This is a genomic window from Streptomyces sp. NPDC047042 (assembly GCF_040644035.1).
Lineage (GTDB): Bacteria > Actinomycetota > Actinomycetes > Streptomycetales > Streptomycetaceae > Streptomyces.
The window spans coordinates 57,672-108,132 of sequence record NZ_JBEYVP010000039.1 but is presented as its reverse complement, the minus strand read 5'-3'; the positions used below and the strand labels follow the sequence as shown (position 1 = coordinate 108,132).

Here is a 50,461-nt window from a genome sequence, read left to right as displayed (position 1 = left end):
ACGCTCGTGGTCCGCGAGGAACTGTTCGTCACCGCCGCCCGGGTCTCCGGAGTACGCCCTTGGCGGATCATGAGCGGCCATGTACTGCGCCGGGTGCTCGGCCCGATCCTGGCCCAGGCGTCGGTGTTCGCGGGAGTCGGCCTCGGCTTCCAGGCCGCGCTCGCCTTCCTCGGCGTCATGTCGGCGGGGGAAAGGCCGAGTTGGGGCGAGATGATCAGCCAGGCCTCCACCGTCGTCACCTCCGACGGCTGGCTGCTCGTCCCGCCCGGGGTGACGATCGCCCTCACCGTGCTGGCGTTCGGGGTGCTCGGCGACGCCATCCGCGAGCAGACGGCGGGTGAACACAGGCCGGCTGCACCGCGCGGACGCCGGGCGGGACGTGCCCGCAGGACGAACGCGCCACCGAGGGCGCTGGCACTCTCCGGCGATCCGGATGAGGACCTGCTCCACGTACGGGGACTCACCGTGACGGCGAGGACGTCCGCCCAGGACATCACGCTGGTCAGCGACGTGACGTTCGGCATCGGCGCCGGAGAGACGGTCGCCGTCGTCGGCGAATCCGGCTGCGGCAAGAGCATGACCGCCCTCGCGGTGCTGGGCTTGCTGCCGGACGGTGTCGAGGTCACCGGCGGCGAGGTCGTCCATCGCGGAACGGACCTCGTGGCCGGCGGCCCCAAGACCTACCGTGCCGTACGCGGCTCCGGCATCGCGTACATCGCCCAGGACGCCCTCGGCAGCCTCGACCCCACGCACACGATCGGCAGCCACCTCAAGGAGGTCGTCCGCCGCCACGAACGCCTCTCCGGACCCGCGACGCGCGCACGAGCCGCCGAACTGCTCCATCAGGTCAAGCTGCGCGACGTCGACCGGGTGCTCGCCTCCTACCCGCACGAGATCTCCGGCGGCATGGCGCAGCGCGTCAACATCGCCCTCGCCCTCGCCGGCCGCCCGAAACTCGTGATCGCCGACGAGCCCACGACCGCGCTGGATGTCACCGTGCAGGCGGAGATCCTCGCCCTGCTGCGCGAGTTGCAGCAGAGCACCGGCATGGCGATCCTGCTGATCACCCATGACTGGGGCGTCGTCGCGGACATCGCCGACCGGGCGGTGGTCATGTACGCCGGTGAGGTCGTCGAACAGGCCCCTACGCAGCGTCTGTTCGACACGCCCCGCTTCCCGTACACCGCGGCACTGCTGGCCGCCGATCCGAGCACCGCGCGGGAGGGGGCACGACTGCCCACGCTGCCCGGCCGGGTGCCGCCCCCCGGGGCCTGGCCCACCGGATGCCGCTTCGCCGGCCGGTGCGTCCACGCGCGCGAGGAGTGCACCGGCGGGCCCGTCCCTCTCCGGCCCGTCGGCGAGGAGACGACCGCCCGCTGCGTCCGCACCGAGGAACTCGTCAGTGAAGGAGCACTACCGCGATGACCGAACAGCAGTCTCCCGTACTGGATGTCCGCAACGTCAGTGTGGGATTCAGACGCCGACGCCGTGAACCGCTGTTCCAGGCACTCGACGACGTCAGCCTGACCGTCCCACGCGGTACGACCATGGGACTGGTGGGAGAGTCGGGATCGGGCAAGTCCACGCTCGCCAAGGCGGTACTGGGCCTCGTACCCACCCAGTCCGGCAGCGTGCGTCTGCTCGGCCAGGACACGACACACCTCGGACCCGCGGCGAGAAGGAAACTCGGCGGCTCCCTGCAAGCCGTCTTCCAGGACCCGAACAGCTCCCTCAACCCCTCCTACACCGTGGGCCGCAGCCTGGCGGAACCGATGCTGGCCCAGGGCATCCGCTCGCGGGAGACCATCGCGCGCCGGACGACAAGGATGCTCGAGGACGTCGGACTGGACCCGGCCGCCGCCGCCAAGTACCCGCGCGACTTCTCCGGGGGCCAGCGCCAGCGCATCTCCATCGCCCGTGCCCTGATGACCGACCCCCAACTGGTCATCTGCGACGAGTCGGTCAGCGCGCTGGACCTGTCGGTCAAGGCCCAGATCCTCAACCTCCTGGCGGACCTCCAGGACGGGCACGGGGTCGGGTACCTGTTCATCTCGCACGACATGTCCGTCGTACGGCACATCTGCCACGACGTCACCGTCCTGTACCGGGGACAGGTCATGGAGGCCGGGCCCACCCGCCTGGTGACCCCCGAGCCCGCCCACCCGTACACCCGCGCGCTGCTGCTCGCCGCCCCGGTGGCCGACCCGGCGGCGCAACGCAAACGCCGCGCCGCCGCCACTGCCGGTGACCTCCCGAGCGGCGACACACAGCAGGGGAGCGGATGCGCGTTCGCCGCCCGCTGCCCGTTCGCCCAGGAACGCTGCAGGCAGAGCCGACCGGAGGCCCGCACGACGGCCGACGGCCGGATCGTGGCCTGCCATCGCTACCCCGAATGGCGAAGCGAGATCACGACTGACACCTCGCGGTGAACCGACAGTGCATGGTGAACCGGCCCCTTGCGGTGAACCGGCACCTTGCGGTGGGCCGGCGGTGCGTGGTGGGGCGGCGGTGCGTGGTGGGGCGTCTCGCGGTGGGCCCGGCGGCGCGTGGTGGTCCGGCCGCTCGCGGTGGGCCGACAGCGTGTGGTGAACCGGCACTTCGCTCTGGGTCGACAGCGCGTGGTGATCCGGCACTTCGCGGTGGGCCGACAGCGCGTGTGAACCCGCATCTCGCTGTGAACCCGTAGCTCGCTGTCAACGCGTACCTCGCTGTGAACCCGTACCTCGCCGTGAACCCGCACCTCCGCTGTGAACTCGCACCTTGCCGTTAACGACGCCTCGCAGTGATCCGTGCCGGCGACGCGACGCCGGTGAGATCGTCTCCGCCCGTTTCGAACCGACTCAGCCCGAGGACCTGTATGAGCCTGCTTCGCCTTGCCGCCCGCACCAACCGTCTCCGTGCCGCGCTGATCACCCTGTGCGTCGCCGCCGCAGGCACGATCACCGGCCTCGCGCCGGGATCGGCCTCGGCCTCGGCCGCGAGCGGAGACCTGCCGCCGATGCCGGGAACCGTGCCGGTCGCCGGCGCGGCGATCACCGGAGAGCAGTGGGTCACCCAGCGCACCGTGTCGTTGACCATCGCGACACCGTCGTTCACCACACCGGCCAAGGTCGAGGTCACGCTGCCGACCGGCTACGCCGCCGCCCCGACCCGCCGATGGCCGGTGACGTACTTCCTGGCCGGGACCAACGGCGACCAGACGATGTTCCGCACCACGGCGGACGGCGAGAGCCTCACCGCCTCCTACCCGTCAATCGTCGTCTCCCCGAGCGCGAACCCGCTCGAGGGTGTCGTCAACACCGGCGGCACCATCCCTGGCGGCAACTCCGGGTACTGGAGCGACTGGTACAACAACGGCGCGGGTGGCCCGCCGATGTACGAGACGTTCGTAACCAAGCAGCTCATCCCACTGATCGAAGCGAACTTCCGCACTGTTCCCGATCGCGCCCACCGCGCGGTCATGGGTGCCTCGATGGGCGGCTACGGCGCCCTCATGCTCACCGCGAGGCACCCGGATCTGTTCGCCGCGACCTCGAGCCTCTCCGGAGCGGCCGACAGCAACTGGATTCCCGGAGCCGCCGTCCTCTCGCTCAGCCCCGCTCTGGACCTCGCTGCGCCGGACTCGATCTACGGGCCCCGCGTGACCAACGAGGTCCGCTGGCGCGGGCACAACCCGACCGACCTGGCCGGGAACCTGGGGAGCGTGGACGTACAGCTCTACACCGGAAACGGGGTCCCGGGAGCCGTCGAGGTGGGTGATCCCGCCGCTTGGACCGCCTGTGTGCTGGAGTCCGGCATCGTCAACCCGGAGACGTACAGCCTGCACAACCGGCTCGTCTCGCTCGGTGTCCCGCACACGTTCACGTCGTACAACTGGGGTTGTCACACTCCTGCCATGTTCAAGCAGGAGATCACCGAAAGCCTCGGTCGGTTCACCAACCGGTTCTCCCAGGACACTTCGAATCCGGCGAGCTTCGACTACCGGTCCATCGAGCCGGAGTTCGGCGTGTTCGGCTGGTCGGTCACGGCTGACCCGAACCGTGCGTCGGAGTTCCTGGACCTGCGTGACGTGAGTGCGGACGGGTTCACCGTCACGGGCAGTGGAACGACGCGCGTCATGACGCCGCCCCTGTTCGACGGCGCCAGTGCCGTCACAGTCATGATCAACGGCGTGCCCAGCATCGTCGTACCGGATGCCGAGGGTCGTCTGACCGTCCTCGTCGATCTCGGCCCGGCCGACCAGGACCAGCAATACTCGCTGGGCAGCGTCACTGACGTGCGCACCAGCGTGGTCAGGTTCGTCGGCTGATCCTGCTGACCGCTCGGTCAGTCGCCCTTGGGCGCGTCCGCCTCGGTTGCGGGCTCGGGCAGCGGTTCGGTGTTGCGGCTGCGAGCCGCTGAGCAGGACCAGGTCGTCGGTGGTGACATCGGGGCGCAGGAGGCCGGCGTCCATGCAGCGGATGCGCAGCTCGTCGATGAACGTGTAGCAGCGCTGGGCGCACGAGGGGGTGGGGCCGCCCCTGCTGGTGTAGCTCTCGACGACGGCGCGGTTGTCTGCCTGCGTGGTGAGCATCTGCTCGAAGAACCCGGTCAGCGCCTGCCAGGGGTCCTCGGTCGCGATGGCCTGCTGGTGGGCGGCGGCGAGCCAGGAGTCGAACTGCTGCTCGAGGACGGTGAGGCGCAGGTCCTCCTTGGTCGGGAAGTGGCGGTAGAGCGTACCCATGCCGACACCGCTGCGACGGGCGATCTCGCGGACGTCGACGGTGCCGCCGTACTCGGCGAAGGCGACGCCGGCCGCCTCGACGAAGGCGCCGCCACCACGTTCCGCTCTCCCACCGCCTGGCGGTCTGTTGCCCAGTCAGGAACCGCCAGAGTGCTGGGAACACGGCTACCAGGAGCTTCGTCGTTGCTCGCAACCGTTCAATTCGCGATCAGCACCGCCAGACTGGAAGGGCTCCGTCATCGAGCCAGTAACCTAGCGCGTCTCACCTCCGCGAAAGGTCCGGTTGATCTAAGTCGGCGAGGCAGGAAACGATCGACGTACTGCTGAGTACGCTTCCACATCCACCAGCATCTCGTCGACAGCGCGAACAGTAGCCATTCGAAGGGCATTTGCGCTCTATTTCCGAGAATTAGGCTGCGCATTTCGCCATTCATGCACGGGTAGGCTTCGTCGATCTCCCGTAGCAGCTTGCAGGGGCTTCGGTGGTTCAGGCCGCGCAAGGACGACTCAAGTGTGTGAAAGTAGTTCACGAGACTCTTTGTGCGGCGGAAGTGATCAGCAATCAGGTCGACCTCTGTCCGCCCGTCTGCCTCCAACTCGGACAAGACTCTCTGCAGAGCAAGCAAGCTTTCAAAGCGCACTACCGAGTGAGACTGGGTGACCGAGTTCGACCGCTGGCGATATGTCGACAAAACCCGTGGCAGAAAGGCGACACTCCGAGCATGCAGGAGGGCGCGATAGCCAAATTCTAGGTCTTCACCGACTGAGCGACCTGGTGTGAATGTGAGCTGCTTCTCCACCAGATAGCACCGCCGATACGCGGCGCTGGCCGTCCACAATCGCAGAGACCTGTCCACCGTTCTCCGAAACAATGCTTCTACGCCAGACATCTCCGTTGGAATCACAGGGTGTACGTCGAAGTAGCGTCGGAGAACCTCGCCGGTAGCCGCGACCGTGTCCCATCCCCAGCAGATGATATCCGGTGAACGGTCAGCAACTGCGACCTGAATTTCAGCGAGCAGATCCCCAGATACGCTGTCATCACTGTCGAGGAACAAGACATACGCACCCCTTGCGGCCAAGAGGCCGGTGTTACGCGCAACGCTAACACCCGCATGATCCTGTCGAATGATCCGTGCGTTCGCCAGAGGCAACTTCTGTTGAAGTACCAGGAATATCCCAGCGGTGCCATCAGTGGAACCGTCATCCACGAAAACCAGTTCAGCGTCCGAACCAAGTAGCGATGCGATGCCTCGAAGTCCCTCGACCAAGTGTGCGCTTGCGTTGAACGCCGGCATCACGATCGAGAGAATCATACGACGTCTCGCAGATTGGAACGCGTAATTGAGTCAATGACCGTTCTTGATGAACAGTTGACCAGTTTGACTCCACGGTGATCGCAGAAGTCGGCCACGAAACGGAATGCAACGAGGACCTCGAGAAATGATTCAGCACACCGCTCCATGTCCCGTTTCAGGTATTGATCCCGAAGCCAACGGTCGACCTCAGTGGAGACCTCGTAGGCGTAACTCGTAGCGACGCTCTCCTCAAGCGCGGTTTGAACATTCGCAACGATGTTTGTCGTGTCGCAACCCAGAAGATAGATTTCCTTGAAACCCAGATATACTGCGATTACGATCGCATGCTGAATTACAGAACTGAATCTCGGGATCACGCGTGTCAAGTCTGCTGAGACGTGGTAGTAGTCCGAGAAGTAGTACGGGTTGCAGAAGTACCGGACATCGTGCGCACGGCCAGCGGCAAAACTTTCCAGCCGCCCCATCTCGGAGCTTGGGGCAAAGGTGGTGGGCAGTTGAGCGCCAGCCTCTGCACCACCACAGGTGATGCTCACCAACCTGTCGGTCATTGCCCGATCGCTAGGTCGCTCGGAGTCCATCGAGAAGAAGCGTCGGTCTGAGATCACATGGTAGTGAGGCGACGGAGCGCCGACCTCGGAGGCGAGGAGGTTGTTCACGGTGAACACCCTTTCTCCAGCCACCAGCGACAGATCCTCACTGAGAAGCGATGGGCCGTTGCCGAGGATGAAGCAGCGCTCGCCTCGATGCCTGCCACGGAGTTCCTCGTTGGGCGCAATCGCCTGGCGCTCTGAAGAATTCTGTGCAAGGTACCGGGCGGCTCGCGTGTGCCACATGGCTGAGCGTACTGGTTGAAGCACGTTTGAATAAGTCTTCATCGGAGCACGACTCCGTCGTCCTGGAATCCCGTGCAGTGGAGTTGGTACACGGCTCGCCACACACGATGAAACTCGTCGGCGGTATCCGTGGTGTGAATCGCGTGTCGACCAATCCCGCACAGCGCGCGGACGTCTTCCTTCACTTCGAGAACCCGTTCGAACTCGGACTCGACAACTATCACCTGCGCTCGGTCTGATTCACGCCAGACCCAGTTCGACTTGTCCCTGGAGAAGCGGAATCCGTCATCGAGGGACCCCACAAATTCCTCGCCTGCGTATACTTTGACGACTAATTTTCGTAGGGTCGAGTAGTGCATCGAAGGCAACAGCAGTTGGCCCTTGACGTGGAGGACTTGCGTGATGAGATCGTCAGCGCCAGAAACTCTGTATCCACCGAACGTCGCCGGCCAGAGGATGAGGGCGTGCAATCCACTGGGATGGTGCGATATCTCAGGTTGCTCGGAGATATGACTCGCCCCCATTGCTCATGTAGAGAAACTCTGCCAAGTCGAAGTCGACTGGCGTGTCGATGTCCACGCCTTCGATCTCATCAAGGACGTGGATCATCGGCGACGACCCGAGGACGTTCCGCCGCTCCATCATGGTGTCCCGGTGCAGCACGTTGACCGCAAAGTTCAATGCTTTGATGTCGGGAAGATCCTGCGATCGAGGCTGGTTGTTGGGGTCATAGTTCAGCGGAAGTCCGTCGAGCAAGAGAAATTCGCGAATGGGCGACGCCGTGTTTATCGAATCGTGATGGGCGTCGAGTCGAAGAAAGGACTCGACTATAGCTTCGATGGTGGCATCACGAACCAGCGGGCTGGTGCAGTTCGCATAAACTACCACATCGGTATTGATCTCTTCAGCCATGTATCGATAAACATCGCTCATCGGGGCGGCGCTCGATGCCAGATGTGCCGGACGACGCAGAGCTGTGCAGCCGTAACTTGTTGCGATCTCCAAGATTGTGTTGTCGTCCGAGCTCACCGCAATCTCGTCAAGAGGGCCCAGCCGAACCAACTGTGCGAGCTTGATTTCGAGGAGCGAGCTGCCGGCAAACGCCCGAGTGTTCTTCCCCACCACACGTTCAGACCCTCCCCGCGCGGCAACTAGGGCCGCAATCTTCACGTCGATCCACTCTCGACGAAGGTAGCTGCCTCAGCGGCATTGATCGCCCACTTCACCATCCGGTGAATCCCCTCGGCAACCTCCACGCGGGGAATCCACCCAAGGTGGTTGGCGATGCGCTCGAACGAACAGTAGATCCCCTGCTGATCTCCGGGGGTGCTTCCGTTCACCTCGACCTGAACATCAAACGGTAGTGACGACGAAATCAATGTAAGCAGTTGTTCGACGGTGGTGCCGACACCAGTGGAAACGTTGTAGACCCGAAACGTCGAAGGTTCCACTGCTGCCCCTGCTGCAACAAAGGCTTCGACGGTGTCGTCGATGTAGACGAGGTCTCTGACCCGACTTCTGCTCCCCTTGACGATGATGCGCCTGGAGGAGAGCGCTTGCCCAAGAAAGATACTGGCCATCCCTTGGTTCAGGTTGGACAGATCTTGGCCAGGGCCGTAGGTGTTGTTGAGGCGCAGGGCAGTGCATCCGACCCCCTGCTTGGAGTGGAGGCGGAGGTACGACTCGCTCGCAACCTTCCCGACTGCGTAGAACGTCTTGGGGTCAAGACGATCGTCCTCGGCCACCGGGAGTCTGCCTGGGTCCCCATAGACCGCCATTGAACTTGCGTAGACGAAAGCAGGGCACCCCGTGCGCTTCGCGTAGTCGAGCAACAGCAGAGTGGACTGGACATTGGCTTGGAGATCGTAGACGGGATCATCGAAGCTGGGAGCACCCCCACTCTGACCTGCAAGATGGTATATGGCGTCGAACCGCTGATCTCCGAGAGCATCGAGTGTCTCGCGAACTCGAAGATCGGCAATGATGGCGGTGCAGGCCGTGGGGATGTTGTCAACATGGCCGGTGCTCAGGTTGTCAATCGTCGTGACTTCGTGACCATCAGTCAGGAAGCGGCGGGCCAACGCGCTCCCGATGAAGCCGGCAGCACCGGTGATCAGTAACTTGCCCATTAATCCTCCGCTCATTAACGGGTCTGTCTGCTCCACCGTCACGCCCGGGCCGCGGTTCCTTGCGACCCGCACGACGTCCAGGCGGAAACTCTTCCGGCTTGAGCACAGCGACATCCTTCCCACCCATCCCACATGGCAAGCCAGTTCAGATGTCGCCAGATCGTGCAGCAGACCCCAAGAAGGTGCGCGGGCGCCCCCACCGCATCCGGGCTTGTTGGATTTCCACAATCGCCGGGGTGACCGTCACTGTGCCCATCGTCTCCGTGCGTCAGTCGACTCAGGGATCAGTGTCGGTCGCCATCATCATGCGATCGAGCCGCTCTTTGCTCGAGCCGTCAATGGTCGGGCGTCTCGCCTGCCAAGTGCTGACAGTCCGTCAGGGAAGTCAGCATTGGGTCAGCATCAGTCCTGCCAAAGCTGCCCACTGATGCCCACACTTGAGAAACGCGGGCTGCCTCGGGTGCCCTCCGGGTGGCGGCATCCGACCCATCACGCTGCCCGAGGTCACCGTTGCGGACGAGCGGTTCGGCGACCTCGCACTCCTGGGGTCAGCGACCCGACTTCTCGCAGGTCAGCGCACCCTTCCCCGTGGTTTCAGTGGCGTCGCCGGCAGCTCCGGCGCCTGCAGCGGGGCCCCGTCGTAGCCCTTCACCTCGCCGAAGCGGGCCCCCTTCGCCCAGTCGTCGCGGGCCTGCACGATCTCGTCCTGAGAGCGGCCGATGAAGTTCCACCACATATCGAACTTCGCCCCTGTTTCCACAGGTCAGCGACCTTGTAGACGGTCATCGGTCAGCAAACCGTCAGCATCAGTCGCGAGGAGTTGGTGGGCCGTGGCCCGGGATTCATTGGCTCGTGGGATGGGGTCGTTCTTCAAGGAGTGCGGGCATGCGCGGTCGAGGTGGTCGAAGTGCCCTCACCCGTACATGATCCGCTACCGGTCGACGACCGGTAGTCAGGCGGAGGAGTCTGGATTCGAGACCCAGGACAAGGCCATCGAGCGCTTGGTGGAGATCTACAACGAGAAAAAGGCAAGCCAACAGCCTCATTCCAAGGCGGAGCGCATCCGGAAGTATGGAGCGATGCCGTTCCAGGAGTACGTGGAGGAGTGGAAGGCCGGGCAGCGGCACTTGGCCGTCGCCTCGGTAGGACACCTCGACTCGCTCCTCAAGCACCACCTTTATCCGGCACTCGGCAGTCGGCGGATGAACTCCTTCGACCATAAGGTGGTTGACGGCTTCATCCGCTCCATGGAGCGCAAGGGGGCTGGCCTGGCCACCCAGTCCAACGCCTTCGACAAGCTGCGAGCGGTCCTCCTTGACGCGCATCGGCTCGGCATCTTCCCCGACAACCCCGTGGCCGGCGTCAAGCCACCGCAGTACAACCCCGCACAAGCAGTGATTCCGTCCCCGGAACAGTTGCGGGGGATACGGGTCGCAGGTGATGACGCGTTCACCTTGATCGTCGATCTGATGAGCGGCTGCGGCCTGAGGAACGGCGAGGCCGCGGCCGTCAACCTCAAGTGCATCGTGGCTGACGACGTTTATCGGGTTTCCGAGCAGACCATCATGTCCACCCGCCAGTACGGTCCGCTCAAGCACCGGAAACCGGGAGAATACCGCGACGTTCCTCTGCCAGCTCGGGTCCGGGAGACGATCGAGTGGTATGCCCAGAAATATGGGACCACCGATGGCTACCTGCTGCGTCAGCCCACCGATGTCAGCAAGCCGTACCCACATCACGGCATGGACAATCAGTGGCGGCGGATCAAGGCCGCAGGCGTGGTGGACATTCCAGAAGGGATGGTCCTTTATGGGAACCGCCATTTCTTCGCTTCGAACTGCCTGAGCAGCGGAATTCCGATCACGGACGTTGCTGAGTGGATGGGCCACAAGAGCCTCGACGTCACCTTCAAGGTGTATCGCCACCTCATGCCCGGCTCGATCAGCTCGGCGGCCAAAGTCCTCAACCTCAACCTTGCGGCTTGAGTGAAGGTCTGCAGACGACGGGAAGCAGCACGGCCGGCTGGCTTGTGCTGCGCCGGCCAGCAGCAGCCCTCGTGCGACGTGTCGTCCAGATGGCTGGTCCTGCGGATCTAACAGGTTGATCGACGGCCCTGCGTGGTGGGCCGGACGGATCATCGATCTGCCCTTGGCGTGAGCTGGCACCTACGCGGCGAGGTGCAGATTGAGAACACTGGCGGCCGAGCTGATCGAGCCGGGCATGAGGTGCCGATAGATCTTGAAGGTGATGTCGATGTTTTTGTGTCCCATCCACTCGGCCACGTCGGTAATCGGTACGCCCTGGGTGAGGCAGTTGGACGCGAAGAAGTGTCGGAAACCGTAGATCACCATCCCTTGCGGGATGTCGACTCGTCCCTTCTCCTTGATGCGCCGCCACTGGTTGCTGAGGCAGTAGTACGGGAACGTTCGAGACGGGTCGCTCGGGTGGCGCAGCAGATAGCCGTCGACGGTGCCGTGCTTGTCCGCGTACCACTCGATGGTTTTTTTGACCCGGTCTGGCAGGGGAACATCGCGGTAGTCGTTCGGCCTGCGGTGCTTGAGGGGGGCGTACTGGCCGGTCGTTTGGTTGACCTGCTCTGTGATTCGGTAGACATCCTCGGCCACGATGTTGCGAAGGTTGACCGCGGCCGCCTCGCCGTTGCGCAAGCCGCAGCCACTCATGAGGCTGACGATCAATGTGAAGGCGTCATCGCCTGCTGTGCGGATCAGGCGCAGCTGCTCTGCTGTGGGTATGACTGCGCGCTCGGGGTTGTATCGCGGTGCCTTGACGCCGGTGAGGGGGCTCTCGTCGAACAGGCCCAGTCGTTGGGCGTCGAGCAGGACTGCCTTGAGTCTGTCGAAAGCGTTGGACTGTGTGGCCAAGCCGACGCCGTTCTGTTCAAGGGTCTGGAGGAAGTCCTCGACGACCTTGTGGTCGAAGGTGTCCATCCGTCGGCTGCCCAGCGCGGGGAAAAGATGATGCTGCAGCAGGGAGTCCAGGTGGCGCGCTGAGGCTGGCCCCAGGTCTCGCTGGGCTGCCTTCCACTCGGTGGCGTACTCCGTGAAACGCATTGCCCCGTAGGCGGCGATCCGCTCCGCTTTGGGCCGGCCTTGCGGACCGGTCTCCCTTTTCGCGTTGTAGATTTTCGTCAAACGTCCGATGGCTTTTTCCTGAGTTGCAAATCCTGACTCCTGCACTTGCTTCCCAGCTGCCGACCGGTACCGGATCTTGTAGAGGTGAGGGCACTTCGACCATCGCGACTGTGGATGCTCGCATGTTTTGAAAAACGAACCCATCCCACGGACCAAGTAACGAGACATGAAATAGAATATCCGATCGCAAAATTGAGACAAGAACTAAATGCATCGACTGGTTTGTGTAAGTCGATTTTGCAACCTGCTATAGGGTGCGCTGTTGCTTGACCCAAGCTTCAACTTCTGACAATTTGAATCGAATCTTGGCGTTGTTGCCTATCCCGAATCTGTATGGAGAAAGTCCTGATAGGGACGCGTTCTTGTATATCCATGAAACGGACACGTGTAGATATTCTGCCGTCTCGCGTACGCTCATGAACTCTGATTTCATGGCGCCTGCAGGGGGCTGGGGCGCATTCTCGATTACCTTTCGATCTCGTCGGCTGTTAACCGTTGGCCGTTCCATGATCTGGCTGATCACCGGTTTGGCCAACCGGCGAAGTTGCGCTATGTTGCCAGCCGCTCAAGCCCTGAGGATGGTTTTCCTGGCGTGTGGTGGCGTCGTCGCCGTCGAGACGTGAGTCTGGGCTCGCCTGTACCTTTCTCGGCGTGCCAGGTCGTGCCGTTGGGTCGGTGGTTTGGCCAGCACGCCGTTCTCCCGCCCGTTGATCAAAGCCCGTGATCGCAGAAGGAAGGGTCGTAGCAGGTTCTTCGTCTGCTGGTGGTACACGGCTCGCATGGCGTTGACCGGCTCGAATGCGGCGTTTGGAGTGGATTGGCGGGCTCTGGCCCGCGTATGGTCCGGATCAGTCGTCTACCGATGGTGCTGACCTGCGATGATGCGGGGGGATTGTCTTGGCCTCGGCTGATTTGTCTTTCAGGGTCTTTCACGCTCGTGTCCGGTCGCGCAGCCGATTTTCCCCGTGCACTCCCCGGAGCGGCTCGAACTTCCCAGAGGGGAGGTGTTGGTGCCCCCGCGGATGATGAGGTCCGACAGCCGCCCGACGACGTACACGTAACCGTCATAGTCGACTCTGACCAGGTCTTTCGTCAGATACCAGCCGTCGTCCGTGAGCGCTTCGCGTGTCAGCTGCTCGTCCCGCCAGTACCCAAGCATTAGGCCGGGGCCGCTCGAATACGCTCGCCGACTTCGACTGGCGCAACTTCGACTCCCTCGGGGCCGAGGAGCCTGAGACAGGAGCGTGGAACGAGCATCCCGGCGGAGCCCGGCCTGGGAACAGTGCCCGTGGAGGGGTCGTAGGCGACGAGGGGAAGACACTCCGACGCGCAGTACGCGTCGAGCACCGAGACACCGGTCAGGGCCGTCCAGCAGTCGAACACCGCCTCGTTGCGCGGCTCACTCCCCAAGATGCACAGACGGAGCGACTCGAACGCGTGCGTACCCGGGGCCGAGTCCTCCACGTGCTGGACGAGTTTGGCGAACGCGGCCGTGACGCTGGCCTCGAAGGTCGCCCAGTATCGCTCGATCGCCGGAGCGATGAAATCCGGACGTGCCCGCCGTACGACGATGACGGTGCCGCCGCGCAGGAGCACCGCGAGCGACGTGCTCGCGACGCCGTACAGCCACGCCATCGGCAGGCAGATGATCGCCCTGTCGTCCGGGGAGAGGTGCCAGACCTCGCCGTAGGTGTCCGCGCAGTTGAAGATCGCGGTGGTGGACACCATGATCGCCTTTGGTTGGCTGGTCGTGCCCGACGCGAAGCAGATCAGGGACAGCGGTTCCCGCAGTTCTCCGGATTGGGCGAGCGGTCCTGGCGGAGTCCGCCGACGTCGAAGGACACGAAGTCCACGACGGGGTTCCGGGCGCGCCCGCCTCGACGGCTTCGCGATCGACGCCTTCTGAGACGATGATCAGCGAGGGGTCGCTCGTCTCGATGGCGTAACGCATGTCGCCCGAGCCCGATGAGGGGTAGACGGTGACGAGGACGCCACCGGCACGCCATACGGCGAGAGCGGTCATCAGACTCAGCCGAACTCTCGGCGACCAGGGCTCCCCGGTAGCCGGGGCCGAGACTGGCTTCGAGCAACGTGGTCGTCCGGAGTTCGACCCCCGCCTGCAGATCGCGGTAGGTGATCGTCGCGTCGTTGTCGATCACGGCGACGCAGTTGGGGTGCTCGCGAGCGATGCGCTCGAAGGCCGACACGCAGTCGCTTACACACGGTGGTGGGCGAGAACGCCATCCATAGCTCCAGTTCCTTGATCGACGAGGCTTCGCAGGGCCCCCCGAGTGAGTGGTCGGGCCCCAGGTGATGGGCCACAACGTAGGCGGCAAGGCCACCGGACGTAATTACAAATCCTCACTGGCTCCGGCGCTCCGGCCCGTAGAAACTCTGGTGGGGTCAGGCCTGCAGTCTCGCGGTGGCCACGCATTGTGGAGTTTCTGATGGACTGCTCCGATCCTCTGGGATGTTCCAATGCGGTCCGGAGGTCGGCGGAGAGATAGTTCCGAAGGATGTTTCAGTCAACCGACTACATGCCGAACCAACGGACCGATGGCAGGGAGATCGCAACGTGAAACTTGACCAGGCGGATGTGGTCGTGGTCGGCGCCGGCATCGTCGGCGTGTCGACAGCGTACTTCCTTGCCACGAAGGGGCATGACGTCGTCCTCTTGGAGCAGCGGGAAATCGCGTATGGTGCTTCGGGCCGGAACATGGGATTTCTCCACATGCACAACCGGAACGGAGATTTCTCTCTGGCGCTGTCCCGGGCCGGCCGTGCTCTCTACGACGACTTCTCACAATTGCTCGGCCCCTCGTTCGAGTACCGCGCGAACGGCGCGATGACGTATTTCTTCACCGACGGCCAGCGCCAGGTCTACAAGGAATTCGTGGAGGACCGCAACAAGCACGGCTTCGCCATGGAGCTGTTGGACGGACCGACGGCCCGTGAGGCGGCGCCGATCCTCCCCCCCACCGTCATCGGCGCCACGTTCTGTCCTGAGGACGGCCAGATCCGCACCCCGAAGTTCGTCCGTTCCCTGGCCCAGGAATGCCGTCGCCTCGGCGTGCGCATCCACGAGCACACACCTGTGCTCGGCCTGATGCGCGAGGGAGCGAAGGTCACGGGCGTCAGGGCTGTCGGCGGAGACGTGTACGCGGACCGAGTGGTCTGGGGTACGGGGGTTTGGTCAAAGATGCTCGAAGCGGAGGGCATCCACGTGCCGATCAAGCCCGAGCGGCTCGGCGCGGTGCTGTTCGCTCCGGTCGAGGAGCGCCTCGACAAGATCCTCAACGGTCCCCTGGCCGCCAAGCAGTACGGGCACATTCGGAGTCTCCCGAGCTATCGCGACGAGTACTTCACAGCGCCCTACGAGAATTCGAGCCTTGGGATCGAGCATCTGGAGTGTGTCGCCAAGACGGAGGACGGCAACCTGTTCGTCGGGTGTCCGATGGACTACCCCGAGCAGTTGGACGACCGCATGCCGCTAGGCGGACTGAAGATGACCATCGACGCCGTTCTGGAAACCTTCCCGCACTACCGGGGACTCGGCGTCGAGGGTGTCTGGACGGGTCTCCTGCCAGCCACCGCCGATTCACTGCCGATCGTGGACGAGGTCGACGAAGCACCGGGCCTGGTCCTCGCCACCGGACACGTGTACGGGAACCTGGCCGGGCCGATCACCGGACAGCTCGTGGCCGAGCTGATTTCCGGAGAGGAACTCAGCCTGCCGATCGATGAAATGGCGTTGGACCGCCCGGCACTTCGCGAGAACTCCGACGGCGTAATCCGCTGGTGACCTCGACGAAGACGGAGAACTTACCGACGTGGGCGGAAAGCGTCCCGTTGCCCCCATCAGCTTCTGAGGAGCATGAATTGACCACCAACACTCTCGGCGGGGCGCACACCTCGGATTCCGTTCGGTACCTCGACGAGATCGAGCTCGGGCAGACTTGGGTGACGCCCGGGCGGACGGTCACCGAGACCGATGTCGTCATGTTCGGCACCTGGTCGGGCGACATGCATCCCCTCCACATGAATGAGGAGTTCGCGAAGCAGACCCAGTTCGGTGGTCGGCTCTTTCACGGCCCCGGAGTCCTGGCCATGGCGTTCGGCCTGGAGATGGGCCTGGGGTGGAAGAACCCGTCGGCGATCGCCTTCCTCGGAATCCGGGACTGGAATCTGCTCGCGCCGGTACGCATCGGGGACACCATCAATCTGAGCGAGGAGATCGTCGAGATCCGGCCCTCCGCGAGCAAGCCCGATCGCGGCATCGTGACCACACACGTCCGGGTCCTGAACCAGGACGGGGAGGTGTGCCAGGAGGGCAGGTGGGTCGTGTTGCTGTCCCGCCGCCCCGACCGGTCGGAGTGAGGTGCCGTCACCCCACGACTGCCCGAGGGCAGCAAGCGGCTCGCCGTATGTCTGAGGCCGGATTTCGACGCCCAAAGCCTCTGGGCCGGGCACGTTCCGGTCCACGTCGCAGACTCGGCCTGTCATGAGATGAGTTCGGTGCCGTGGTGAGGCTGCGCGTCTGCTGGACGTGTTCCGCCGCTACGGGATCACTGCTACGTGGTGCGTGCCGGCACACACGATCCAGACGTTCCGCTCGGCCGTGGACGCGGTCCTCGAGGACGGCCACGTTATCGGAGCACACGGGGTGTATGACGAGTTCGTCCCCGCACTGGACCGGGAGGAGGGTTCCTGACTCGCCCCCGCCGTCACCCTCAACCGATGGTGGCGCCTGGACGGACAACAGATCCACCCTTCGATCTCCGGGTCCTGATCGACGTCGCGCAGTTGATCAGGGTCTGGTGGCGGCGGATGGCGCGGGCGGAGCAGAGCTGGAAGTCGGCCCAGCCGAGTTCGGCCTTGATCTGTTTGTAGGTCTGCTCGATCCACGGCCGCAGTCCGTAGAGGCGGATGATCTCGGCGAGGTCGGCCTCGAGCAGTGCTAGTGGCTTGTCACGCAGCCTTGGCCGGGTAACTGGTCCAGCTGCGGATTGGTGAGCTCGTGGCGAAGTTGGTCTTTGCGCGGGCCTGCTTGTTGTGGTGGCGGACGTAGCCATGGCGGCGTTCTGCTCGGCGTGGCTGCGGTGGTCCGTGCCGTTGAGCGCGAAGTACCCCAGCGCGGCGAACTCGGACTCGATCCAGTTCAACCAGGACCCGTAAGTAGGCAGGAACACCAGCTCGACCTGGTTGCCCGCGGTCCAGGAACGGACTTCGGCGTGCTTGTGCGGCGAGTAGTTGTCGGCGATCACGTACAGCTTCTCGCCGGGCCAGCGGGCCCGGAGACTCTTGAGGAGCGACAGGAACTCCCGCCACCGTTTGCGCGTGCGGATCCGGTAGAACATCCGGCCGGTGGCCAGGTCCAGGGCTGCGAGCATGTGCATCACCCCGTCGTGGCGGTTGTAGGTAGCGCGCAGCCGGGCCGGTCGGCCTGCCGGCCGCCAGCACTTGCCCTTGCGGGGCATCAGGTTCAGCGGCCCGAACTCATCGACGCAGACCACCCGGCCGTCCGAAGGCGGATGGTCATACAGGTCTAGGACGCGCTGCATCTTGGCGATGAAGTCGGGATCGTTGGACGACTTCCACGTCGTGGTGGTCTGCCAGGACACCTCGGCTTTGCGTAGGATCCGGCGCAGGTGCTCGCGGCTTATCGAGGCGATCACCTTCCGGTCGGCCACGTGGGTAGCCAGGGTTCTCAAGCTCCAGGTCGACATGCCGGTGATGCCCCACTCGGCGGGGGCCGTCCGGGCGATCAGGCAGATTCGCTCGCGCGTGTCCTGGCTGATCGTCGGCGCACGGCCCCCGCTCCATTTTGGGTCCAGGGCCTCAAACCCCCGCTCGTTGAACGCATGGCTCACATCACGCGCGTAGTCATCCGTGACCTGCATCAGCGAGGTGGTGTTCGGGACCGACTGGCCCTGGGCGGACATCATCACCACGATCGCCCGCCGCAGCTTCACCGGATCCCTGGCGGTCCGGGTGATCCGCTGCAGACTGCGCCCTCCTCCCTCGATAACGACCGGACGAACGCCTTAGGTCGACGAGCCACGACCACCTCCAAGAATCAGCTCCAGGAGACAGGCTGCCGACCCGACCGGACCAGATCAATTACCCGCGGGACACAGTGTCGCCCCGGCTCGTCACCGCCAGGACCGCTCGCCGGCCTCGCAGTGGTAGCAACGCGCGATAACGCCGTCGTGGTTGTACCACTCGTGCGCACCGCAATCATCGGTGCCTTTCCCGGCGATCCCGCGATCGACCAGGAACCACGGCAGGCCCCGCCGTAGCCGAGTCCGCCACCGATACCTACCCTTGCGCGTCATGCCGCAAGGCTACGGTCAAGCAACGTGTTTACCCGGCCAACGTTGCGTGGCAAGCCACTAGGTACCAGGTGTCACTGATGGAGTAGGCGCAGTCGGCGACCACCGCCCGGCAGCCGAAACCCGCCTCCTTGCCTCGGGCCGCGAGAGCGGCGGCCAGCTGCGGTTTCGTTCGGAAGGCCGGATCGGACCGGCCACGGGCCAAGTGGTGGGCGGGGGTGAAGGCAGTCGCGTGCAGCGGGTAGTACACGCGGCGGCGTCGGTCCACACCGTGGTCACCGTGACGATGCCGTTGCCGTCTTGCCCAGCCCGCCCAACCACTGCCGGCCCCCATGCCCGGTCGCCGTGCCGTCCTTACGGTCCCCGGAATCGTCGATCACGATAACCCCGCCCTTGTGCGGAGCCGTCGCCGAGTCCTCGCGCAGCAGCTCAAGCCGCGGGTCGTTGATCTGCTCGGCCTCCCACGGCGACTCCGACCGGAGAACTGCCGCCGCTCCCCCCGGCATCCCCACGCCCGTCACCGGCTCCGCCCCTGCCAGGCAGGTGATCGCGCTCCCGCGGCGCCAGCAGTCCCGACAGGTACTCACGAAAAGCCCGCCGCTGGGCCAGGCTGAAGAAGAGGTCGTCGAACCGGGCCGCACGCCGGCGCCACCCGCGCTGTCCTGCATCCGAATCGACCCCGGAGGCGTCTGGCGTACGAAGGGCGCTTGGCGTGGCGCGCAAGCAACTACCGGTAATCAACGGGAAGTTCATCAGGCCGTGCGTGTCGGCGGCAGCCCGGCTCCCGCCCTTGTCGCGTCGGTGCCCCAGCTGGCCAGCAGCCGTAGTGCCTCCGCGGACGGGGAACCGGGTTCGGCGTGGTACGTCAGCAGCATCTGTTCATGGGTGTCGGCCAGGTGGAACGACTCGATGCGGAGATCGAGTTCGCCGACGAGCGGGTGGTGCAGGCGCTGGACGCCGCGGCACTTCTCCGTGACGTCGTGGGTGGCCCACAGCCGCCGGAACTCCTCGCTCTTCACGGAGAGTTCGCCCACCAGCGCGGACAGCCGGGGGTCGTCGGGATGGGAGCCGGCGTCCATGCGCAGCTGAGAGACGACGTCGTTCGCTTTGTGCTCCCAGTCCACGAACAGGTCGCGGTACTCGGGCCGTAGGAACACCAGCCGCGCCCAGTTCTGCTCCTGCGTGGGCAGCTCGGCCCAGTCGCCGAAGACCGCCGCGGCCATCCGGTTCCAGGCGAGGATGTCCGAGCGCCGCCCCACGAGCATCGCCGGGACGCCGTCCATGGCGTCCAGCAGCGTCCGTAGTGGGCCCCGCACCTGCTGGGTGCGGCCGGCCGGCTTCTTCTTCTGCTGCTTTGGCTTCGCCAGGTGCGTGAGGTGGGCGTGCTCGGCGTCGCTCAGCCTGAGCGCGCGGGCGATGGCGTCGAGGACCTCCGCCGACACGTGCCGCCCGTTGCCCTGCTCCAGCCGCGTGTAGTACGCCACGGACACCCCGGCCAGCTGCGCCAGCTCCTCGCGGCGCAGCCCCGGCACCCGCCGGTACCGTCCGAAGCTCCGCAGGCCCACGTCCTCCGGCTTCAGCCGGGCCCGCCGGGTGCGCAGGAACTCGCTGAGCTCGGCACGCGGGTCCAGAGCGCCGTCGGCGGGCTCGTGCGCCGGTTCGGGGTGTTCGTCCATGCCTTCGAGTATCCACGGGCGGACGCACACCAGCCTGCCCCAACCAGTGGTAGGCATCGCGAGCATACGCAAAGCCGTGGCCTGGGTGGCTGCCAGTCCGCTCGGAATGCTGGCCTCAGTGCCCGGCGGAAGGCAGCCGGGCGCGGAACCTCAGCTGGGAGAACCATCGGCATGACCACTGTTGCTGCGTACGCTGCCCCCGCCGCCAAGGCTCCCTTGGAGCGCACCACCATCGAGCGCCGGGCGGTCCGCGAGTTCGATGTACAGATCGACATCAAGTTCGCGGGAATCTGCCACTCGGACATCCACCAGGTCCGGGAGGGCTGGGGCGAGGCGATCTTCCCGATGGTCCCGGGCCATGAGATCGCGGGTGTCGTCTCCGAGGTCGGCCCCGGCGTGACCAAGTACAAGGTCGGCGACCGCGTGGGCGTCGGCTGCCTGGTCGACTCCTGCCGCGAGTGCGACAACTGCAAGGCCGGCCAGGAACAGCATTGTGTACGGGGGGCTGTCCAGACTTACAACGGCATCGGTCGTGACGGAGAGCCCACGTACGGCGGCTACGCCACGCACGTCGTCGTCGACGAGAACTTCGTCGTCCGTATCCCGGAGGGCCTGTCCCTGGACGTCGCCGCGCCGCTGCTGTGCGCGGGCATCACCACGTACGCACCGCTCAAGCAGTGGGGCGCGGGCCCCGGCAAGAAGGTCGCTGTCGTCGGCCTGGGCGGTCTCGGCCACATAGGTGTCAAGATCGCGCACGCGCTCGGCGCGGAGGTCACGGTTCTCTCCCAGTCCCTGCGCAAGAAGGACGACGGCCTGAAGCTGGGCGCCGACCACTATTACGCGACCAGCGACCCGAAGACGTTCGAGGAGCTCGCGGGCACCTTCGACCTGATCGTCTCCACGGTGTCGGCGCCACTGGACTTCGGCGCGTACCTCGGTCTGCTCCGAACGGGCGGTGCCCTGGTGAACGTGGGCGTCCCGGAAGAGCCCGTCGCCTTTCACCCGTTCTCCCTCGTCGGTGGCAACAAGATCCTCGCCGGATCGATGATCGGCGGCATTCGCGAGACGCAGGAGATGCTCGACTTCTGCGCCGAGTACGGCATCGGCTCGGAGATCGAGCTGATCGCCGCCTCCGAGATCAACCAGGCATACGAGAGGGTCGCCGCCAGCGATGTGCGCTACCGGTTCGTGATCGACACGGCAACCATCTGAGACCGGCCGCACGCCTGAGGGCCTCGACGGACGAGGCGGATTCCAGAGGCCGTTGAAGCACAAGCCGCCATTCGTCACCTACCACATCACCAGTATCGGCAGGCCATCGCCTCTGACGGCATGGCGTGCATCAAGAACGGAGTACACCCCCATGACCGCAACAACAGCCAATGAGTCGAGGACGCCCCAGAGCGAAACGGCCGCGGAGGCGGTCGCCCGCCTTCGTGCGACGTTCAACACCGGCGTCACCCGCGGACTGGACTGGCGCGTCAACCAGCTGCAGCGACTGCGGGCACTGCTGGTCGAGAACGAGAAGGAGCTGCTCGAAGCACTGTGGGCGGATCTGAGGAAGAACGCCGCCGAGGCCAAGATGCAGGAGATCGACTTCACCATCAGCGAGATCGACGAGACGCTGGCGAATCTCGAAAGCTGGCTTCAGCCCCGCCCGGTTGAGGTTCCTGCCCTCTTCGGTCCCACGACAACGGCTTACACCACGTACGACCCGCTCGGGGTCGTCCTGGTGATCGCTCCCTGGAATTTCCCGCTGCACCTTCTCATCGACCCGATCATCGGCGCCCTGGCCGCCGGGAACACCGTGGTGGCCAAGCCGAGCGAGATGTCGGTGCACACCTCGGCGGTGGCTTCACGCCTCCTGCGCCAGTACTTCGACGCCGACGTGCTCACCGTCGTGGAGGGGGGCGCCGAGGAGACCACGGCCCTCCTGGAACAGCGTTTCGACCACATTTTCTACACGGGCAACGGCACCGTCGGCCGGATCGTCATGGCTGCGGCAGCCAAGCACCTCACCCCGGTCACGCTTGAGCTCGGGGGCAAGTCGCCGGTCTTCGTGGCGCCCGACGCGGACGTGGACGAGACCGCGAAGCGGCTGGTCGGCGCCAAGTTCGGCAATGCGGGGCAGCAGTGCATAGCCCCGGACTATGTTCTGGCTGATCCTGCCACCGCCGCCGCACTGGTTCCCGCCCTGCGCACGGCGGTCGAAGCCCAGTTCGGCTCCACTCCGCAGGCCTCAGCCGATTTGGGCCGGATCGTCAACGAGCGGCACTTCGACCGGCTCACTCGTCTGCTGGACTCCGGCCGGGCGGCGGTGGGAGGCCAGCATGACCGTGACGACCTGTTCATCGCACCGACCGTGCTCACCGACGTCGACCCGGCATCGCCGGTCATGCGGGAGGAGATCTTCGGTCCGATCCTCGCCGTCGTCGAGGTCGAAGACCTCGATGCCGCTATCGCCTTCATCAACGAACGCGACAAGCCCCTCGCGCTCTACGCCTTCACCACGTCCGAGGTCACCAAGTCGCGCCTGGTGAACGAGACGTCCTCCGGCGGCGTCGCCTGGGGTCAGCCGGCGATGCAACTGCTCATGACCGGCCTGCCTTTCGGAGGCGTCGGCGAGAGCGGCATGGGTCGATACCACGGCCGGTATTCCCTCGAGACGTTCAGCCACCTCAAGGGTGTCGCGGACGTGCCCCTCAACTAGCACTCCAGCATTATTTCGCTGTCTGACCTGGTATTTCGTCGGGCGGCGGAAGTGTGGGTGGACTTCGGTAGTGCGGGGGCGGTCTCACGGAGACCGCCCCCGATCGTTTGACACCGCCGCTGGTTGTGGCAGCGGCGGGGCAGCCTCCGAGGGCGATCACCGAGTCTGCCGCCGAGCCGTGGGATTTCGAACTGTGCGGTCTCTCACTGACCATCGGGCACCGCTTCGGCCGAGTCGAGCTCCGCCGACGTATGCGTGACTACGTACGCGGGTTGCTTGCTCCAGTGGCTCTGAAGAACAGCTGGCAGCTGGCTGAACAGGCTGGCCACCCCATGCCCGAAGGCCTGGCCTGCAGCACCTCCTCGCCGGATCGAAGCTGGAGCCCGATGACATGTGCGACGACCTGTAGGAATACGTCGCAGGCAAGCTCGGCGAGGCCGACGGCGTGCTGATCATCGACGACACCGGGTGCATCAAGAAGGACATCACCTCGGCCGGGGCCCAGCGCCAGTACTCCGGAACCGCCCGGCCAGCCCGAACGACCCTCACGCCACCACCATGATCAGACAGCGCGGAACTACGGGAAGTACCTGGCGGATCAAGCTGCTGGAACAGGAGAACGAGGTCGTGCGCCGGGCCGCGGCCCACCTGTTCCAGGCACATCTGCCAGGAAAAGGATCTACCCGCTCGTGAAAGAGCTGGACGTAGGAGGTGTGCCCGCCACGGTCACGTGTCGGGTCCTGAAGCTCGCCGACGAGGGCGAACAGGACAGTGCCGGCCAGCGTGACGCGCAGCGGGCAGTCCTGGCCGGTGTTGCAGGAGCACCCAGGAGGGCACGACCCACAGCAGAACGAGGGCGATCAGGGGATAGAGCGCATCAGGTGGTGCAGTCAGCTCTGCCGCGGATATTGCGGTGCGCTGTCGGAGGGGCGGGTGTCGCTGGTGTCCGTCACGCTTCCCCTCCCTGACCAGCTGCCGTCTCGCGCACCGTATCCGCTCGTCTTCGGGTTGGTCGCCGGACAGGCGCAGTCACACACTCCGCAGTCAGGAAACCAAGCCCGCTTGAACGCAGTGCCGAACTGGCGAGGTAGGAGTCGGGCGCCGGGGACGGGCTGGCGATCGGCGAGGCGGCCGATCAGCCCTCTCGCCGTACGCAGAGCCTCTGCACCCTTGGCTGCCAGGCGGGATACGTCACATCGCGATCACCTTCTGCTATTTACTAGGACGTCCTAGTATCTCTGGAGTCGCCGCCCTGCTCTGCCCGGGAAGGTCCCCCATGCCTGATCTGCATCGCCCCGTGCACCCTGTCCGTCTGGTCACCGCTTCGGCGCTGTTCGACGGCCACGATGCCTCGATCAACATCATGCGGCGGATCTTCAGTGGCAGTCCGTACGCCGGGCCCTGGCCACCCAGCTGACCATCAACCGGGAGTGGGGCCTGGCGGTGAACGAGAACCCGCTGCAGGGGTCGTTCATCATCGACGAACTCACCGCCTGGTCGAGGACGTCCTCCAAGAGTTCGAGCGGATTAGCGAACGCGGTGGCGTGCTGGGCGCGATGGAGACCGGCTACCAGCGTGGCCGTATCCAGGACGAGTCGTTGCTCTACGAGCAGCGCAAGCACGACGGCTCTCTGCCGCTGATCGGCGTCAATACCTTCCGCAACCCGCAACCCGCAACCCGCAACCCGCAACCCGCACGCCGACACCGCCGAGCCGGGCGTCGTCGAACTCGCCCGCGCCACCGAGGAAGAGAAGCAGTCCCACTTGGCACGCGTATGCGACTTCCACACCCGCCATCACGACCAGGCCCTGACCGCCCTGGACGCCCTCAAGGACGCGGCCGTACGCGGCGAGAACATGTTCGCCGTCCTCATGGACGCCACCCGCGTCTGCTCCCTCCAGCAGATCACCGAGGCCTTCTTCGAGGTCGGCGGCCAGTACCGCCGCAACGTCTGACGTCACAACCGGCAGCAACTCATGCTTTCCGTACAGATAGGATCTTAAGTGGAACCCATCACCCGTCTCGGCGTAGTCGGCTCTGGCCTCATGGGCTCCGGCATCGCCGAAGTCGCCGCTCGCCACGGCCTTGGCGTCCGCGTCGCCGAGGCCACAGCCGACGCCGCAACGGCAGGCCGCCGCCGTATCACTGCCTCACTCGACCGAGGCGTGCGGCGCGGCAAGCTCACCGAGGAGCAGCGGGACCAGGCGCTGGCCAGGCTCTCCTTCACCAACGATCTCGGCGAGATGGCCGACCGTCAGTTCGTCGTCGAGGCCGTGGCCGAGAACCGCGACATCAAGACCGACGTTCTGCGTGCCCTGGACAAGGCGGTTGAGGACCCCGAGGCCGTCCTGGCGACCAACACTTCCTCCATCCCCATCGTCGACCTCGCCGTAGCCACCGAACGACCCGGCCGGGTCGTGGGCATGCATTTCTTCAATCCTGTCCCCGTGCAGCAACTGGTCGAGGTCATCCCCTCGCTCATCACCTGGCCCGCCACCGTGCAGCGCACCCGTGAATTCGCCGAGCAATTGGGTAAACAGGCGATCCAGGCGCCCGACCGCTCCGGCTTCGTCGTCAACGCGCTCCTCGTGCCCTATCTGCTCAGCGCGGTCCGTATGGTGGAGTCCGGAGCCGCACGCCCCGACGACATCGACCAGGGCATGGAATTGGGCTGCGCTCACCCCATGGGCCCGCTCCGCCTGCTCGACCTCATCGGCCTCGACACCGCCCAGGCGGTGGCCGAGTCCATGTACGAGGAGTTCAAGGAGCCTCTGTACGCACCACCCGCCCTGCTGCGCCGCATGGTTGCCGCCGGCCACCTCGGCCGCAAGAGCGGACGAGGCTTCTACACCTACGACGCCTGAACCAATGGCTACCCAGCGGTTTCGACACGTGGAGGAGGCGTCGTGGCATTATCCCTCGATTTGTTTGTAGTGAGGAGCGCCAGACTTCGCTCATTCTGCTGTTGGTGCGAATCGCACGTCAGCCGACCGTCGCCTTGAGCGGCAGTTCGGGTCGCTCGCGCAGGCCACGGTGTCGACACCCTGTTGGCCTCGGCCAGCGACCCGGCTTCTGCCACTTCGTGTCGGCCGGCGCTCCGCGAACATTTCGCAGCTCCTGGCTAGAAGCGAACCCGAAAAACATACGTATCACGAGTCGGCAACCGAGACATGAGATAGGTGGTCCAGCCGTGACCCGGTCCCAGATACCTGCGGCAGAACTCGAGCCCGTCGACCTCATGCATGGGCGGGTCGATGAAGCCCTGGAGATGGAAAACTTCTTGAAGCTCAATATCTCGGGCAAGGACAAAGCGGCCTATGTGCTGTCCTACGACAAGAATTCCGACTACTCGCTGTGTGCCGACTCACTCCCGCAGCCTGAGGTGCCGACCGGGCAGCTCTACCACTTCCGCTGGATCAGCCACACTGTCTACCCCGGCGTTTCGCGCAGTGTGTGGCTCTACCTCCCGGCGGGTGCCGAGCAGGCCGGTAGCGTCAACCTGTTGGTCTGCCAGGACGGACCGGATTACTTCGGTCCGTTGGTAAACGCGACCACCGTGCTCGACAACCTCGCCCACCGAGGGGAGATCCCGATGACGGTAGGTCTGTTCGTCGCGCCGGGCGAGCAGGGTCCCGGGTACCCGCACTTCGGGGGTGACCACAACCGGAGCATCGAATACGACTCGGTGAGCGCCGACTATGCCCGGTTCCTGGATGAAGAACTGTTCCCCGTGGTGCGGGCGCGCGTGGCGTTGACGAGCGATCCGCGAGGACGCGTGATTTGCGGTATGAGTTCAGGTGGGGCATGTGCCGTGACTGCCGCATTTCACCGCCCCGACGTGTTTGGCAACGTCATCTCTCACTGTGGAAGCTTCATCAATGTCCGTGGCGCACATAATCTGCCATCCATGATCCGCCAGTCGCCGCGCAAGGCGATTAGGGTCTGGCATCAGAGTGGCAGCCGCGACTTGGATGTGATCTTCGGGAATATCCCGATCGCCAACCACGACATGGCTGCGGCGCTCAAATACCGTCGCTACGATTCGGTGTTCGAGTTCGGGACTGGAGGGCACACCCTCCGTCACGCAGGGGCGGTGTTCCCCGAGACGCTGCGCTGGATATTCCGCGATCAGGTCGAGGATCGCTAGGCCGATTGAATTGCTAGTTCATTATCAATTTCTGCACGCTTCTGCCGTATTGGCTGGGCTCGCTCCCTGGGATCCTCTCCGGCTCCGAGGGCCTGAAGAAAAGGCACGAACCAGGTCCAGCGGGTCGTGATGGCGAGGAACCTGCCGTAACTGCAAGGAGTGGGCTGCCCGCGCTGGCGGCGTGAATCGCTTAGAAAGGGCTGGTCCCGCGAAGAATCTACGACGGGAAGCGGGCTCCTCCTCGTCGACCGCGGCGGCGTGGGGCCGCGATCTTCGCCTCCGCAAGCGAACGCTCATTGCGCAGACGCCCCGTCTATGTTCCAGATGTTTTGTTCACGGCGGGGATCAGGGAGGAGCTCACGCAGACGCTGGCGACCTCCTCGATCACGATGACCGTGGCCAGCGCGTCGGCGCTGGCGCCGCCGTACTCCTCGGGGACGCGCACGGCATGCAGGTCGCCCGTCACCAGCGCTTCCAGCGCCTCGCGCAGATCATGCGCGTCACCCGGCTCATGGGTGTGGCGTGAGCTGCCCCAGGAATGATGCCCTGCACTGCGCGTTCCTGAGTGCCGTGCTTTGCGTCCTGGCCATCAGCCACGCCTGCGACCATGGCCGGTATGGGGCCGGACGTGAGGCATGCACCACGCTGCCCTCATCCCGCACCCGGGTGAGGAATCGCGGCTTGCGAGCCTCCCCCTTTTTCTGATCAGTGCGCTGAAGTCTTTCTTGGATAATCGCCAAATCTAGCCAATTGTGTCAGCGTATCTCCAATTCCTGCAGCGGGGCAGGGCTGGCAGCCTTCAGCCACTCAAACCTGCTTCGCACTTCGAACATGGCAACCCGAACTACTACTTCGTCGAAGTGGATCATCCGAGCGCGCTGGGTTCCGTGCAGCTGAGAGCCGGTCTGATCACGGGCTCCGGCTCGGCCTCGGCAGCGATGATTATGTCCGAGGAAAGGCCCGCGAATGAGCGCAGCGCCGGACCACGGCTGGGTGAAAACCTTGGCGCTCTGGATCTCTTCTTCAGCGTCATGGCCTGCTCAGGATCCTTCGGGGTGGCCTGAGATTGGCGGAATCTATCACCCAACGACTTGAAGACAGGATCGACAGATGCCCGATGTGACCATCGACTACGATCTCCCTGCCACGATGCGGGACGGCACCGTGTTGCGGGCAGACGTCTACAGGCCTACGAGCGGCGGGCCGTGGCCCGTGCTGCTGGCTCGGCTGCCTTATGGCAAGAACGAACCGCTGATGATCGGTGGGCTCGATGCGACGGGCATGGCACGCAAGGGCTTCATCGTGGTCCTCCAGGACACGAGGGGCCGGTTCGCCTCGGATGGTGAGTGGGAGCCGTGGACGTTCGAGGCGGACGACGGCTACGACACGGTCCGGTGGGCCGCCGCACTGCCGGGCTCCAACGGCTCGGTCGGCATGGTCGGGGGCAGCTATCTCGGAAATACCCAGTGGACGGCGGCCCTGGCCAAGCCTTTGGAGCTGAAGGCCATTGCCCCGCAGATCACCTGGTCCGAACCGAACGACGGTCTGTTCGCCCGTGGCGGGGCCATCGAGCTGGGATTCAACGTGGCGTTGGCCCTCATGGTGGGGGCGGACACCTTGATGCGGAGGCATGCTGGTGATCCGGACGCCCTGGGCGCGGCGCTGAGCGCGCTGGTCCATGACATGGACACGGCGGCTGCGTCCGTGAACTGGGAGCTTCCGGCCGGCAGGCATCCCGTCTACCAGCGTCATGGCATCCATGACTTCGGCTTCGAACACGCGCTGCGGGATCCCGAGTGGAGTGCGGCCTGCCGGGTGGCGGGCCGTCAGGCAGAGGTCGACCTGCCCAGCCTGAACGTGGGCGGCTGGTACGACATCTTCTGCCAGGGCACGCTGGACAACTACGTCGCGAGCAGGGCGGCTGGGCGGCAAGCCACGCTGATCATGGGACCTTGGACGCACGAGGAGCGCACAGGCCAGATCGGCGACGTCAACTTCGGCGTGGCCGCGAGCGCGGACGTCCTCGGCTTCCGTGGCACGCTCACCGACGCCCAGAGCGCATGGTTCCGTAAGTGGCTCACCTCGGACGCCACCTCTGGGCCGGAGCTGCCGCCGGTGCTGCTCTTCGTCATGGGGAGGAACGAGTGGCGCGAGGAGCAGGAGTGGCCGCTCTCACATGCCATTGACACGGACCTGTTCCTGCGCGCGGAGGGTGGCCTCGGCTTCAACGCTCCCGCGCCGGGCGAGGGCAGTGACATGTACGTCTATGACCCAGCCGACCCGGTGCCGACGACGGGCGGCGCGATCCTGATGTCCAGCGAGTTCAGACGAGGGCCGCTCGACCAGGCGCGGGTGGAGGCCAGGCCGGACGTTCTCGTGTACACCAGCGAGCCTCTGGCCGAGGACCTGGAGGTCACCGGTCGTGTCCGGGCGTTCGTCCACGCGGCGACGGACGCCCCGTCGACGGACTGGGTCGTCCGGCTATGTGACGTCGACCCCGAGGGCGTCTCTCTGAACGTGGTCGACGGGATCGTGCGGGCAGCCACCACCCCGGGTGAGTTCACCGAGCACGCCGTCGATCTGTGGTCCACCAGCTACGTGTTCCGCGCCGGCCACCGCCTGCGCGTCCACGTGACCTCCAGCAACTTCCCCCGCTGGGACCGCAACCTCAACACCGGCGAACCCGTCGACAGTGGCACGGACTTCCGCCCGGCACGCCAGGAGATCGGGCACGACGCAGCACGGCCCTCCCGCGTCGTGCTCCCGGTCGTCCGATCCTGAACCGGTTCGGTCGGTTCGACGACAGCGCCGGAATCGGCACCAGTCAGTGCCACGATGCGGCCCGCCGGGCGCCCTTCCAGGGCCGGAGAGAAACCCGGCGCGGCACCGGGCCGCCTCGCGCGCCGATACGCTCGGAAGGCCAGAACTGGAGCGATGACCAACCGGCCACGACCAGGCCGATCGAGGCCAGCTTTCCAGGATGGCTTGCCGGCTGATCCCCACGGCCAAGGAGACGAGCGCGGGGAGTCCCACCATCCCCGCGATTGCGGTCAGCTGACTGATTTCGATGCCACCCACCTACTGTCCCGGACCCAGGGTGCCGCCCGGAGGCAGCAATTCGCCGGCATCTCGGCGCCTTGTCCGTAGTCGCGGCCGAGTGCTTTGGAACTTCACTGACTGGGGTCTGCGACGTTCGCATTCTCACCATTTGCGGTGATCCGGCGAGGTCGTAGCCTGTCGGGCACTACACGTTCAGGCCGTATGCCCGGGGTCGGGCAGCGCCGCCGGCAGAAGGAGAGGGTGGCAAGTGAGGACGGACATTGCGAGGACGCTCGATATCGAGGTTCCGATCTTCGCCTTCTCGCACTGTCGTGACGTCGTTGCCGGCGTCACGAAAGCCGGGGGTTTCGGCGTGCTCGGTGCGGCGTGGATGACCCCCGACGAGCTCGAGATGTCGATCAAGTGGCTCGAGCGCGAGGTCGACGGCCGTCCGTTCGGGGTTGACCTCGTCTTCCCCGGCACGGGAGGTGACGAGAAGAGCCCGGCGGAGTACGCCGCTTCCATGCCGACCGACCAGCTCGGGTTCGTCAACCAGATGATGCGCGACGCCGGCATCTCGGACGTCACCGAGGAGCTGCAGCGCGAGTTCATCGCCGAGAGCGCCGGCAGACTGAGCATGACCCGGGAGAAGAGTCAGGAGCAGCTGGCGATCTCGTTGGCGCACCCCTCGGTCAAGGCGGTCGTCGGTGCCCTCGGCGTCACGCCCGACTGGGTCGTCTCGGAAGCCCACGCAAAGGGAGTCCAGGTCGGTGCCCTGGTCGGCAGTGGTCGCCACGCAGCCAAGCAGCGTGACGCCGGTGTCGACTTCATGGTCGCCCAGGGAACCGAGGCCGGCGGCAGTGTCGGCTCGATCACGTCCGTCGTGCTGTGGCCACAGGTCGTCGAGGCGGCAGCGGGAGTACCCGTGCTGGCGGCCGGCGGTGTCTCCCGTGGTTCGCAGATCTTGTCGGCTTTCTCGTTGGGTTGCCAAGGTGTCTGGCTCGGATCACTCTGGCTCGGGACTACCGAGGCCGAGCTGAACGAGGAGCAGCGCCAGCGGTTGTTCCGGGCTGAGTCCGAGGACGCCGTCATCTCGAAGATGATGACCGGCAAGCAGGGGCGCATGCTTCGGACGAAGTACACCGACACTTGGGAGAGCGATGGAGCACCACACCACTTGGTGTGGCCGATGCAGTCCATCCTGTGGGGTTACGCGAACACGCGCGCGGAGCGCGGACACAACCTCGACTACTGGACCTATTCGGTCGGGCAGATGGTTTCGGACATGAAGGCCACGACTACCGTGAAGGCCGAGATGATGCGGTTGATCGATGAGTACGTCGAGGCGCTGGAGGCCCTTGAGCGGGTCACGTCCATGCTGTGACGTTCCACGCCGAGGCGCCAGGCGGCGCGTCCGCAACTCGGGAGGGGAGCCGGCCGTACCGCTCGGCCTCACACGCCTTCGGGTTTGGCGCTCTGGATGACGCCCACCTTGATGGACAGCCACGATATGTGGCCCCAGCCCGCGATACATATGGTGCGGTGACGTTGGGCTCGCATAGAGGCGCGATCGAATCCGAGCAGGGACAGACGCACGTCCTACCACGTCATCGAGGTCGGTGTCGTCACCTCCGACGAGACCCGCCCCGATGGCGGGCGCCGGCGGCCTGAACGCCGCTGACCACGGTCGCGAAGTACATCGGCGGAGAGCTGTCCCCGGGGCCGACGGCGAAGACCGTCCAGAAGATCCTTGACTGGGCCGCGGGCGATGTAAAGACCACCTACCACCCCTGCGACACCTGCAAGACGGGCACAGACGAGGAGTGGGTCGTCTCAACCCCGCGACGATGCGGTTGCACGGCGTGGAAGGCCTGCGCGTCGTATCGATGTGTCGGTGGTGCCCACCATTCCGAACGCCAACCTTTACGCACCCGTCATGATGATCGCCGAGAAGGTCACCGACCTCATCTTGGTTTAACGACCCCTTGGCCCCCCGAGCGCGTCTACTTCTATCGCTATGACCGGGTCTCCTAGGACTCGACCGAACCGGTCGGTTGCAGGAATTGTGGATTCGCCAAGAACCCTCCTCGTCGTCTGCGCACGCTCCAATGCGCCTCCGCTCGCAGTTCGCCGAGACTGGGAGAGCAGACACCCGAGACCGCGCCTGGCGAAGCCGATCCCTTACACGCTCGCGAGTTGACCCCAAGCTTCGCTGCCCCTGGTCGCCGGCTCTCAAAGAGCAGCCGGTCGGATCCTTGATAGCGCAGACAAGGGAAACGTGAACCTGACCGTCGTGGTCAATCCCGACCTCGCACCTTGAGACATCCGACGGCAGCCGACGTAGAAAGGGAACAAGTCAAGTGCAGACGCAAGCAGGCGTTCCGACCGCTATGAACGCGGTCGTCCTCACCGGCCATGGCGGCATCGATCGGCTGTTCAGTCGGGGCGACGCACCGACTCCGCAGCCACAAGAAGGTGAGGTGTTGGTTCGGGTCGGCGCGTGCGGACTCAACAACACCGACATCAACACCCGGACGGGCTGGTACGACCGAAAGGTTGAGTCGAGCGTGACGGAGGAGCTCGGACTCCACGGTCGCGACGACGACGCCGGCTCCTCCTGGCTCAAGAGCGCAGTCGGCTTCCCGAGGATCCAGGGCGCCGCAGTCGCCGGCCAGGTCGCTGCGGTAGGCGCGGAGGTTGATCCCGCACGTATCGGCCAGCGAGTCCTGGTCGACCCCTCCGTCCGCGACCCCCGGCTGCCGCTGCGGGCACAGCTGGTCGAGTACCTCGGCAGCGAGCGCGACGGCGGTTTCGCCGAGTACGTCGCCGTACCGTCGATCAACGCACATGTCATCGAAAGCCCGCTCAGCGACGCGGAGTTGGCGACGTTCCCCTGCTCCTACGACACGGCCGAGGAGATGCTGGCTCGCGCCGACCTCGGCGAGGGCGAGATCATCCTGATCACGGGCGCAGCCGGCGGCGTTGGCACCGCACTCATCCAGCTGGCCCACGTACGCGGAGCTCGCGTTGTCGCGGTGGCCGGCGAGTCGAAGCGCGAACGCCTCCAGGCGTTGGGCGTGGACTACTTCGTGGCACGAGACGCAGCCGACCTCCAGCAATCCGTGGAGGCTCTCGTCGGCGAACAGGCCATCGACGTTGTTGCCGACGTAGTCGGCGGCGAGTTGTTCGGCCCGATCCTCAAAGTGCTCCGTCGCGGGGGCCGGTACACCACGTCCGGCGCTATTGGTGGGCCTGTGACCGCCATGGATCTGCGTGACCTGATCTACAAGGATCTGGAGATGTACGGCATCACCAATCCGACCGGCGACACCTTTGCGCGACTAGTCGCGCTGATCGAGGGGGGTCGGCTCAAGCCGATGCTCGAGGCGTCGTACCGGCTCGAAGAGCTGGCAGCGGCGCAGGAGCAGATGCTGAAGCGCGCACACGTCGGAAAGTTTGTCGTCGTCCCGTGACGCAGACGGGCCCCCGAAGGGCTCTAGCCAGCCTCCTGCCGACGCCGTCGAAGTGCATACGGCAGGCGCAGCGGCCAGTCACAGACTATTCGGCATGGAGCAACGTGCCACCGAGGCGCCAGGTGCTGGCGAGGACGGCTGAGCGAACTCTCGATTGGCCGGACGACAAGCTGCTTCCGATGCTCAAGCCACGTCTGCGTGACGTCGTTACCACGAATCTGACCTGCATCCGCCGCCCTGAGGTGCGGCTGGTGCCGCAGCAGACCACCGAAGATACGGAGAAGAGATCATGAGCCACCCCGCCAACGCTGCATCGGTAGCAGCATCGACGGTGCAGAGCTGGCTGGCTGAGCCGAGCGACACCGATGTCTCGTTGATCATCAACCCCGCGACCGAGCAGGCGATCGCGAAGTACCGCAACGCGTCGACCGAGGAGGTCAATGCCGCTGTGGTGCGTGCACATGCCGCCCGGACGTCTTGGGGACAGACACCGCCCAGTGAGCGTGCCGAGCTCCTGTTGAAGATCGCAGACGCGGTCGAGCAGGAAGCCGAGGAATTCGCCGTCATGGAGAGTAAGAACACGGGGCGGCCGATCACCCAGTCACGCGACGAGATGCCATGGGCTTGGGACGTGATCCGGTTCTGCGCCGGCGCCGCACGGGTGTCGCACGGCCCAGCCGCCGGCGAGTACGCGAACGACAGCACGTCGTGGATGCGGCGCGAGCCTCTAGGTGTGGTTGGGCTGATCACGCCCTGGAACTACCCTCTGCTCATGGCGGCCTGGAAGCTGGCTCCAGCCCTCGCCGCTGGCAACACCGTGGTCATCAAGCCGGCCGAGTTGACCCCGCTGACGACGATCAAGCTCGTCGATCTGATGAACCGCTTCCTTCCCGACGGCGTGGTCAACCTGGTGCTCGGCGATGGCCGCGCCGGCCAGGCCATCGTCGAGCATCCCCAGGTGCGCAAGATCGCGCTGACGGGGGACGTGAGTACCGGAAAGGCCGTCGCTGCCGCTGCCGCTGGGACATTGAAGCGGACCAGCCTCGAGTTGGGAGGTAAGGCTCCGGTCCTGGTGTTCGCCGACAGCCCCGTGGCACAGACGGCCCGCGACCTCGCAGAGTTCGGTTTCTCTGCCACCGGACAGGACTGCACTGCGGCTTGCCGGATCATCGTCGAAGAGGCTGCCTTCGACGAGTTCGTCGACGCCTATGTCGCTGAGGTCGAGAAGATCAGGGTGGGGAACCCGGATGACCTGGGAACGACGATGGGGCCCCTCATCTCCGAGCGGCAGCTGAAGCGCGTCGAGGGGTTCGTTGACCGTGCCCGGGCTGAGGGTGCCTCGATTCGCACCGGCGGCGAACGGCTTGCTCGCGACGGCTGGTTCTACGCACCCACCGTGGTGACGGGCGTCGGCCAGGACTCAGAGATCGTCCAGCGCGAGGTCTTCGGACCGGTCGTCACGATCCAGCGTGCCCGCAACGACGACGAGATGCTCGAGTGGGCCAATGGCGTCGACTACGGACTCTCTGCCAGCGTGTGGACCACGAATCTGGCCCGCGCGATGCGTTTCACGCGGGAACTCGAGTTCGGCACCGTCTGGGTCAATCAGCAGATCTTCACGGCAGCGGAGATGCCCTTCGGAGGGTTCAAGAACTCCGGCTATGGCAAGGAGCTCTCGGGCATCGGCCTCGACGAGTACTCGCAGTTCAAGCACGTGATGGTGAAGGCCGAACTGGCGCCCTGAGATACCCGGCCTTTCGGTGAGCGCCACCCGTCGAACGGGTGATTACCCCAGTGCCGATGCGGTGCGGATGCGAAGGGGTAATGCCGGCGATAGCCGCAGTAACCTCCAAAACCAACGCGACATCGTAGAGAGCGAAACGAGGAGGCAGGAAATGAAACTGCTTGAAGGACAGGTAGCCGTCGTCACTGGGGCGGGGCGCGGCATTGGACGGGGGATCGCAGAGGAGCTCCTGATCGCGGGCGCAAAGGTGGTGATCTCGCAGCGGAACGAGAGTGAACTGCGCCGGGTCGCCGAGGAACTCGGCGAGATGGGGGAGGTCTCGGCCTTCGCCTGCGATGTTTCGCAGTATGACGAGGTCCAGGCGCTCTGCGATCACGCCGTGGCGGTGTTCGGCAAGCTCGACATCCTGGTGGCCAATGCGGGGACCTCGAGTTACAGCCCCTTCCTCGAGATGAAGGAGGAAGACTGGGATCGGGTACTGGGGGTCAATCTGAAGGGCTGCTACCTGTCCGGACAGGCTGCGGCGCAGCGTATGGCCGCAGCAGGGAACGGCGGCAGGATCGTCCTGATCTCGTCCATCTGCGCGTCGGCTGCAGAGCCCAACAGCGCTCCCTACACGGCCAGCAAGGGTGGGGTGTCCGCGCTGGCAAAGGCAATGGCGGTCGATCTGGCACCGCATCGAATTACCGTCAACGCCATTGCGCCAGGCTGGATTCATTCGACCTCCACGTCCGCGATCACGCCCGAACCGCTGCTGACGGGGGAGCAGCCATTCCCGCTGAACCCGCTCCAGGTGATTGGTCAGCCGCAGCAGATCGGCAGCACTGTCGTCTGGCTCGCGAGTCCTGGCGCCAGCTTCACGACAGGTTCAGTAATCACCGTGGATGGGGGACAGACTGCAGTCTTGCAGACGGTTAACCAGCGCGCGCTCGGCAATTTGTGACGACGGGCGAGGGGGCTCTGATAGGCAGCGGCCTCAGTCGCGCCGATAGCTACCGAAGAAGGAATGAAAACATGACTCGCACGTATCTCGTAACAGGATCCGCCTCTGGAATCGGCAAGGCCACTGTCGCGAAGCTTCGGTCCGACGGGCATCGCGTGATCGGTGTCGATCTAGAGAACGCCGACATTGTGGTGGATCTGAGCACGGAAGACGGCCGTGCCGACCTGGTCGAACAGGCCCGTGAACTGAGTGGAGGTGCCATCAATGGAGTACTGGCCGTCGCAGGAGTGTTGGTATCGGCATCGCCATCCGTAGCCGTGAATCACTTCGGAGCGGTGGCAACCCTCGAAGGCCTGCGTCCGTTGCTCGCCGCCGCAGACAAACCTCGCGCAGCCGTAGTGGCCTCTCGAGCGATCATCGATGCGAACGACGCGAAGCTGCTCGAACTGATCGAGTCAGGAGACGAGGCCTCTGCTCTTGCCCACGCCGATTCCCTTGCGGCAGCAACTGACGCTGCGGGCTCGAGTGTGGTCTACATCACATCGAAGCTCTCATTGGCCCGCTGGGTACGGAGGAACGCGCCCTCAGATGACTGGGGTAAATGCGGAATCGCCCTCAACGCGGTAGCACCCGGCGTCATCCTCTCTCCCATGACGATCCCGGTCCTTGCAACCGAAGAAGGGCGCGCAACACTCGACAAACATGCCCCAGCGCCTTTCGGTGGCCCCGCAGCAGACCCCTCGGCAGTCGCGAATCTCCTCGCATGGCTAACGAGCTCGGATAACCTCTTCGTGACTGGCCAGATCATCTATATCGACGGAGGGGCCGAGAGCATTCGTCGCCCCGAGTTCATTTAGACGCGATGTGTGGTTGAGTTTGGACTCCTCCATTCGCGGGAACTGCGGGTTACGTACCAGAGAGATATCTGGCGCGCCGACCACATCCGTCAGGATTTCCCTGAGGACCCCACAACGTACAAGCGTCGAGTTTCGTGTTTAGGCAGCGGGCGTTGTCGGCCGCAATCGATCAGCGCACTGGCGAGATCGATGAGCGACAAATAGGTGTAGTACACGGTCCCGTGCTCAGTTACTGAGGTTGAACCAGGGTTGTCGTAGCCGCTGACAGGGCTTGATCCTCGCGGTGCGCCGTTCGTTATGAGGCACCGCGCGGTGGCGGTCTGTCGGACGAGCGCCGGCAGTTCCGCAAGGGATCCGGGTTTGGCGGCCGAGCGGCTAGTGTCTTGAGTCGTAAGTTCGTGGGCGATTGTAGGGTGGGGTGATGCCGGGTCCGAAGCCGTTGTCGTTGGAGTTGTCCGATCACGAACGCCGGGTGCTGCGAGGCTGGTTGCGCAAGCAGACCGCGTCTCAGGCACTGGTGTTGAGGTCGAGGATCGTGCTGGCGTGCGCGGAAGGCCTGTCGAACGCGCAGGTCGCGGACGACTTGGGTGTCTCGCGGGAGACGGTGCGTAAGTGGCGGTCCCGGTTTGCCGCCGACCGGCTGGAGGGCCTGGTGGACCGCCCGCGTTCGGGAGCGCCGCGGAAGATCACGGACGAGCAGGTCGAAGCCCTGGTCGCCAGGACCCTTGACCAGGCGCCACCGACGGGTGATTCGCACTGGTCGACGCGTTCGATGGCCGGGGCGGCGGGGATGTCGCAGTCGGCCGTCTCGCGGATCTGGCGGGCGTTCGGCCTCAAGCGGGGCTTCGAAGTTGAGCGGGGTCTGGCCCGAGTCGGTCTGTCTCGTCGTCACGATCGGTTAGTACGGGGCGAGTTGGCCCGGGATGAAGGAAGCCCGTGGCCGTGAGTGATCATGGCTGTTCTCTACGCAGCTTGATCACCTGGACACACGGGCTTGGACAACAATACGACGTTGCTGCTCGACCTGGACGGCCTGGCCGTTGAGAAGGTCGAGCGGCTTGCGGACGGCACCCGGCGGGTGCTCCTGACCACCGCGGACGAGGCCGCGCGGGCCTGCCCCTTGTGCGGGGTGTTCGCCACGCGCGTGAAGGGCTTCGTGCAGACTCGCCCACGCGATCTGCCCTTCGGTGAGCGGGGGCTGGAGCTGGTGTGGCGCAAGCGCCGCTGGTACTGCACCGAGCCGGGCTGCCCGCGCCGGACCTTCACCGAGCAGGTGAGCCAGGTCCCGGCCGGGGCGAGGATCACCGAGCGGCTGCGCGGTGCGGCCGGGCGGCGGGTGCGCGACGCGGGTTCCACGGTCGTCCAGGCGGCCCGGGACCTGGGCCTGTCCTGGCCCACGGTGATGGACGCCTTCCGCACGGCCGGGCAGGCGGTGACTGCTGCGGCCCTCGAACCGGTCGAGGTCCTCGGGATCGACGAGACCCGCCGGGGACGCACGCAATGGCGCCAGAACCCGGAAACCGGCAGGTGGGAGCCGGTGGCGGACCGCTGGCACACCGGCTTCGTGGACGCCTTCGGCGTCCAGGGCCTGCTCGGACAGGTCGAGGGCCGGGCCCCCAGCGACGTGCTGGCCTGGCTCGCCACGACACCGCTCCAGTGGCGTCGGCAGATCCGCTACGTCGCGATCGACATGTCCGCCGGCTACCGCGCCGCCATCCGCACCGGGCTGCCCCACGCCACCGTGGTCGTCGACCACTTCCACCTGGTCCAGCTCGCCAACAAGATGCTCAACATCGTCCGCAGGCGGACCACCGCCTCCCTGCGCGGACGGCGCGGACGAGCCCGCGACCCGGAATGGAAGGCCCGGCGTCGGCTCCTGCGCAACCGGGAAGACCTCACCGACGCCCAGTTCACCACGATGTGGAACGCACTGATCGACGCCGGGACGATCGGGATGACGCTGCTGACCGCCTGGATCGCCAAGGAACGGCTCCGGGACCTGCTCGCCTGCGCCCGCACCGGCGCCGACCGCCATCGCATCGGCCACCTACGCTTCAAGTTCCTGACCTGGTGCGCCGACTCCGAGATCCCCGAAGTCCGCCAACTGGCCGTCACAGTGGACCGCTGGTGGACCGAGATCGCCGCGTTCATCGCCACCGGCCACAGCAACGCCAAAAGCGAAGGCATCAACCGCGTGATCAAGCTCGTCGCCCGCGCCGCCCACGGCTTCCGCAACCCCACCAACCAACGCCTACGCACACGCTGCGTCACCACCCGCCGAGCCCGCGGACACCTCCACCCCGCTTAAATTCGAAGACCCCCTCAAGCCGCACATCGTGGAGACGTGGAAGCTGTCGACCGACCCGCAGTTCGTGAGCAAGGTCCGTGACGTTGTGGGTATTTACCTTGCCCCGCCCGAGAACGCCCTGGTCCTGGCGGTGGACGAGAAGTCGCAGATACAAGCCCTGGACCGGACCCAGCCCGTGCTCCCGATGGCGCCGACCACGCCGGCGAAGATGACCCATGACTACGTCCGGCACGGCACGACCAGCCTGTTCGCCGCCCTGGACATCGCCTCCGGCTCAGTCATCGCCCAGCTGTCGGCGTACGCTCCCTTCGGGTCTGGCGGGTACGTTTGAACGTCCCCAGTTGCTAGGCCACTTCCGTCTCTCGCTCGATGGCCTGGAGGCGGTTCTTGAGCCGGTAGCTCGGGCCGTTGATCGCGATCACTTCGCAATGGTGGAGGAGCCGGTCGAGGATGGCGGTGGCGAGGACCTCGTCGCCGAAGACCTGGCCCCATTCGCTGAAGGTCTTGTTCGAGGTCAGGATGATGGAGCCCTTCTCGTAGCGCTTGGAGATCACCTGGAAGACCAGGTTCGCCTCGGCGCGTTCGAGGGGCTGGTAGCCCACCTCGTCGACCACGAGGACGCTCGGCCGCAGATAGGTGCCGAGTTTGTTGACCAGCCGCCCGGCCGACTCGGCCGCCTTCAGGTTGCGGACCATGTCGTCGAGGCTGGTGAAGTAGATCGAGTAGCCGGCCCGGCAGGCCGCGACTGCGAGGGCGACGGCGATATGCGTCTTGCCCACCCCGGGCGGCCCCAGCAGGGCGGCGTTCGCCTTGCCGTCGACGAAGGAGAGGCTGGCGAGGTCTTTGACCTTGCGCGGGTCGAGCTCGGGCTGGAAGGAGAAGTCGTACTCGTCCAGCGTCTTGTGGTGCGGCAGCTTGGACAGTCGCAGGCCCTGGCGGAAGCGTCGGTCGTCGCGGACGGCGAGTTCCTCAGACAGGACCAGGTCGAGGAAGTCGAGGTAGCCCATCTTCGCCTCGTCGGCCCGGCGGGTGTACTCGTTGATGGTTTCCGCGAGGTGGGGCAGGCCGAGCTTGCCGGCCGTGGTGCGGATGCGGTTGCCGGTCAGTTCGTCATAGACCGACAGCGGCCGCCTCCCGACCTCGATCTGGGTTGCGGCGGACCGGTTCAACAGTGCCTGCAACGGTTCGATGCGACTGGACGTCGAGGACTCGCTCCGCGGTGGTGGCGGTTTGTCGCCCGTCGTGGTGCGGCGGTTCTTGCCGGTCGGCAGGCCGTCCCAGTGCTCTTCCTGTTTGACGACCACGCCGCGGCCGACCGCCCGCGGATGGCTGGACAGCAGGGTCTCGCCGCTGGCATCGGGAACGGTCGTGTGCAGCATGACCTGGGACTTCGTCGCCCTGATCTCGACCAACTGACGTGGGCGGACCTTGCGGGCGGGCACCGAGTAGAGGTTTCCGCCGAACGCGACCAGGCAGTCCTTGCCGACCGGCCGCAGATGCCGCTCCGCCACGAGATAGGGCGACGGCGGCAACGGCTTGAGGGCGGCGTGATCCCGAGCGGCCCGGTGCCCGATGACCTCGTGGTGGGTGGCGTGGGTGCGGGCGCGTCGCTGCGGCACCCACGCCATGAAGGCGGCATCCAGTTCCTCGAGCGAGGAGAACGCCCGCCCGGCCAGCACGTGATCACGCACGATCAGCACCTGGCGTTCGACTCGGCCCTTCCCGGTGGGCCGGTAGGCGGCCAGCACGTCGATGTCGAAGTCGTAGTGGCCGGCGAAGCCGACCGCTTCCGGATGCAGAGGCACCGCCTCGCCCGGGGCGACGTGCCGGCGCACGACGGTCTTGGTCCGGTCGTAGACGATCGACATCGGCACCCCGCCGAAGTGCGCAAACGCCCGCCGGTGGCAGTCGAAGAAGGTCTGCAGGTCCTGGCTCGTGGTGAAGCAGCAGAACGGGTCGCGTGAGTACGACAGCACCGTATGGAACGAGTAGACCTTCGGGATTCCCAGGTGGGCGAGGATTTTGCCTTCATCGCCCCAGTCGACCTGGGCCTGGGCCCCGGGAACCACCTCGAAGCGGCGGTGCATACCCGCCAACTCCCGCGGCTGGATCCCCAGTTCACCCGCGATCCGCGGCCGGGCCTCCTGCAGATAGAGCTTGACCCGCTGGTAGTTGATCGTCGAGCCGTACTCCTTGACCAGACGCTCGTGCACGACGGCGCCCTTGATAAGGATCTCTGCCCGCAGCATCGCGTCGATCAACGGCGCAACCTCGTCGACCACCTTCCTCCGAGGCCGGCCGTTCGACGTCCGTCTCGGCGGCACCGACGCCGCCGTGCTCGACAGATACTTGCGGACCGTCTTGCGGTCCAGCCCAGTCTCCTTGGCCACCTCCGTCAGGCTGACCGCTCCTGACTCGACCAGAGCACGGAACCGCCGCAGTTCCAGCCAGCGCTGCGGGTCCAAAACCACCGCGCCACCGCCCTCCGCCACCCTTCACCGGACAAGCAGCAGAGTGCCGGGCACCACGACTCACCGCACCATCAAGCGTCCCTTTTCACTCGTACGCGACCGGGGACGATCGTGTGTACGCCGATACCAGCACTACCGCCGCCACCGCCACCAGGAGTTCCTCCGCTTCCTGAAGGTCATCGACGCCGCCGTCCCCCAGCACCTCGAACTCCACCTGGTCCTGGACAACTACGCGACCCACAAGACCGAGCCGGTCAAGAAGTGGCTGCTTCGACACCCCCGCTTCCACCTGCACTTCACCCCCACCTCGGCGTCCTGGCTCAACCTCGTCGAGCGCTGGTTCGCCGAGCTGACCTCCCGCAAACTCCGCCGCTCGGCCCACCGCAGCGTCGTCGAACTCGAACGGGACATCCGCGGCTGGATCAACGAGTGGAACAAGAACCCCAAGCCGTTCGTCTGGACGAAGAGCGCCGACGACATCCTCGACACCCTCGCCGCCTACTGCACACGAATTAACGACTCAGGACACTAGCCTCTGGCTTCAGGGGGAGGCCCCATGCTTGTGATGCCTTCGGTCAGCCACGCGTGCCGGACGGAGCGGGTCGATGGCGGCCGGCTGCGCCACGCGAAGTAGACGGACTCAGCCACGCGCGCAGGACACCAGAGGCCAGCTGGACCGGCAGGCCTTCGTCGGCCATCACGTCGATGGCTTCGGACGGCCTTTTGGGGAGGTTGTTTCGCCAAGGAGTTCAGCAGCTCTGCGGTGGATCTTCACCTCCGCCTCCAACTCGGCGATCCGCTTTCGCGCGCGGCAGCCAGTTCGGCATTCTCAGTGGTCGTGGTGCCGGATGGCGTCCCGCTTCGTGGTGTAGCCGATCAAAGTGGGGGCGTACGCCTCGGGGCGTGTGTCGATAGGTGTTCCGCTCTCTGCCCGGCAGGCGGGCCACCATGCAACCTCCCTGGTGAACGGGCAGTTCAACCAGGAGGTGCATGATGGCCCTGTCCCAGCATGACTTACTTCGGCTGCTGGAGTCTCTGCGTTCGGCGGACGGACTCGAACTCGTGCGGTCCGTGGCCGAGCGGATGCTTCAGGAGCTGATCGAGGCCGAGGCGACGTCGAGGATCGGCGCGGAGTGGAACGAGCACACCGAGAATCGCACCGCGCTGCGCAACGGGCACCGCGACAAGACGCTGACCACGTAGGCTGGTGACCTGGACCTGGTCATACCCAAGCTGCGCGCGGGCAGCTTCTTCCCGAGCCTGCTGGAGCGTCGTCGTCGCATCGACCAGGCTCTGTTCGCCGTCGTCATGGAGGCGTACGTCCACGGCGTGTCGACCCGCTCGGTCGACGACCTGGGCAAGGCACTGGGAGCGGACAGCGGGATCTCCATGAGCGAGGTCTCACGGATCTGCGCGGACCTGGACACCCAGCTGACCGCGTTCCGCAGCCGGTCCCTGGAACACACCCGCTTCCCCTACGTCTACGTCGATGCGACCTACTGCAAGGCACGGGTGGCGCACCAGATCGTCTCGCGGGCCGTGGTGATCGCTACCGGCATCACGGAGGACGGCGGCCGCGAGGTGCTGGGGGTGATGGTTGGCGACAGCGGGAACGAGGTGTTCTGGACCCAGTTCCTGCGCTCCTTGCGCGAACGCGCCTGGGCGGTGTCCGGCTCGTGCTCGGCGATCACCACTCGGGCCTGGTCAAGGCGATCCGCAAGGTCATGATCGGTGCGGCCTACCAGCGCTGCCGGGTTCATTTCCTGCGCAATGTCTTCGGCGTGATCTCCATGGACGCCGCGGAAATGGTCGCCGCGACCATCCGCACCATCTTCGCCCAGCCCGACCAGGACGCTGTCCGCAACCGGCTCGACACGGTCGCCGACATGCTCGGCGCACAGTTTCCCCAGGTCAAACAGATGCTCCTGGACGCCAAGGACGACCTCACCGCCTTCGCTCCCTTCTCGGAACGGCACTGGAAGAAGATCCAGTCCACGTACCCGCTGGAGAGGATCAACCGCGAGATCAAACGCCGCGTCGACGTCGTCCAGGTCTTCCCCAACGACGACGCGCTCCTGCGGCTGGTCGCCGCCGTGCTCTTCGAGATGCACGACGAGTGGATCGCCTTCCCCCGCCGCTACCTACCCGAAGGCAGCATGGACCAGATCTACCCCACCGAGCCCCGCGAAAGCGCCCGAACTCCACAACACCACCAACACGACCGCCGATTGATCGCCTACACCACGTCAAGGGACACGACCTGGTGCGGGCAACTGGCCAGTGTCGATCAATTGCTGGCGGCGCCACTCGTAGATGGTTCGCCGCGCTGGTTCTCAGGAGCTGGTCCACTTCAGCGATCGTGCGTCCGGATGCGGCCAAGTCCAGGACCCTGCGACGAAACTCGGGAGGATAACTACGGGGCACGACAGCCTCCGGACGCTGCTGGACGGTCAATTCTCCAGCAAGCTGACTCCATCAGACCCGGGGCACATCACAGCCTCCACCGATCCCGCAGCGGTTCAGTCGTGCTGGTCATGCTTCATGAGCCGTCGTTTGACCTGTACCGGCTTCAGGTTTGCTGGAGGGCGGACAGCTTTTCCGCGACGAAGGTTGTCACCGCTTTTTGGTGCTCGCTCACGAAGAAGTGCCCGCCGGGGAAGACCCGCAGGTCGAAGGCGCCGGTGGTGCGATCTCGCCAGGCGTTGGCATCGGTCTCGGTGGTGCGGGGGTCGGAGGCGCCCGTGAGGGCGGTGATCGGGGTGCGGAGGACGGGGCCGGGAGCGGAAACATAGGAATTTAGCGCCAGATAGTCGGCGCGCAGGGGTTCCAGGATCATGTGAAGCATGTCCTCATAGCCCAGCAGGCGGTGGTCGGTGCCGCTCAGTTTCCGTAGTTCGGAGAGCAGGGCGTCATCATCGGTCGGGTCAATGGTCTCGTCGCGAGGCTGCGTCGAGGCGCGGCGACCGGAGACGAAGAGCATTTCCAGGGGATGGTTCAGGCGCTGCTCGAAGCGTCTGGCCACTTCGAAGGCGAGTACTGCACCCATGCTGTGACCGAAGAATGCCAGTGGGCGGTCGCTGAATTCCGCGACCTCGTCGAACAACTGATCGGACAAGGTGTGGAGGTCTGCGGGAGGGGGTTCGTGGCGCCGGTCCTGGCGGCCAGGGTATTGCATGGCGAACGTGTTGAAACGATCGGACAGTGTCGTACAGAATTCACGATAGTAGCTTGCGGAGCCACCTGCGTGCGGAAAGACCACGAGAAGTGGCGCTTCGGGCGGTCCGGTGCGGTAACTGCGAAGCCACACGCTCGATGAGTGTTGTGACGGGTTCTTCGTGTCCTTCATATAAATTCCTTGGTCGGCCTAAGAGTTTGTGGCGGATGCCGCTCCGCGGAGCCTGGCGGCGTTTTCCGAGGTGTCTCCTTTCGGTGAACGACGGAAAGTGGGTGGAGCGTGGCGGGTGTCTTTCCAGGTGGAGACGAGAGCGATGGCCTGCTCGGGGTTGGCGCGGGGGTCGCACAGCGTGCTGCGGAGGCCGGTGGCACCTTCCAGAGCGCGGAGGTCATCCACGCATTCGAGGACTTCGTCGGGGGTCGTCTCCAGGTGAAGTCCGCCGGCGACGCCCCCCTCGGAGGCGACGGCACGGCGGAATTCCCGGATCTCGTGGGCCATCGTGGGCAGCAGTCGGGTCTTGTGGCCATGCGGGCCAGTGACGGTGTTGCCGTGCATGGGGTCGCACAGCCAGATGACCGGGTGGCCGGCGCGGGCGACGGTCCGGACGAGCGGGGGCAGGCGATGGGCGACGGCGTCCGCACCCATTCGGGAGATGAGCGTGAGACGTCCGGGTTCGCGTCTGGGATCGAGGCGCGTGCATAGGGCGATGATCTCGTTTTCGGTCATCGTGGGGCCGACCTTGACGGCGACGGGGTTGACGACGTCTGTGATCAGCTCGACATGGGCGCCGCCGAGCCGGCGAGTGCGTTCGCCGATCCAGGGCCAGTGCGTGGAGCCGAGCAGGTATTGGCGGTCGCCGAGTCGGCGTGTCAAAGGGAGTTCATAGTCCAGCACAAGGGCTTCATGGCTGGTCCAGACGGCGGATTCGGTATCGAACGCAACGGAGTCCTGGAGGCCGGCGGAGGACCCGTGCCATCCCAAGTGGGCCATGACATCGCCTGCGGTCATATAGGCGGATAGCAGACGCAGCGGGTCGTGGCGGCGGCTGTCGGGTGTGGGCAGCGGAGAGTTGATCATGTGACCGCGGTAGACGGGCAGTTCGCGGCCGGCCACGTTCTCCAGGGGATGAGAACGAGGCTTGGCGAACTGGCCCGCGATGCGGCCCACGCGCAGCACCGCTTTGCCGGTGTCGAGTTTCAGGGCGGCGGTGAGGAGGTCGAGCAGGGCGGATTTGCGCCAGACGTGCTCGGCCGTGCACTCATCCGGGTTCTCCGCGCAGTCGCCGGCTTGAATCACCAGCGCTTCGCCCTGAGCCACTTGCGCCAGGAGCGTGCGAAACCTGAGAACGTCGGAAAGTCGGACCAGGGGCGGACGGCCAGCCAGGACCGCCCGTGCTCGATCGGCAAGTGCTCTGTCCGGCCATTCGGGTTGCTGGTCGGCCGGTTTGCTCGTCTGCAGGACAGGACTTTGCCTCAAAACGGTCTCCAGGTTATGTATCGGTCGGAAAATACAGTCCATGCCAGCCGGCATGAACAACTCCGGCGGACCTGCATGAAATTCTTGACCGCATGCCGACGATAGGAGGCGGACGAGGGTGCGCTCAATGCGTCTCATCCGCGCCAGGGGGGGAGCGGGACGGAAATAGGGGGTGCCTGGGAGGGAGGGGCGCCCGGGATGCGCTTTGTCGGCGCGGCCCTACTCGCACGTGAGCACTGGTAGAGACGTTGCAACGGCAGACCTCGCCTGCCGCGTTCACGGGTGATCCCCCGAAACCAACACTCGTGGACCCGCTGTTCACCCGGCCGGCGCACGCAGCCCACCGGCTCGGCCGGTCCGATAGGTGACGCCACCACCAAGCCCGATCCCGCACCAGCCAATACCGGGGATAAGCCGCAACCCAAGCATGAGGATCGCGATCAACAGCTGGAGTATTAGGGGTTGTTAGGGGCTGATGCATTTCCCCGTTGTTGGGGAGCATGAACGTGAATGCGGACCGGCGCAAGCCCTGGGGCGTAGCGCGCCCGAATGCTATAGGTCGTGGTCCGTCTGGTGGGAGCACGGCAGAGAACTCCGGTCGTTCTTCGTTTCCCGGAGCGCCGCCAACGACTGGGAGCAGTCAGTCCTATGCATCTTCTTGTCAAAGGAATCCAGCATCGGGTGACCGGTGAGATCCAGGTACCGAACTCCAAGTACCACGCGCACCGTGCACTGATCCTCGCCTCTCTCGCCGACGGGGAGAGCCGCGTCCACGGGCTCACCGAGGCCCGGCATGTCGAGTACACCGTGAGGATGCTGCGCGGGCTTGGGGTGAACATCACCCGCCAGGCCGACACCTTCGTGGTGCAGGGGCTCGGTGGCCGGTACCGGCCCCTCCGTGCGGAGGTCTCGGCCGGGAGCTCCGGCACCACGCTCTACTTCATGATCGGGCTTGCGTCCCTGTCGGACCGCCCAGTTGCGATCACGGGACAGAAGTACTTCCGGCGCCGTCCTGTGGGACCCCTGCTGCAGGCACTCGAAGGGATGGGCGTCCGGCTGCGGTCGGCGGACGGCTGTCCCCCCGTCCACGTCGAGAGCCGCAGGCCGACCGGGGGGCACGTAGCCATTCCGGGCACATTGTCCCAGTGGATATCCGGGCTGCTTCTGCTCGCGCCGTTCGCCACTGGGCCCACCACCATCGAGGTGGAGGGGGAACTCAACGAACGCACTTACCTGGAACTGACGGTCGCGATGATGCGGCAGTTCGGTCTCAGCGTGGTCGTGTCGCCGGACTGGCGGCGCTTCGAGGTGGCCCCGGACCAGACGCCGCGGGCCGTCGAGCTGACGCTGCCCCCGGACATCGGCTCGGCGGCTTTTGGGATCGCCACCGCCGCGCTGCACCCTTCCGACGTGCTGCTGCGCGGTATTACGAGCCTTGACGGCGGGCCGGCCGACCACCCTGAGTTCCACTTGCTCGACATCGCCCGTGCCATGGGCGTGCCGCTGGATAAGGATCAGACGCCCGGCGGCGTGCGCATCCGGCAGAATGCGCCGTCACTGAAGGCAGTCGAAGTGGACTGCCGCGACGTACCGGACATGCTGCCGATCCTCGCTACCCTCGCCACCTTCGCGCACGGCGAGTCGGTCTTCCACAACATCGCGCACACCAGGCTGAAGGAGTCCGACCGGGCCGCCGCGATGCTCCAGCTCAACTCCATGGGCGGCGAACTGAAGCTGACCGAGGACACCCTGACGGTGCGCGGAGTACGAAACCTGGCGGGCGCGCGGCTGTCGTCGTACAACGACCACCGCGTGCTGATGTCGCTGGCTGTCGCCTCATCGCGGGTACGCGGCCACTCCACACTGACCTACCCCAATGCGTTCCGCATCTCCTACCCGGGGTTCCTCGACGCGATGAACACCATCGGGGTGCCGATGACGGTGGAGGAAGGCACCGAGCGCACCACCGCACGTCCCGGCCGGGGAAGCGCTCCGACGGCGACGACTCCGGACACTGCGGCTCGGGTCACCCTGCCCGCATGGCTTGAGCGGCACGCCGAGTCCCGCCCGGAGGACACCGCTGTCGTGGACGTGGGGGAGGACGGGGACCTTCTCATCACCTGGCGTGCGTTGGCGGACAAGGTAGAGCGGGCCGCGGCGCTGTTGCTGAGACTCGGCGTGCGGCCCGGGGACAACGTGGCGTACCAATTGCCGAATCGCCTGGAGTTCGTGGTGCTGTCGCTGGCGGCCCTGCGGGTCGGCGCGGTCTGCTGCCCAGTCATGCCGTTTTACCGGGAGCGGGAACTGGGGTTCGTGCTCCAACGGTCCAGGGCACGCGTCCTGGTCGTGATGGACGAGCACCGCTCGCGGCGCCCCGCTCGGGAGGCCCTGTCACACCTCGCCCCACGGTCCTCGCATCTGGAACATGTCGTCGTGGTGGGCCGGTCGGACTCCCACCGGTTGCCGCAGGTGTCGACGAACGGAGTCTCCGTACACGACTGGACGGTGGCTCTGGACGCGACCCCGGTCGACCGGACGGCGCTCGACGCGATCGTGCCGACGGCGGACATGACGGCGCAACTGCTGTTCACCTCGGGCACCACGGGCGAACCCAAGGGCGTCACGCAGCCGTCCGCGAACCTGGTCCGGGCTGCCGCCATGGAGATCGGGCACCTCGGCCTCGACGCCGCCGACACCGTGTGGGTGCCCTCCCCGCTCGCCCACCAGACGGGGTTCCTGTACGGCATGGTGCTGGCGATCGTGCTCGGCGTGCCGCAGATCCTGCAGTCCGAGTGGGACCCGAAGCGCGCCGTGGTCTCGCTGAACGCGCACAAGGCGACTTTCGTGCAAGCCGCCACGCCCTTCCTGTCCGATCTGGTGAAGGCTGTCGAGGACACCGGGGAGGTACCGCGTCACCTGCGGATGTTCGTGGCCACCGGGGCCACCGTGCCGCGTGGTCTGGCTGAACGCGCGAGTCTGGTGCTCGGCACCACGGTGTGCGGAGCCTTCGGCACCACCGAAACCTGCCTCGGCTCGCTGTCCGTGCCGGCCGATAAACCGGGGCAGTGCTGGGGCACCGACGGCCGCGCGTTCGGCGGTATCCGGCTGCGCGTCACCGACGACGAGGGCCGGTTCCTGCCCGCAGGAACCGAGGGCAACTTCGAGATACGTTCGCCCACCGTCTTCTCCGGCTATCTGGATCGGCCCGACCTGACGGCGGAGGCCTTCACCCCGGATGGCTGGTACCGCACCGGTGACCTCGCGGTGATCGACGAGAACGGCTTCGTCCGGATCACAGGGCGGGTCAAGGATGTGATCAACCGCGGTGGTGAGAAGGTCCCGGTCGCGGAAGTGGAACAGCTGCTCTTCGGACATCCATCGGTCGACGATGTCGCGATCGTGGCCATGCCCGACGACCGCCTTGGTGAGCGCGCCTGTGCGTTCGTGGTGTTGAGGCCCGGCACTGAGTTCGGCTTCGACGACATGCGGCGGTACCTGGACGGACATCAGGTGGCGAAGCAGTACTGGCCTGAACGGCTCGAACGGGTCGCTGCCCTGCCGCGCAACCCGGTTGGCAAGGTGCAGAAGTTCGAACTGCGGGCCAGGGCCCGCGGCCTGAGACCGCACGACGTGTAAGACGGCCAAGTGGGCCAGGAGAGTCGGCAAAGGTAAGGAGACACAGAGCAGATGGTGGACGAGGAGCGGTTCGACCGCGTCCGGGACGAGGTCGGGCAATGGGTGCGAGGGCCGGGCGAACGCTGGGCCGAACGCATCGAGGAGACCGGCGAGGTCCCGGAGGCGCTGTGGGCCGAGCTGAACGGACTGGGGTTCCTGCGGATGGCAGCTCCGGTCGAGTACGGCGGGCAAGGGCTCGGGTTCGCCCAGTGGATGGAGCTGATGGAGATCTTCTCCCGCTCCCACGGGTCCATCCGCATGATCGTGCATGTCGTCAA

Annotated in this window: 37 protein-coding genes and 7 pseudogenes (1 of these 44 running past the window's edge); 27 read left to right on the top strand and 17 right to left on the bottom strand. The window is 65.5% G+C overall.

Going from position 1 to position 50,461, the window contains the following annotated elements:
- The 3 genes from ABZ855_RS36980 to ABZ855_RS36970 all read left to right on the top strand — a co-directional run.
- Positions 1–1,425, top strand: a 1,425-nt coding sequence (locus tag ABZ855_RS36980) for an oligopeptide/dipeptide ABC transporter ATP-binding protein (RefSeq protein ID WP_360814466.1), incomplete at its 5' end; no start/stop codon positions are given.
- Entirely contained in the window at positions 1,422–2,429 is a 1,008-nt protein-coding gene (locus ABZ855_RS36975; protein WP_360814464.1) for an ABC transporter ATP-binding protein, read from the top strand. The genes ABZ855_RS36980 and ABZ855_RS36975, both read left to right, overlap by 4 nt.
- A 428-nt stretch (positions 2,430–2,857) precedes the next feature.
- Positions 2,858–4,309, top strand: a complete 1,452-nt coding sequence (locus tag ABZ855_RS36970) for an alpha/beta hydrolase family protein (RefSeq protein WP_360814462.1) — start codon at positions 2,858–2,860, stop codon at positions 4,307–4,309.
- Between the two features lie 650 nt (positions 4,310–4,959).
- Here ABZ855_RS36970 and ABZ855_RS36965 read toward each other — a convergent pair.
- From ABZ855_RS36965 to ABZ855_RS36945, 5 genes and pseudogenes are all read right to left on the bottom strand, one after another.
- Positions 4,960–6,021 (bottom strand): glycosyltransferase family 2 protein, encoded by a 1,062-nt coding sequence (locus ABZ855_RS36965; RefSeq protein WP_360814478.1) that lies wholly within the window; start codon positions 6,019–6,021, stop codon positions 4,960–4,962.
- A 14-nt stretch (positions 6,022–6,035) separates the two neighbouring features.
- Positions 6,036–6,917 (bottom strand): hypothetical protein, encoded by an 882-nt coding sequence (locus ABZ855_RS36960; protein WP_360814460.1) that lies wholly within the window; start codon positions 6,915–6,917, stop codon positions 6,036–6,038.
- Positions 6,918–7,367: 450 nt separating this feature from the next.
- Positions 7,368–8,045, bottom strand: coding sequence for an acylneuraminate cytidylyltransferase family protein (locus ABZ855_RS36955; RefSeq protein ID WP_360814458.1), 678 nt, complete (start codon positions 8,043–8,045; stop codon positions 7,368–7,370).
- Positions 8,042–9,046, bottom strand: coding sequence for an NAD-dependent epimerase/dehydratase family protein (locus ABZ855_RS36950; RefSeq protein WP_360814456.1), 1,005 nt, complete (start codon positions 9,044–9,046; stop codon positions 8,042–8,044). The genes ABZ855_RS36955 and ABZ855_RS36950 overlap by 4 nt, the downstream gene beginning before the upstream one ends.
- Positions 9,047–9,575: 529 nt before the next feature.
- A pseudogene (locus tag ABZ855_RS36945) lies at positions 9,576–9,740 on the bottom strand (pirin family protein); the annotation flags it as partial.
- Between the two features lie 187 nt (positions 9,741–9,927).
- On the opposite strand from ABZ855_RS36945, the gene ABZ855_RS36940 reads away from it, so the two are divergent.
- Positions 9,928–10,989, top strand: a complete 1,062-nt coding sequence (locus tag ABZ855_RS36940; RefSeq protein ID WP_360814454.1) for a tyrosine-type recombinase/integrase — start codon at positions 9,928–9,930, stop codon at positions 10,987–10,989.
- 180 nt (positions 10,990–11,169) lie between these two features.
- On the opposite strand, the gene ABZ855_RS36935 is transcribed toward ABZ855_RS36940, so the two are convergent.
- The 4 genes and pseudogenes from ABZ855_RS36935 to ABZ855_RS36920 all read right to left on the bottom strand — a co-directional run.
- Positions 11,170–12,201, bottom strand: a complete 1,032-nt coding sequence (locus tag ABZ855_RS36935; protein WP_360814452.1) for a tyrosine-type recombinase/integrase — start codon at positions 12,199–12,201, stop codon at positions 11,170–11,172.
- Positions 12,202–12,403: 202 nt separating this feature from the next.
- On the bottom strand, positions 12,404–12,574 hold the full coding sequence (locus ABZ855_RS36930; protein ID WP_360814476.1) for a helix-turn-helix domain-containing protein: 171 nt from the start codon (positions 12,572–12,574) through the stop codon (positions 12,404–12,406).
- Between the two features lie 740 nt (positions 12,575–13,314).
- Entirely contained in the window at positions 13,315–13,926 is a 612-nt protein-coding gene (locus tag ABZ855_RS36925) for an AMP-binding protein (protein ID WP_360814474.1), read from the bottom strand.
- A 61-nt stretch (positions 13,927–13,987) separates the two neighbouring features.
- Positions 13,988–14,188, bottom strand: a pseudogene (locus tag ABZ855_RS36920) (AMP-binding protein); the annotation flags it as partial.
- 570 nt (positions 14,189–14,758) lie between these two features.
- On the opposite strand from ABZ855_RS36920, the gene ABZ855_RS36915 reads away from it, so the two are divergent.
- The 3 genes from ABZ855_RS36915 to ABZ855_RS36905 all read left to right on the top strand — a co-directional run bounded on the left by ABZ855_RS36915 (position 14,759) and on the right by ABZ855_RS36905 (position 16,867).
- Positions 14,759–15,958, top strand: coding sequence for an FAD-dependent oxidoreductase (locus ABZ855_RS36915; protein WP_360814450.1), 1,200 nt, complete (start codon positions 14,759–14,761; stop codon positions 15,956–15,958).
- A gap of 77 nt (positions 15,959–16,035) precedes the next feature.
- A complete protein-coding gene (locus ABZ855_RS36910) occupies positions 16,036–16,533 on the top strand; it encodes a MaoC/PaaZ C-terminal domain-containing protein (protein ID WP_360814448.1) in 498 nt (165 codons plus the stop codon).
- 160 nt (positions 16,534–16,693) lie between these two features.
- A complete protein-coding gene (locus ABZ855_RS36905) occupies positions 16,694–16,867 on the top strand; it encodes a polysaccharide deacetylase family protein (protein WP_360814472.1) in 174 nt (57 codons plus the stop codon).
- Positions 16,868–16,886: 19 nt separating this feature from the next.
- On the opposite strand, the gene ABZ855_RS36900 is transcribed toward ABZ855_RS36905, so the two are convergent.
- From ABZ855_RS36900 to ABZ855_RS36890, 3 genes are all read right to left on the bottom strand, one after another.
- Positions 16,887–18,128 (bottom strand): IS630 family transposase, encoded by a 1,242-nt coding sequence (locus ABZ855_RS36900; protein WP_360814446.1) that lies wholly within the window; start codon positions 18,126–18,128, stop codon positions 16,887–16,889.
- 635 nt (positions 18,129–18,763) lie between these two features.
- Positions 18,764–19,009: a hypothetical protein gene (locus tag ABZ855_RS36895; RefSeq protein WP_360814444.1), complete on the bottom strand. Its 246-nt coding sequence runs from the start codon at positions 19,007–19,009 to the stop codon at positions 18,764–18,766.
- Positions 19,010–19,240: 231 nt separating this feature from the next.
- Positions 19,241–20,164 carry a helix-turn-helix transcriptional regulator gene (locus tag ABZ855_RS36890; protein WP_360814442.1) on the bottom strand — a complete coding sequence of 308 codons (924 nt, stop codon included), beginning with the start codon at positions 20,162–20,164 and terminating at the stop codon, positions 19,241–19,243.
- Positions 20,165–20,335: 171 nt separating this feature from the next.
- Between ABZ855_RS36890 and ABZ855_RS36885 the strand changes: the two genes are divergently transcribed.
- The 6 genes and pseudogenes from ABZ855_RS36885 to ABZ855_RS36860 all read left to right on the top strand — a co-directional run bounded on the left by ABZ855_RS36885 (position 20,336) and on the right by ABZ855_RS36860 (position 27,022).
- Positions 20,336–21,376: an NAD(P)-dependent alcohol dehydrogenase gene (locus ABZ855_RS36885; RefSeq protein WP_360814440.1), complete on the top strand. Its 1,041-nt coding sequence runs from the start codon at positions 20,336–20,338 to the stop codon at positions 21,374–21,376.
- Positions 21,377–21,527: 151 nt separating this feature from the next.
- Positions 21,528–22,874, top strand: coding sequence for an aldehyde dehydrogenase family protein (locus ABZ855_RS36880; RefSeq protein WP_360814438.1), 1,347 nt, complete (start codon positions 21,528–21,530; stop codon positions 22,872–22,874).
- A gap of 1,276 nt (positions 22,875–24,150) precedes the next feature.
- A complete protein-coding gene (locus ABZ855_RS36875; protein WP_360814436.1) occupies positions 24,151–24,291 on the top strand; it encodes a hypothetical protein in 141 nt (46 codons plus the stop codon).
- Positions 24,261–24,830 (top strand): annotated as a pseudogene (locus ABZ855_RS36870) (methylmalonyl-CoA mutase family protein); the annotation flags it as partial. The gene ABZ855_RS36875 and the pseudogene ABZ855_RS36870, both read left to right, overlap by 31 nt.
- A 48-nt stretch (positions 24,831–24,878) precedes the next feature.
- Positions 24,879–25,739, top strand: a complete 861-nt coding sequence (locus tag ABZ855_RS36865; RefSeq protein WP_360814434.1) for a 3-hydroxybutyryl-CoA dehydrogenase — start codon at positions 24,879–24,881, stop codon at positions 25,737–25,739.
- 326 nt (positions 25,740–26,065) lie between these two features.
- Positions 26,066–27,022 (top strand): alpha/beta hydrolase-fold protein, encoded by a 957-nt coding sequence (locus ABZ855_RS36860; protein ID WP_360814432.1) that lies wholly within the window; start codon positions 26,066–26,068, stop codon positions 27,020–27,022.
- Between the two features lie 328 nt (positions 27,023–27,350).
- On the opposite strand, the pseudogene ABZ855_RS36855 reads toward ABZ855_RS36860, so the two are convergent.
- Positions 27,351–27,509, bottom strand: a pseudogene (locus tag ABZ855_RS36855) (acyl-CoA dehydrogenase family protein); the annotation flags it as partial.
- 265 nt (positions 27,510–27,774) lie between these two features.
- Here ABZ855_RS36855 and ABZ855_RS36850 point away from each other — a divergent pair.
- The 10 genes and pseudogenes from ABZ855_RS36850 to ABZ855_RS36805 all read left to right on the top strand — a co-directional run.
- Positions 27,775–28,086 carry a hypothetical protein gene (locus ABZ855_RS36850; RefSeq protein ID WP_360814430.1) on the top strand — a complete coding sequence of 104 codons (312 nt, stop codon included), beginning with the start codon at positions 27,775–27,777 and terminating at the stop codon, positions 28,084–28,086.
- Between the two features lie 46 nt (positions 28,087–28,132).
- The gene (locus ABZ855_RS36845) at positions 28,133–29,803 is read left to right on the top strand and encodes a CocE/NonD family hydrolase (protein ID WP_360814428.1); all 1,671 of its coding nucleotides are present in this window, start codon (positions 28,133–28,135) and stop codon (positions 29,801–29,803) included.
- Between the two features lie 526 nt (positions 29,804–30,329).
- Positions 30,330–31,445, top strand: coding sequence for a nitronate monooxygenase (locus tag ABZ855_RS36840; RefSeq protein ID WP_360814426.1), 1,116 nt, complete (start codon positions 30,330–30,332; stop codon positions 31,443–31,445).
- 976 nt (positions 31,446–32,421) lie between these two features.
- A complete protein-coding gene (locus ABZ855_RS36835; RefSeq protein WP_360814424.1) occupies positions 32,422–33,534 on the top strand; it encodes an alcohol dehydrogenase family protein in 1,113 nt (370 codons plus the stop codon).
- A 289-nt stretch (positions 33,535–33,823) separates the two neighbouring features.
- Positions 33,824–35,278 carry an aminobutyraldehyde dehydrogenase gene (locus ABZ855_RS36830; protein WP_360814422.1) on the top strand — a complete coding sequence of 485 codons (1,455 nt, stop codon included), beginning with the start codon at positions 33,824–33,826 and terminating at the stop codon, positions 35,276–35,278.
- A 151-nt stretch (positions 35,279–35,429) separates the two neighbouring features.
- On the top strand, positions 35,430–36,221 hold the full coding sequence (locus tag ABZ855_RS36825) for an SDR family NAD(P)-dependent oxidoreductase (RefSeq protein ID WP_360814420.1): 792 nt from the start codon (positions 35,430–35,432) through the stop codon (positions 36,219–36,221).
- A gap of 71 nt (positions 36,222–36,292) precedes the next feature.
- Positions 36,293–37,078, top strand: a complete 786-nt coding sequence (locus tag ABZ855_RS36820; protein ID WP_360814418.1) for an SDR family oxidoreductase — start codon at positions 36,293–36,295, stop codon at positions 37,076–37,078.
- A 421-nt stretch (positions 37,079–37,499) separates the two neighbouring features.
- Positions 37,500–38,024: a helix-turn-helix domain-containing protein gene (locus ABZ855_RS36815; RefSeq protein ID WP_360814416.1), complete on the top strand. Its 525-nt coding sequence runs from the start codon at positions 37,500–37,502 to the stop codon at positions 38,022–38,024.
- Positions 38,025–38,072: 48 nt separating this feature from the next.
- Complete coding sequence (locus tag ABZ855_RS36810; protein ID WP_360814414.1) at positions 38,073–39,386, top strand: ISL3 family transposase; 1,314 nt, start codon at positions 38,073–38,075, stop codon at positions 39,384–39,386.
- Positions 39,387–39,399: 13 nt separating this feature from the next.
- Positions 39,400–39,675: pseudogene (locus ABZ855_RS36805) on the top strand (IS630 family transposase); the annotation flags it as partial.
- A 55-nt stretch (positions 39,676–39,730) separates the two neighbouring features.
- Here ABZ855_RS36805 and istB read toward each other — a convergent pair.
- Positions 39,731–40,492: an IS21-like element helper ATPase IstB gene (gene istB, locus ABZ855_RS36800; protein WP_360814470.1), complete on the bottom strand. Its 762-nt coding sequence runs from the start codon at positions 40,490–40,492 to the stop codon at positions 39,731–39,733.
- Positions 40,478–41,857 (bottom strand): annotated as a pseudogene (istA, locus tag ABZ855_RS36795) (IS21 family transposase); the annotation flags it as partial. The pseudogene istA and the gene istB, both read right to left, overlap by 15 nt.
- 43 nt (positions 41,858–41,900) lie before the next feature.
- On the opposite strand from istA, the gene ABZ855_RS36790 reads away from it, so the two are divergent.
- Together ABZ855_RS36790 and ABZ855_RS36785 are read left to right on the top strand one after the other, a co-directional pair.
- Positions 41,901–42,389, top strand: a complete 489-nt coding sequence (locus tag ABZ855_RS36790; protein WP_360814412.1) for a transposase — start codon at positions 41,901–41,903, stop codon at positions 42,387–42,389.
- A gap of 461 nt (positions 42,390–42,850) precedes the next feature.
- Positions 42,851–44,031: pseudogene (locus ABZ855_RS36785) on the top strand (IS256 family transposase); the annotation flags it as partial.
- A gap of 395 nt (positions 44,032–44,426) precedes the next feature.
- Here the strand turns inward: ABZ855_RS36785 and ABZ855_RS36780 are convergent.
- Entirely contained in the window at positions 44,427–45,203 is a 777-nt protein-coding gene (locus ABZ855_RS36780) for an alpha/beta fold hydrolase (RefSeq protein ID WP_360814410.1), read from the bottom strand.
- Between the two features lie 18 nt (positions 45,204–45,221).
- On the bottom strand, positions 45,222–46,550 hold the full coding sequence (locus tag ABZ855_RS36775) for a 3-deoxy-7-phosphoheptulonate synthase (RefSeq protein WP_360814468.1): 1,329 nt from the start codon (positions 46,548–46,550) through the stop codon (positions 45,222–45,224).
- 606 nt (positions 46,551–47,156) lie between these two features.
- Between ABZ855_RS36775 and aroA the strand changes: the two genes are divergently transcribed.
- Together aroA and ABZ855_RS36765 are read left to right on the top strand one after the other, a co-directional pair.
- Positions 47,157–50,144 carry a 3-phosphoshikimate 1-carboxyvinyltransferase gene (aroA, locus tag ABZ855_RS36770; protein ID WP_360814408.1) on the top strand — a complete coding sequence of 996 codons (2,988 nt, stop codon included), beginning with the start codon at positions 47,157–47,159 and terminating at the stop codon, positions 50,142–50,144.
- 51 nt (positions 50,145–50,195) lie between these two features.
- On the top strand, positions 50,196–50,461 hold the 5' end (the start) of the coding sequence (locus ABZ855_RS36765; RefSeq protein ID WP_360814406.1) for an acyl-CoA dehydrogenase family protein. It continues 898 nt past the right edge of the window; the window shows 266 of its 1,164 coding nt (coding positions 1–266); its start codon is at positions 50,196–50,198; its stop codon lies off the right edge, out of view.

Coding starts and splice junctions, on each gene's coding strand:
- ABZ855_RS36880 (WP_360814438.1), top strand. CDS start 21,528: ATGACCGCAACAACAGCCAATGAGTCGAGGACGCCCCAGAGCGAAACG.
- ABZ855_RS36780 (WP_360814410.1), bottom strand. CDS start 45,203: ATGAAGGACACGAAGAACCCGTCACAACACTCATCGAGCGTGTGGCTT.
- ABZ855_RS36825 (WP_360814420.1), top strand. CDS start 35,430: ATGAAACTGCTTGAAGGACAGGTAGCCGTCGTCACTGGGGCGGGGCGC.
- ABZ855_RS36845 (WP_360814428.1), top strand. CDS start 28,133: ATGCCCGATGTGACCATCGACTACGATCTCCCTGCCACGATGCGGGAC.
- ABZ855_RS36960 (WP_360814460.1), bottom strand. CDS start 6,917: ATGAAGACTTATTCAAACGTGCTTCAACCAGTACGCTCAGCCATGTGG.
- ABZ855_RS36890 (WP_360814442.1), bottom strand. CDS start 20,164: ATGGACGAACACCCCGAACCGGCGCACGAGCCCGCCGACGGCGCTCTG.
- ABZ855_RS36885 (WP_360814440.1), top strand. CDS start 20,336: ATGACCACTGTTGCTGCGTACGCTGCCCCCGCCGCCAAGGCTCCCTTG.
- aroA (WP_360814408.1), top strand. CDS start 47,157: ATGCATCTTCTTGTCAAAGGAATCCAGCATCGGGTGACCGGTGAGATC.
- ABZ855_RS36975 (WP_360814464.1), top strand. CDS start 1,422: ATGACCGAACAGCAGTCTCCCGTACTGGATGTCCGCAACGTCAGTGTG.
- ABZ855_RS36940 (WP_360814454.1), top strand. CDS start 9,928: ATGATCCGCTACCGGTCGACGACCGGTAGTCAGGCGGAGGAGTCTGGA.
- ABZ855_RS36815 (WP_360814416.1), top strand. CDS start 37,500: ATGCCGGGTCCGAAGCCGTTGTCGTTGGAGTTGTCCGATCACGAACGC.
- ABZ855_RS36820 (WP_360814418.1), top strand. CDS start 36,293: ATGACTCGCACGTATCTCGTAACAGGATCCGCCTCTGGAATCGGCAAG.
- ABZ855_RS36875 (WP_360814436.1), top strand. CDS start 24,151: ATGCCTGATCTGCATCGCCCCGTGCACCCTGTCCGTCTGGTCACCGCT.
- ABZ855_RS36775 (WP_360814468.1), bottom strand. CDS start 46,550: ATGGACTGTATTTTCCGACCGATACATAACCTGGAGACCGTTTTGAGG.
- ABZ855_RS36930 (WP_360814476.1), bottom strand. CDS start 12,574: ATGAGCGTACGCGAGACGGCAGAATATCTACACGTGTCCGTTTCATGG.
- ABZ855_RS36970 (WP_360814462.1), top strand. CDS start 2,858: ATGAGCCTGCTTCGCCTTGCCGCCCGCACCAACCGTCTCCGTGCCGCG.
- ABZ855_RS36965 (WP_360814478.1), bottom strand. CDS start 6,021: ATGCCGGCGTTCAACGCAAGCGCACACTTGGTCGAGGGACTTCGAGGC.
- ABZ855_RS36830 (WP_360814422.1), top strand. CDS start 33,824: ATGAGCCACCCCGCCAACGCTGCATCGGTAGCAGCATCGACGGTGCAG.